At 72.8% G+C, this 57,671-nt stretch carries 36 protein-coding genes and 1 pseudogene (1 of these 37 running past the window's edge); 19 read left to right on the plus strand and 18 right to left on the minus strand.

Annotated features, from left to right (window positions below; genetic code table 11):
• The 3 genes from ACH5AC_RS35710 to ACH5AC_RS35720 form a co-directional block, all read right to left on the minus strand.
• Positions 1–333, minus strand: a 333-nt coding sequence (locus tag ACH5AC_RS35710) for a beta-ketoacyl synthase N-terminal-like domain-containing protein (protein WP_398866488.1), incomplete at its 3' end; no start/stop codon positions are given.
• Positions 334–612: 279 nt separating this feature from the next.
• Positions 613–1,383, minus strand: a complete 771-nt coding sequence (locus ACH5AC_RS35715; RefSeq protein ID WP_398866489.1) for a helix-turn-helix domain-containing protein — start codon at positions 1,381–1,383, stop codon at positions 613–615.
• Between the two features lie 618 nt (positions 1,384–2,001).
• Positions 2,002–5,433, minus strand: coding sequence for a BTAD domain-containing putative transcriptional regulator (locus ACH5AC_RS35720; RefSeq protein ID WP_398866490.1), 3,432 nt, complete (start codon positions 5,431–5,433; stop codon positions 2,002–2,004).
• A 243-nt stretch (positions 5,434–5,676) separates the two neighbouring features.
• Here ACH5AC_RS35720 and ACH5AC_RS35725 point away from each other — a divergent pair, with 243 nt between their 5' ends.
• Entirely contained in the window at positions 5,677–6,951 is a 1,275-nt protein-coding gene (locus tag ACH5AC_RS35725; protein WP_398866491.1) for a cytochrome P450, read from the plus strand.
• An 84-nt stretch (positions 6,952–7,035) separates the two neighbouring features.
• Here the strand turns inward: ACH5AC_RS35725 and ACH5AC_RS35730 are convergent, their stop codons facing one another.
• Positions 7,036–7,287, minus strand: coding sequence for a DUF5988 family protein (locus ACH5AC_RS35730; protein ID WP_398866493.1), 252 nt, complete (start codon positions 7,285–7,287; stop codon positions 7,036–7,038).
• A gap of 326 nt (positions 7,288–7,613) precedes the next feature.
• On the opposite strand from ACH5AC_RS35730, the gene ACH5AC_RS35735 reads away from it, so the two are divergent.
• The 16 genes from ACH5AC_RS35735 (at position 7,614) to ACH5AC_RS35810 (ending at position 44,613) form a co-directional block, all read left to right on the plus strand.
• Positions 7,614–9,665: a BTAD domain-containing putative transcriptional regulator gene (locus ACH5AC_RS35735; protein WP_398866495.1), complete on the plus strand. Its 2,052-nt coding sequence runs from the start codon at positions 7,614–7,616 to the stop codon at positions 9,663–9,665.
• Between the two features lie 144 nt (positions 9,666–9,809).
• A complete protein-coding gene (locus ACH5AC_RS35740; protein WP_398866496.1) occupies positions 9,810–11,090 on the plus strand; it encodes an NAD(P)/FAD-dependent oxidoreductase in 1,281 nt (426 codons plus the stop codon).
• Between the two features lie 65 nt (positions 11,091–11,155).
• The gene (locus ACH5AC_RS35745; RefSeq protein ID WP_398866497.1) at positions 11,156–12,427 is read left to right on the plus strand and encodes a cation:proton antiporter; all 1,272 of its coding nucleotides are present in this window, start codon (positions 11,156–11,158) and stop codon (positions 12,425–12,427) included.
• Entirely contained in the window at positions 12,414–15,233 is a 2,820-nt protein-coding gene (locus tag ACH5AC_RS35750; protein ID WP_398866498.1) for an AAA family ATPase, read from the plus strand. Before ACH5AC_RS35745 ends, ACH5AC_RS35750 begins: the two co-directional genes overlap by 14 nt.
• A 43-nt stretch (positions 15,234–15,276) precedes the next feature.
• Positions 15,277–16,926, plus strand: coding sequence for an NAD(P)/FAD-dependent oxidoreductase (locus tag ACH5AC_RS35755; protein WP_398866499.1), 1,650 nt, complete (start codon positions 15,277–15,279; stop codon positions 16,924–16,926).
• Between the two features lie 176 nt (positions 16,927–17,102).
• A complete protein-coding gene (locus ACH5AC_RS35760; RefSeq protein WP_398866500.1) occupies positions 17,103–23,333 on the plus strand; it encodes an SDR family NAD(P)-dependent oxidoreductase in 6,231 nt (2,076 codons plus the stop codon).
• Between the two features lie 57 nt (positions 23,334–23,390).
• On the plus strand, positions 23,391–32,873 hold the full coding sequence (locus ACH5AC_RS35765; protein WP_398866501.1) for an SDR family NAD(P)-dependent oxidoreductase: 9,483 nt from the start codon (positions 23,391–23,393) through the stop codon (positions 32,871–32,873).
• A 12-nt stretch (positions 32,874–32,885) separates the two neighbouring features.
• Positions 32,886–35,453, plus strand: coding sequence for a beta-ketoacyl synthase N-terminal-like domain-containing protein (locus ACH5AC_RS35770; RefSeq protein WP_398866502.1), 2,568 nt, complete (start codon positions 32,886–32,888; stop codon positions 35,451–35,453).
• Positions 35,450–36,217 (plus strand): thioesterase II family protein, encoded by a 768-nt coding sequence (locus ACH5AC_RS35775; RefSeq protein ID WP_398866503.1) that lies wholly within the window; start codon positions 35,450–35,452, stop codon positions 36,215–36,217. The genes ACH5AC_RS35770 and ACH5AC_RS35775 overlap by 4 nt, the downstream gene beginning before the upstream one ends.
• A 41-nt stretch (positions 36,218–36,258) precedes the next feature.
• Complete coding sequence (locus tag ACH5AC_RS35780) at positions 36,259–36,843, plus strand: flavin reductase family protein (protein ID WP_398866504.1); 585 nt, start codon at positions 36,259–36,261, stop codon at positions 36,841–36,843.
• A gap of 192 nt (positions 36,844–37,035) precedes the next feature.
• Positions 37,036–38,841, plus strand: a complete 1,806-nt coding sequence (locus ACH5AC_RS35785) for an FAD-dependent monooxygenase (protein ID WP_398866505.1) — start codon at positions 37,036–37,038, stop codon at positions 38,839–38,841.
• A 54-nt stretch (positions 38,842–38,895) separates the two neighbouring features.
• Positions 38,896–39,219: a PadR family transcriptional regulator gene (locus ACH5AC_RS35790; protein WP_398866506.1), complete on the plus strand. Its 324-nt coding sequence runs from the start codon at positions 38,896–38,898 to the stop codon at positions 39,217–39,219.
• Positions 39,219–39,896: a hypothetical protein gene (locus tag ACH5AC_RS35795; RefSeq protein ID WP_398866507.1), complete on the plus strand. Its 678-nt coding sequence runs from the start codon at positions 39,219–39,221 to the stop codon at positions 39,894–39,896. Before ACH5AC_RS35790 ends, ACH5AC_RS35795 begins: the two co-directional genes overlap by 1 nt.
• Positions 39,897–40,142: 246 nt before the next feature.
• Entirely contained in the window at positions 40,143–42,374 is a 2,232-nt protein-coding gene (locus tag ACH5AC_RS35800; RefSeq protein WP_398866543.1) for an MMPL family transporter, read from the plus strand.
• 137 nt (positions 42,375–42,511) lie between these two features.
• On the plus strand, positions 42,512–44,176 hold the full coding sequence (locus ACH5AC_RS35805) for an NAD(P)/FAD-dependent oxidoreductase (RefSeq protein ID WP_398866508.1): 1,665 nt from the start codon (positions 42,512–42,514) through the stop codon (positions 44,174–44,176).
• An 11-nt stretch (positions 44,177–44,187) separates the two neighbouring features.
• Complete coding sequence (locus ACH5AC_RS35810; protein ID WP_398866509.1) at positions 44,188–44,613, plus strand: ester cyclase; 426 nt, start codon at positions 44,188–44,190, stop codon at positions 44,611–44,613.
• Here the strand turns inward: ACH5AC_RS35810 and ACH5AC_RS35815 are convergent.
• From ACH5AC_RS35815 to ACH5AC_RS35825, 3 genes are all read right to left on the minus strand, one after another.
• A complete protein-coding gene (locus ACH5AC_RS35815) occupies positions 44,594–45,241 on the minus strand; it encodes a response regulator transcription factor (RefSeq protein ID WP_398866510.1) in 648 nt (215 codons plus the stop codon). The genes ACH5AC_RS35810 and ACH5AC_RS35815 overlap by 20 nt on opposite strands.
• 299 nt (positions 45,242–45,540) lie before the next feature.
• Positions 45,541–46,560: a methyltransferase gene (locus ACH5AC_RS35820; RefSeq protein ID WP_398866512.1), complete on the minus strand. Its 1,020-nt coding sequence runs from the start codon at positions 46,558–46,560 to the stop codon at positions 45,541–45,543.
• A 6-nt stretch (positions 46,561–46,566) separates the two neighbouring features.
• Positions 46,567–47,787 (minus strand): acyltransferase family protein, encoded by a 1,221-nt coding sequence (locus tag ACH5AC_RS35825; protein WP_398866514.1) that lies wholly within the window; start codon positions 47,785–47,787, stop codon positions 46,567–46,569.
• Positions 47,788–47,997: 210 nt separating this feature from the next.
• Here ACH5AC_RS35825 and ACH5AC_RS35830 point away from each other — a divergent pair, with 210 nt between their 5' ends.
• Together ACH5AC_RS35830 and ACH5AC_RS35835 are read left to right on the plus strand one after the other, a co-directional pair.
• Positions 47,998–48,783: an SDR family NAD(P)-dependent oxidoreductase gene (locus ACH5AC_RS35830; RefSeq protein ID WP_398866515.1), complete on the plus strand. Its 786-nt coding sequence runs from the start codon at positions 47,998–48,000 to the stop codon at positions 48,781–48,783.
• Between the two features lie 179 nt (positions 48,784–48,962).
• Complete coding sequence (locus ACH5AC_RS35835) at positions 48,963–49,418, plus strand: nitroreductase family deazaflavin-dependent oxidoreductase (RefSeq protein ID WP_398866516.1); 456 nt, start codon at positions 48,963–48,965, stop codon at positions 49,416–49,418.
• An 86-nt stretch (positions 49,419–49,504) separates the two neighbouring features.
• Here the strand turns inward: ACH5AC_RS35835 and ACH5AC_RS35840 are convergent, their stop codons facing one another.
• The 11 genes and pseudogenes from ACH5AC_RS35840 to ACH5AC_RS35890 all read right to left on the minus strand — a co-directional run.
• On the minus strand, positions 49,505–51,211 hold the full coding sequence (locus tag ACH5AC_RS35840) for an NAD(P)/FAD-dependent oxidoreductase (protein WP_398866517.1): 1,707 nt from the start codon (positions 51,209–51,211) through the stop codon (positions 49,505–49,507).
• Positions 51,212–51,353: 142 nt separating this feature from the next.
• Positions 51,354–51,899: a cupin domain-containing protein gene (locus ACH5AC_RS35845; protein WP_398866518.1), complete on the minus strand. Its 546-nt coding sequence runs from the start codon at positions 51,897–51,899 to the stop codon at positions 51,354–51,356.
• Positions 51,900–52,029: 130 nt separating this feature from the next.
• Complete coding sequence (locus ACH5AC_RS35850; RefSeq protein ID WP_398866519.1) at positions 52,030–52,806, minus strand: SDR family NAD(P)-dependent oxidoreductase; 777 nt, start codon at positions 52,804–52,806, stop codon at positions 52,030–52,032.
• An 89-nt stretch (positions 52,807–52,895) separates the two neighbouring features.
• Positions 52,896–53,360, minus strand: a complete 465-nt coding sequence (locus ACH5AC_RS35855; RefSeq protein WP_398866520.1) for an anthrone oxygenase family protein — start codon at positions 53,358–53,360, stop codon at positions 52,896–52,898.
• 9 nt (positions 53,361–53,369) lie between these two features.
• Positions 53,370–54,605 carry an FAD-dependent monooxygenase gene (locus ACH5AC_RS35860; RefSeq protein ID WP_398866521.1) on the minus strand — a complete coding sequence of 412 codons (1,236 nt, stop codon included), beginning with the start codon at positions 54,603–54,605 and terminating at the stop codon, positions 53,370–53,372.
• Between the two features lie 14 nt (positions 54,606–54,619).
• Positions 54,620–54,940 carry an antibiotic biosynthesis monooxygenase family protein gene (locus ACH5AC_RS35865; protein WP_398866522.1) on the minus strand — a complete coding sequence of 107 codons (321 nt, stop codon included), beginning with the start codon at positions 54,938–54,940 and terminating at the stop codon, positions 54,620–54,622.
• 5 nt (positions 54,941–54,945) lie between these two features.
• Positions 54,946–55,260 (minus strand): antibiotic biosynthesis monooxygenase family protein, encoded by a 315-nt coding sequence (locus ACH5AC_RS35870; protein WP_398866523.1) that lies wholly within the window; start codon positions 55,258–55,260, stop codon positions 54,946–54,948.
• A 19-nt stretch (positions 55,261–55,279) separates the two neighbouring features.
• The gene (locus tag ACH5AC_RS35875) at positions 55,280–56,017 is read right to left on the minus strand and encodes an SDR family oxidoreductase (RefSeq protein ID WP_398866524.1); all 738 of its coding nucleotides are present in this window, start codon (positions 56,015–56,017) and stop codon (positions 55,280–55,282) included.
• A 5-nt stretch (positions 56,018–56,022) separates the two neighbouring features.
• Complete coding sequence (locus tag ACH5AC_RS35880; RefSeq protein ID WP_398866544.1) at positions 56,023–56,508, minus strand: SRPBCC family protein; 486 nt, start codon at positions 56,506–56,508, stop codon at positions 56,023–56,025.
• Positions 56,509–56,565: 57 nt separating this feature from the next.
• Positions 56,566–56,742 (minus strand): annotated as a pseudogene (locus tag ACH5AC_RS35885) (acyl carrier protein); the annotation flags it as partial.
• 64 nt (positions 56,743–56,806) lie between these two features.
• On the minus strand, positions 56,807–57,671 hold the 3' portion of the coding sequence (locus tag ACH5AC_RS35890; RefSeq protein ID WP_398866525.1) for a ketosynthase chain-length factor. 383 nt of this gene lie beyond the right edge of the window; the window shows 865 of its 1,248 coding nt (coding positions 384–1,248); its start codon lies beyond the right edge, outside the window — the gene reads right to left on this strand; it ends in the stop codon at positions 56,807–56,809.

Raw genomic sequence — 57,671 nt, forward strand, 5'->3', positions numbered from 1 at the left:
GAAGAAGGCGGCGTCGAAGTGGTCGGGGTGTTGGAGGAAGCCGCCGTGGCGGGTGTAGGTGGTGCCGGGGGTGTCGGGGTCGGGGTGGTAGAGGGCGTCGAGGTCCCAGCCCCGGTCGTCGGGGAAGGCGGTGATGGCGTCCCGTCCCTCGGCGACCAGGTCCCACAGCTCCTCGGGTGTGGTGACACCGCCGGGGAAACGGCACCCCATGCCTACGATCGCGATCGGTTCGTGCCGCTCGGCCTCGGCGAGGTCCAACTTCTGCCGTGCTTCGTGGAGTTCGGCGCTCACCCGCTTGAGGAAGTAGCGCAGTTTCTCCTCGTTCTCCCCCATGAACACCCCTTGGACAGCGAAATGTCGTCATACTCGCCCGGCCTCTGTGCCGCCGACGCGGCGTGAGTCTGGGACGCGACCGGAGCAGAGGGCATGCGGCGGCGCCGAACCCCCGTGCAACGCCAAAAGCCTGCGGTGCGCCGGAGCGGCTGTCATCGCCCAGATTGCTCAGCGCACACCCGTGCCAGAACCGGCGGGAGTGAACCATGAAAGGAGTACACGGCAAGGAGCGGAGCGACCCTTCGGGCCGCTCCGCTCACTCGCTCAAGGGAAGCGCGATCAGGACGCGTAGAGCTCGGGGAGCGCGAACGCAATGGCGCAGCGGTCACCGTCGACGACATGGGCGCACGTCGACGGCTCCAGTTCCAGGTCGAGTTCGACGGTTGCGCCCGGCTCCACCGTCACCGGTCCGACGGTGCCCACGAGCATCGCGTTGCCGCCCTTACCGGTACTGCGCGACACACCCTCGATGAACCAGCGACCTGCGGGAACGTGCGCGATGGTCCAGCTGCCCGACGAGCTCTCCATCCGGCAGCAGCGAGCGGGCCGGATGCCGGACGAGAGCGCGTGGAAGGCGGCGACGAAGGCCGACGCGTCGTCGAGGCCGTCGGCCCGGCGCAGACGCCCGACAATGGTGCCGTAGGTGAACGGTTCATCTCTGTGCCCGCCCGCGAACCGAACCGCGTCGGGGCCGAGGGAGGAGAGCCGCCGGTACTGGCCCGGTGAAACTCCGAATGTTTTACTGAATCGGGTAGTGAATGCCCCGATGCTCGCATAGCCTACTCTAATTGAGATGTCGGCGATGCTGTCGTTGGTGCAGAGGAGTAGTCGTTTTGCTTCTTCCAGGCGTACGGCCGTGAGGAAACGCGCGGGTGGCAGCCCGGTTTCTTCACGGAATACGCGCGCCATATGGAAGGGTGTGAGACGGGCTATTTCCCCTAGGTCATGGAGTGACAGGGGTTCCTCATAGCGTTCTCTTATTCCTTGGACGACCCGCTCGATCTCGGTCCGCATCTTTACCCCCGTGTTGTCGGACACGCGTGACCCCATGAGGACCGGCTTCCAGAGCCCTGGAGCCACGCATCCGCAGCAGGCAAGCAGGGCGGCGGGGGAGTGTCAAGCGACCGATGATCCAGTGCGCCGGGGCAGTTGGGTGGGCCGGATTCCGCTTCTGTCGGCGTGATCTTGCCCATGGGGTGGGATGAGAGGTGCAGAGATGTGTTTCCGGGGTGATCGAATGCGCGGCGGGCCGGCGTTCCGGAACGCGTTGATCCGGAGCGGCCGCCGTCTGTTGCTTATCGCCAAGGAGTGCTGAATTGCCGCTTCCGGAAACGTCGAATGATGTCTTCCGTATGCGGTCGCCCGGTGAAGGCCGTGTGCCGGTGCGTCTTCGTGACGGCGACTTCGGCGCGACGGAAATCCGAGCTGATTTTCCTGACGGGCTTGCGTGAATTTTCGTTGGTGAGGTTCATAGGGTTCCTGGCTTGCGGCTCCAGGACTCGAAAAGAGCCCGAAAGGAGCCCGAAAGGAGCCCGAGAGGAGCCCGAAAGGAGCACTCGAAATGGTGTGCACAGGAACGTCACCCCGCCGCTGGTCACGAACGATGGCATGTCCGGCTGTCAGATCGGGCACAGATCGCCGTCATCGCGCTGTCATGCCCCGTCGGGCTCAGGGCAAGCTGGGATAAGGGCCGAACGGATCGTGGTGCTCCCCGTCGAGCGCGGTGGTCCGCGCCAGGTCCTGGATGAGGTCGAGGGCCGCGGACCGGCTCAGGCCCGAGCCATGGGCGTAGGCCGTGTCGTATGCGTGCGGGCCCAGCTCGGTGCGCAGCGCACCGGCGAGCCGGGCCACATCGGGGTTGCCGTCGTCGGGCGCTCCGCGCAGGGCGTGTGCGGCGCCCAGTGTGCGCGCCGCCCCGTCCGCCCGCCTGCGCCGCCACTGGAGCGAGGCGAGCCCGACCGCCGCCATGGCCACGACCGTCAGCTGGGAGGCCGCCGACGCCTGGGCGACCGCGGCCGACAACTGCCGCGCCGCCGTGGTGAGGTCGCCCCGCTCCACCAGGAGCCGGCCCCGGCCGCAGGCCAGCATCGCGCGGAACGCCAGATACGGTGAGGGCAACCGGTCCAGGTCGCCCTCGGCGAACGCGAACTGGCGCTCAGCCTCGGTGAGTTCGCCTTCGAGGCGGAGGAGATTGCCGAGCGTCACCCGGCCCAGGGCGACGAGGCTCAGGGGCCGCGGGGCGGTGGACTCCCCGGAGAGCACATCGAGCAGCAGGGCCCGCGCGCGGTCGGTGTCGCCCTTGCGGGCACGCGACTCGGCGAGCCAGACGCGCTGGAGCACATCGGCGGTGCCCAGCTCGCCGAGCAGGGTGATCGACTGCTCCAGGGCCGAGGCCGTGCCGTTCTCGTCGTCCAGGTTGGCGCGTATGAACGCCAGGTAGGTGAGCGAGGTGGCCTGCCCCCACCGTTCCCCGGCGGTCCGGAACGCCTCCACCGCGGCGGCCATGTCGTGGTTCGCGCTGTGCAGGCCGTCCAGCGTGCCCCGGAGGAAGGCGCGCAGCAGGAAGAGGACGCCGCGGAACCAGGGCGCGGAGTCCGGGAGGCAGCGGTCCACGGCGGTCAGCCCGAGCGGGATGTCCCCGGACAACAGGGCGAGTGAGGCGAGGGCGACCGCGGCCACGGGGTCGGGTGCGGCCTGCGCGGTGGCCTTGTCCGGGGGGCTCGCGGCCGGCCCGGAGTGCTCCGGGGACTCGAGGTGCTCGCGGACCTCGGCGGCGAGCCGCTCCGCTGCCGTGAGGCCGGCTTCCCCGCTCAGCACCATGTTCAGAAGCCAGAAGGCGGCACCGACCGTCCAGGCGGGGTGTCGTCGGGCGCCGGGGAGTTCCAGGGTGAGGCGCAGCCGGCTCGCGGCCTCGGCGTGGTTGCCCTGGACCGTCCAGAAGAAGCCCAGGGCCGCGCCGAGGCGTACGGCGGTCTCGGCGGAGCGGGTCTCGCACGCGTGGTTCAGGGCGGCGACCAGGTTGTCGCGCTCGGCGGAGAGCCGGTGCAGATGGGGCAGCTGGTCCGGTCCGCACAGCCGGGGCTCCGCCTGCTCGGCGAGAGCGAGGAAGTAGGTGGCGTGCGCGTCCTTGGCGGCGGTGGTCCCGCCCTGCTCGGCTAGGCGTCGGGCCGCGTACGCGCGAATCGTCTCCAGCATGCGGTAGCGGGCCTCGTGCCCCGGCACGACCTGCAGCAGCGACTTGTCGACGAGCCCCGTCAGCACATCGAGGTCCAGTCCGCCACTCGCTGGGGTCCCCCCGGCGTCGCTGCTCGCTCCGGCCCCCACGGCGTCGCAGCCTGCCCCGGCCCCTGTCGCATCGCCGCTCGCCCCGGCCCCCACGGCGTCGCTGCCCCGTCCCTCGCCCCCGCACACCGCCGCCGCGCTCGCCGGTGTGATGCCGGCCGGGAACACGGCCAGTCGCCGCAGGCAGTGGCGCTGGTCCTCGTCCAGCAGATGCCAGCTCCAGTCGACGACCGCGCGCAGGGTGCGGTGGCGGGGCAGGGCGGAGCGGTTGCCGCCGGTGAGGAGGCGGAAACGGTCGTCCAGGCGAGCGGCCAGCTCCTCGGCTGGGAGGGCGCGCAGCCGCGCCGCGGCCAGCTCGATGGCCAGGGGGAGGCCGTCGAGCCGTCGGCATATCTCGGCCACGACCCCGGCGTTGTCCTCGGTCACACGGAAGTCGGGTCGCACGGCCGCCGCGCGGTCCGCGAACAGCTGTACGGCGGGGCAGGCGAGGATACCGGACGGGGCGGCGGACGCCGGCGGCACCGGCAGCGGCGGCACCGGGCACAGGCTCTCGCCGAGCATGCCGAGCGACTCCCGGCTGGTGGCCAGGATCCTCAGCTGCGCGCATCGCGCGAGGAGTTCGTCGCACAGTTCGGCGACCGCGGGGACCTGGTGCTCGCAGTTGTCGAGGACGAGCAGGGTCTCGGCGGCCGACAGCGCCTCGACCAGTCCCGTGACCGCGTCCCTCGGCGTCGCCGACACGGCGGCCAGGCCCGGGTCACGCAGACCCAGCGCCGTGTGCACCGCACGGGGCAGGTCGCCCGGGTCGTCGACCGCGGCGAGTTCCACCACGCGGACCCCGCCGGGGAAGGAGCCGGCGAGGTCCATGGCGCAGATGCCGGCGAGCCGGGTCTTGCCGGAGCCGCCGGGGCCGGTCAGCGTGACCAGGCGTCCCTCCCGCAGCCGGGCCTTGACCGCCGCCAGCTCCGCCGCGCGGCCCACGAAGCTGGTCAGTGAGGCCCGCAGGCCGTTTCGCGGCGGCTGCCGTGAAACGGCCTGCGTCGGCGGCGGAGGGCCCGGCGACACGTCCCGCTCGCCGTGCAGGGCGGCGAGGTGCGCGGCCCGCACCTGCGCTCCCGGGCCGGTGCCCAGCTCCGCCGCGAGCATCTTGCGGAAGTCCTCGTAGACGGCCAGCGCCTCGGTGTGCCGGCCCGCCTCGCACAGGGCCCGCATCTGCAGGGCGCGCAGCCGCTCGCGCAGCGGATGGGCGGTGACGTGTTCCTCCAGCTCGGCGAGGAGGCCGCAGTTCTCCGGGGCGTCGGCCTGACCGGCGGCCAGCACGGCGTCGGTGTGGTCCTCCACCGCCGCGATCCGCAGCTCCTCCAGCCGTGCTGCCGCCGCGGCCGCGAAGGGGTGGTCGAGCAGACCGGCCAGGGCATCACCCCGCCACAGGGCCAATGCGTCCGACAACTGCCGGGCGGCCGGGGAGGGCTGACCCGAGCCGAGCAGGTGCCGCGCGCCCGTGGTGAGTCGTTCGAAACGTAACGCGTCCACCGCGTCGGGCGGCAGATCGAGGCGGTAGCCGCCGGAAGTCCAGCGCATCGTCTCCGCATACGGCGGCAGCGTACGACGGAAGCGTGACACCAGGGTCTGCAGGGCGTTGGCCGGATCCACCGGGCCGCCCTGTGGCCAGACGGCCCGTACCAGTGCGTCCACCGTGACCACGCGGCCGGCGTCCAGGGCGAGCCGGGTCAGCAGCACACGCAGCCGAGCACCGCCGATGTCCACGGCGCCGTCCTCGGTCACTACCTCGAGAGGTCCCAGGATTCCGACATGCATGCACGACACTGTGCCAGGTGGGGGAGCCAGTGCGGGGCGACCGGGTGGGTTCGGCGGTCGGCGGGACCGGAGAGGGGCCCAACGCAGCTGCGCAAGCTGGGAGATGACATCGCACCCGGGCTGTTGGAACGCTGGAGGGCATCCCCGGCCCGGCGGTGAGACCGGTGCCCGCCCGGCCGGTGCACCCGTCGCCCTGTGCGGGGGCCGACCCCGACGACTGCGCCCCCTGTGGAGGGAACGTCCATGAATGATGCCTCGCCCGCCGCGGCCCCGGTGGTCGCCCGCCATGACACGGACGCGGAGGCGGAGTTCTACGCGTTGATGCAGAACCCCGCCAACGACGACCCGTACACCGGCTACCGGCGACTGCGGGAGCTCGCCCCGGCCCTGATCACCGGCGACGGCACCGTCGTCGTCACCGGCCACGCGGAGTGTGACGCCGCGCTGCGCCACCGCTCGTTGGGCCGGGGCGACGACATGGACGGCTTCCGGCTCGCCCCCGTCCCCGAGGAGCAGGTCCGCGAGGTGATGTCCGTGCTGCGGCGCAGCATGGCGTTCGTGGACCCGCCGCGCCACACCCGGATGCGCAAGCCGGTAAGCGCGGTGTTCACGCACCGTCAGGTCGAGGCGCTGCGCCCGGCGGTGACGGGGCACGTCGACCGGCTGCTCACCGCGCTCGCGGCCGAGCCGGAGGCGGACTTCATGGCCGCCGTGGCCGAGCCGCTGCCCGAGATCGTGATCGCGGACCTGCTCGGCATCCCGGAGGCGGACCGCGCCCAGGTCGTGCCCAACTCCCGTGCGCTGGCCGCCCTGATGGAGCCGGTGACGGACGCGCAGGTGTTCGCCGACGCGGCGGCCGCACAGAAGGAGCTGTGCGCGTACTTCGCGGAGCTATTGGCGCTGCGCCGGGCGCACCCGCAGGACGACCTGCTGAGCAGGCTCGGCGCGGCACCCGAGGGCACCGGCCTCGACGACGACGAGATTGTCTCGACGGCGCTCCTGCTGCTCGGCGCCGGCATCAAGACCACCACCCACCTGCTCGGCAACGGACTGCGGGCGCTGCTGGACCACCCCGAGGAGCTGCGCCGGCTGCGCGAGGAACCGCAGATGGTCCCCTCGGCGGTCCAGGAACTCCTGCGCTATGACACCCCGGCCCAGCTGGACGCTCGCGTGGCGCTGGAGCCCGTGACGTTCGCCGGGATAGAACTCAAGCCCGGGCAGACCGTGATGACGGTGATCGGCGCCGCGAACCGTGACCCCGCCCGGTTCGCCGACCCCGACCGCCTGGACGTGGCGCGCACCGAGAACGGCCATCTGTCGTACGCCGCTGGTGTCCACTTCTGCCTCGGGGCCCAACTGGCCAATCTGGAGGCGGAGGTGCTGCTGGCCCGGCTGCCCGTGCACTGTCCGGACCCGGCCCCGGCCGGCCCGGCCGTGCGCAGGCCCGGCCTGGGACTGCGTGGCTACGAACGGCTGCCGGTGACCGCCGGTGGTGACACGGCGACCGCCGGACGGTGACAAGGCGACCGCCGAGAGGGGCGGTCGAGGCGGGGATCGGCCACGCGGTCGGCCCCCGCTCCCTGCGCCCCCTCCGTTCTTCCTCTACTCCGCGATCCTCGTGCGCCGGGTCCAGCGGAAGACCACCGGACCCGAGCCGTCCTGGGTGCCGGAGTCGGGGGACCGCTCGAAATGCTCGTAGCCGTTTCCGTGCCTGATCTTGATCTTTTCGTCGGGATTCCGGTTCGCCAGGTTTAGCCGCAGGGTCCGCGCCTCGACGGGAATGTCCTGAGGACCTCCGGAGAGAACGACCTCCGTCATTTCCGCCGCCTGGCTGGTCGCCTTGGAATCGGGCATTTCCTGCTCCCTGTCGGGTCGTTGACCAGGTGCTTCGTATTTCATGACGTCTTAATGATGAGGCGGTCGGATGTTTCTGGGAACCCTTATGTGAACCCCTAATTCGGTTCGCGTGACGACTCTTTCCATAGGGGTGGCGAGAATATTCGGATATGCAGGTCAGGTGCCTGACATGCGGTCTCGACCAGCTGAGCAATCTGGGCGATGACACCAACTCCGGTCACGGCTCAACCTGAGGGCACAGCCAGTCAGCAACTCGGCACCGCGTACGGCCGGGGTGGCGCCTAGCCGAGACCTCCGGCCTGTGCCAGAGACGGGGGAGCGTCATGTGGGTGCAACTGCTGGGTCCGGTGCGGGCATGGCGGCAGAACGTCGAAGTGGTGCTCGGCCCGCCGAAGCAGCGTGCCGTTCTCGGACTGCTCGCCGGCCGCGCCAACGACGTGGTCCGCATCGAAGAGATCATCGACGCGGTGTGGGACGGCGACGTGCCCCGCAGCGCGGTCAACGGAGTCCATACCTACGTCGCCGGACTCCGGCGCGTGCTGGATCCCCAGCGCGGCAACCGTGACCGCGGCGGCATCCTGGTCTCCTCCGGTGGCGGCTACTCGCTGCGGCTGGATCCCGAGGACATCGACGCCCACCGCTTCGACCGGTTCCACGGGCAGGCTCGCAGGCTGCGCGCCGCCGGGGACGTACGCGGGGCGCTCGCCCTGCTCGACGCGGCGCTCGCCCTGTGGCACGGCGAGGCGTACGCGAGCGTCCCCGGCTCCTTCGCCTTCCTGGAACGCGCACGCCTTCATGAGCTGAGGCTCACCGTCACCGAGGAGTGGGCGGGCGACCTGCTCACCCTCGGCCGGCACACCGAGGCGGCTCCCGTGCTGACCGACCTGGTCGCCCGGGAGCCGCTGCGGGAGAAACTGCGCTGGCTGCTCATGCTGACCTTCTACCGCAGCGGCCGGCGCGCCGACGCCCTGCGGTTCTACCGGGAGACACGGGTCCTGCTGCGCGACGAACTCGGCGTCGAGCCCGGCACCGAACTGCGCACCCTGCACGAGCAGATGCTCGCCGACCAGATGGACCTCACCGCCGTACCCGGCCCTGTGGACGAACCCGACGGCGTGCTGCGACCCTCGCCCCACAGGACCCCGCCGCCGGCTCCCGAGCTGCGACCTCCCGTCCGAGCGGCCCAACGGCCCGCCGCCGATCTGTGGCCGTCCGTCCGCCCCGCCCAGCTGCCGCCTCTGGACCGGGGGTTCACGGGACGCTCCATGGAGATGACACAGCTGCGGCGGCTGATGACGGAGGGCGGTGACCGGTCCCAGGACCGCACCACCATGGCGGTCATCTGCGGCGCCCCCGGCGTGGGCAAGAGCGCCCTCGCCCTGCGCGCCGCCCACACCACGGCCGAGCACTACCCCGACGGCCAGCTCTTCGTGGACCTGTGCGGCACCAGCGCCGACCGTGAACCCCTGACCGCCATGGAGGCGCTCGGCCAGGTACTCACCAGCCTCGGGGCGGAGGAGCCCCAGCTGCCGACCGACCTGCCCGGCCGGACGGCGCTGTACCGAAGCCTGCTGTACGGGCGGCGGGTCCTGCTGGTGCTGGACGACGCCTTCGACGCCGAACAGCTGCGGCCCCTCGTACCGCAGGGCCCCGCCTGTGTGCTGGTGACCAGCCGCTGGCGGCAGAGCGGACTGGTGGCCCGGGACGGCGCGCACTGCGTGGAACTGGCCCCACTGGTGCCGGAGGAGTCGGTGAACCTGCTGACCTACCTGGCTCCCGGGCGCACCGCCGACTCACAGGACGCCGTCGCCCACCTCGCCCGGCTCTGCGGACATCTGCCGCTGGCCTTGCGGGTCACCGCCGAGGTGCTCGCCGCCCACCCCTCGATGTCCGCCAGGGAACTGGCCGAGGCCGTCTCCGACTGCCGCATGGAACGCCTCGACGTGGTGCGTGACGCCGCGGCCAGCCTGCGCAGCGTCTTCGCCCGCTCCTACCGCGCCCTTCCCGCCGAAGTGGCCCGGATGTTCCGCATGCTGGGGCTGTACGACGGCCCGGTCATCACCGTGGAGATCGCCGCACGGCTGTCCGGGAGCAACGCCGTACGCGCCCGCCGCCAACTGGAGGCGCTCGCCGAAGCACATCTGCTGATGAAGGACGACGGTGGCTCCTACCGCTTCCAGGAGCTGATCGGGCTGTACGCCGCGGACTGCGCCGAGGAGGAACCCGCGCCCAGCCGCACCGCGGCCCTCGCCCGCGCCCTCGCCCTGCAGGGCGACAACCGCTACTGCCCCCGCTACCTGTCCGGCCACCAGGACTCCTACGGCGTCCAGGACCCGTACCGTCAGAGCCCCTTGACGGCCGGCGACCTGCGCTGAAGCACCGCCGGGCGGCCCGCCGGCGGCGTCCAGATGGCTTGGAGACTCTCTGCAGACCCGCGTCGCAGACTGGGGGCGCACCGCTCGAGAGAACGATGCCCGCGCCTGCGGGCCGTCCCGGCTGTCCAAGGGGAAGGTCAATCCATGTCATCCACTCTCTTCGGGATCCCTGAGCACTTCGACGTCATCGTCATCGGCGGCGGACCGGCCGGTGCGACCACGGCCGGACTGCTGGCCCAGCGCGGACGCCGCGTTCTCGTCCTCGACCGGGAGCGGTTCCCGCGCTACCACGTCGGAGAGTCGCTCATCCCCGCCTTCATGCGGCCCATGGAGGAACTCGGCCTCACCGAGCGGATGGACGCCCGTGGATTCGAGCGCAAGTACGGTGGCTCCCTGGTGTGGGGCAACAACCAGGTGCCGTGGAACTTCTCCTTCATCAAGGGCGGCGCCTACGCCTACGCGTACCACACGCGCCGCGCCGACCTGGACGCGCTCATCCTCGACCGGGCCCGTGAACTCGGGGCGTTCGTCATCGAGGACGCCACCGTGAAGGACCCCATACAGAACGAGGACGGCCGGGTCACCGGCGTCCGCTTCGCGCTGCGCGGCGAGGACGACATCAAGGAGGCCCGCGCCTCCCTCGTCATCGACGCCTCCGGGCAGGCCCGGGTGATCAGCCGCCGGTTCACCGACGTGCGCTGGCACGAGGAACTGCAGAACGTCGCCGTGTGGACGTACTTCGACAACTGCGAACGGCTGCCCGGCGACGAGTACACCAACATCCTCATCGAGGGCCTGGACGACGGCTGGTTCTGGGCCATCCCGATCGACAAGGGCACCATCAGCGTCGGCTATGTGACCCGGTCCGCCACCGTGGGGGCGTCGGACCAGTCCCTGCAGGAGCTGTTCGCCGCCGAGGTCGAGAAGTCCACCAAGCTGAAGAAGATGCTGGCGCCTGGCCGCCGCTCCGCGGGCTTCCGCACCGCGCGCGACTGGTCGTACCACAGCCAGCGCTTCTACGGCGACGGCTGGGTGCTGGTGGGCGACGCCGCCGCCTTCGTCGACCCGCTGTTCTCCACCGGGGTCGCGCTCGCCACCCTTGCCGGCAGCGTACTGTCGAAGATCGTCGACCGGATCATCGAGCACCCCGAGATCGAGGAGAAGGCGCTCGACCGCTACGCCACCGCCTACTCCGGCTTCTTCGACGAGATCCGCGGCTTCGTCGAGCGCTTCTACGACCGCACCAAATACAAGGAGTTCTACTACAGCCTCGCCCAGGAGATGATCGACCCGGAGAAGGAGCGCGAGCCCTCCGCCGACTTCGTCAAGCTGATCTCCGGGCTCAGCGGACGCCACCCGATGTTCCACATCAACCTCGACGACCTGGTCCCCGGCAGCGCCCCGGGCGCGGACCCGGCCTCGTGAACCGGGATGCCGCGTCCCGGTTCCGTCGCCCCCGCCACGCGACCTGATTGAGGTCTGTGCTGCCCATGACCAGCCATCAAGTGCAGTTACTGTTCCTGGATCTCGCGCTCATCCTGGTGCTGGCCCGCGGCTTGGGAGCGCTCGCGTCCAAGATCCACCAGCCCCCGGTCGTGGGGGAGATCCTCGCCGGCATCCTCCTCGGTCCCACGCTGTTCGGCACCCTGTTCGCGGACCATCTGTTCCCGGCCGACGTACGCCCGCTGCTGACCGCCCTGGCCGACATCGGGGTGGCGCTGTTCATGTTCGTCGTCGGCCTGGAACTGGAGCACCGGTTCGTGAAGGGCGGCACCCGGGCCGCCGCCGGCGCGGCCGTGGGCTCCACACTCGTGCCCTTCGGGCTGGGCATCGCCCTCGCCTTCTACCTGCTCACCCACCACGAGACCGACCAGCGGGCCGCGTTCGTGGTGTTCGTGGGCCTGTCCGTGTCGGTCACCGCCTTCCCCGTCCTCGCCCGCATCCTCGCCGACCGGGGACTGACCCGAACGGCGATCGGGGGTCTCGCCCTGGCCACGGCTGCCCTGGTGGACGTCGTGGCCTGGACGGCCCTCGCCGGGGTGCAGGCCGTGGTCGGCGGTGCCGCCGACTACTGGCGGGTCGCCCTGATCGTCCCGTTCACCGCACTGCTGCTGGCCGTCCGCCCCCTGCTGCGCCGGGTGCTCAGGCCCGACGGCGCGACCGGCTCCGTCAGCCGCCTCGGCCTGACCGTGGTGCTTGTCGGCGCGATGCTGTCCTCGGCGGCCACCGAGGCCATGGGGATGCACTACATCTTCGGCGCCTTCCTGTTCGGCGTGGTGATCCCCCGCGACGGCAACGACACCATGCGGGACGAGATCATCGACCGGACCGGCCAGATCACCTCCCTGCTGCTGCCCGTGTACTTCGTCGTCGCCGGCCTCAAGGTCGACCTGCGTGACGTGGGCACCGACGGGCTCCTCGAACTCGGTGTCATCCTGCTCGTCGCCGTCGCGGGCAAGTTCCTCGGCACCTACGCCGGAGCCCGCACCCTGGGGCTGCCCGGCAGGGCCTCGGCGACACTGGCCGCACTGATGAACACCCGGGGCCTGACCGAACTCGTCATCCTCGGCGTCGGCCTCCAACTCGGCCTCCTCGACGGCACGCTGTACTCCCTGATGGTCGTCATGGCACTGGTCACCACCGCCATGACCGGCCCCCTGCTGAGCCTCATCGGACCCGAACGGGTCGAGGCGTCCCCCGGCACCTCAGGAATGGGTGAAGAGGTCGGCACCGGAGGAGGGCTGCGTCGTGCGACTGGCTGAGCGCGGCCGCGAACTCGCCGCGCTGGCGGCGGTGTTGCGGGAGGCGGAACAGGGCCGCGGCAGCATCGCCGTGGTCAGCGGAGGCATCGGCTGCGGCCGCACCGAACTCCTGGACACCGTCCGCAGATCCGCCGCCGACGCCGGATACGTCGTCCTCGGCGCCACCGGCTCCTGGGCTGAGCGCGACTCACCCGGCAGCGTCCTGGGCCAGCTGCTGCGCTACGCCCAGGTGCCCGCCGCGCACGGCGACCGGGTGACCGCGGCACTCACCCGGAGCCTCGGCACCGGGCCGGAGACCGGCGGCAGCCTCGACCAGTGGCCGCCCGGCCCGGCCACCACGGCCGCCCTGCACCGGCTCTCCACCGAACTGGTGCGGATCGCCGACCACACACCCGTCCTGCTGTGCGTGGACGACCTTCAGTACGCCGACTCGCTCTCCCTGCACTGGATCCTCCAGTTCGTGCGCGTCCTGCGCTCGGCACGCGTCGCCCTCGTCGTCGCCGAGTGCACCCTGTCGAAGTCGGCGCACCCACAGCTGCACGCACAACTCCTCCGGCAACCCAACTACCGCCGGATCACCCTCGGCGCCCTCAGCGTCGACGGCGTCGCCGCGGTGCTCGCCGAACGCGTCGGCGAGCACCGGGCCCGCGCCCTGGCCGCCGAGAGCCACCGCGTCAGCGGCGGCAGCCCACTCCTCGTCCGGGCCCTCGCCCAGGACCAGCGGCATGCCGTGGCACCGCCCGGCGGCCCCCTGCCCGAGCCCGTCGTCGCCGACGCCTACGCGGACACCGTGCTCAGCTGCCTCCACCGGGGCCGGCCCCCCACGTTCGCCCTCGCACAGGCCCTCGCCGTCCTCGACGAACAGGGCACCGGCACGGCCCTGCTGGCCCGGCTGCTCGACGAGGAACCCGCCACCGTCGAGCAGTGCCTCGCGGCCCTGCGGGGGGCCGGCCTCATCGACGGCGTCCGGCTGCGCCACCCGGTCGCCCGCACGGCCGTACTGCAGAGCCTGTCCGCCGCCGACCGCCGCGCCCTGCACCGACGGGCGGCGGAACTGCTGTGCGAGGACGGAGCGAGCGCCTGGCGGATCGCCCCCCACCTGATCGCCGCCGACAGTGGCTGCCCACCCTGGGCCGGGCCCGTCCTGCGGGAGGCGGCACAGCGCTATCTGGCGGTCGACCGGGCCGCGGAAGCCCACGCCTGCCTGGCCGCCGCCCTGGCCGGCTGTGAGGACGACGGAGAACGCGTTGCCCTCAGGGCCCAGCTGGCCGCCACCGCCTGGCTGCTCAACCCCTCCCTCACCGCCCGGCACCTGGGTGAGTTGGCCGAGGCGCTGCGCGACGGGCGGCTCCCGGACCGGCACGCTCTCACCCTCGCCAAGCACCTGCTGTGGCACGGGCGCTTCGCGGAGGCCGTCGAGGCCATCGAGCGGATGGGCCGACGCAGCGAGAGCGCTGAACTGGACCCCGCGGCCGCCGCCGAGGTACGGGCCACCCGCGAACTGCTCTCGACGACCTACCCCTCGCTGGTCGGCTCCGCGGTGCTCGCCGCCCCCGGTACGACGGACGCACCGCCACGCGCCGCTGCCGGCGACCCCAGGATCCTCGGCGCCACCGCGCTCACCCGGGTGCTCGCCCACGGAGCCGACCCCACGGCCGTCGGCGACGCCGAGACCGCGCTGCGGGCGCTGCGCCTCGCCAAGAGCACCCAGGAATCCCTGATGTGCGCCGTCGCGGCCCTGATGTTCGCCGAACGTGTCGACGCCGCCGCCAGCTGGTGCGACCACTGGCTCGCCGAGGCCCGCACGCGCCGGGTCCCGCTGTGGGAGGCGGAGTTCACCTCGCTGCGCGCCGGTATCCGGCTGCGACAGGGCGATCCGGTCACCGCCCGCGCCCTGGCCGAGAAGGCCCTGGCACTGGTCCCGGCCGAGAGCTGGGGAGTGTGCCTGGGCGGCCCGCTCGCCGTGCTCGTGCAGGCCGCCACCGAGACCGGCGACATCAGGGCCGCCGAGGGGTACCTCGCCGTGCCGGTGCTGGACGGGATGTACTCCACCCGCTTCGGCCTGTACTTCCTGCACGCCCGCGGCCGACACCACCTGTCGACCGGACGCCCCTACGCGGCGCTCGACGACTTCATGACCTGCGCCCGGCTCATGCGCGACTGGGGCTTCGACCAGCCCACGCTCGTGCCCTGGCGCACCGAGGCGGCCCGCGCCCATCTGGCGCTCGGCGACACCGGCCGCGCCCTCGCGCTGGCCCGCGAACAGCTCGCCCTGGTCGGCCCGGAGCGCACCCGCACCCGCGGACTGACGCTGCGCGTGCTGGCCGCCGCCGACAGCGGCGAGCAGACCGGCCCGCTCACCGAGGCCGCTGAGATCCTGCGGGCGTCCGGCGACGAACTCCAGACCGCCGGCGCGCTCGCCGAGCTCGGACGGGAACACCTGCGCGCGGGACGTCCGGCCCGCGCCAGACCGGTGCTGGAGATGGCCGCACAGCTGGCGCGGCGGTGCGGCGCCAGGCCCCTGGCGGCAGCGCTCGCAACCGACCTCGACGGCCTGGAACCCCGCCGCGGCCGGCCGCGCACCACCGCCGACGCCGCCCCCGCCGGCGCGCTCGCGCTGCTGAGCGGCGCCGAGCGGCGCGTGGCGGCCCTCGCGGCGGGCGGTCATACCAACCGGGAGATCTCGGAAAGGCTGTGCATCACCGTCAGCACAGTGGAACAGCACCTCACCCGGATCTTCCGGAAACTCGGCGTCAGGGCCCGCAGGGAGATTCCCGCGGACATCGTGCTCGAGGCGGCCGAGTGAGAAGAGTCCGCGCACGACCCGAGACGTGAGGGAGATATCACGCATGACCGTCGCACGGCAGAAGAAAGAGTTGTACGACGTGGCCATTCTCGGCAGCGGGATGGCCGGTGGAATGCTGGGGGCGGTACTGGCCCGGAACGGCGTGAAGGTTCTTCTGCTGGATGCCGGGACGCATCCGCGGTTCGCGGTGGGAGAATCGACGATTCCCTACACGTCGGGCATGACCCGGCTCATCGCGGACCGCTACCGCGTTCCGGAACTGATGCCGCTCTCCAGCCACAAGGGGATCACCCGGCACGTCTCCAGGTACTGCGGGCAGAAGCAGAACTTCGGATTCGTCCACCACGAGGAGGGAAAGAGCCAGAACCCCACGCGGATCAACCAGCTGGTGGTGCCCTCCGCCATCAGGACGGAAACCCATCTGTTCCGCCAGGACATCGACTCCTACCTCTTCAACGTGGCGGTCAAATACGGCGCCGAGCCACGGCTCAACACCCGGATCGCGGACATCGACGTCGACTCGGAGAAAGGCGCCGTGCTGCGCACCGACCGCGGTGAGGAGATCCGCGCCCACTACGTCGTCGACGGCAGCGGATTCCGCTCCCCGCTCGCCGAGAGGTTCTCCCTGCGGGAGACGCCGACCCGGGCCCGTACGCATTCCAGGACCCTCTTCACACACATGATCGGCGTGACGCCCTTCGACAAGGCACCGGCGGCCCGCAAGCACCGCCAGCCCAACCCCTGGCACCACGGCACCCTGCACCACGTCTTCGACGGCGGCTGGCTGTGGGTGATCCCCTTCGACAACCACCCCGACTCCCTCAACCCGCTGTGCAGCGTGGGCCTCACCCTCGACCCGCGGGTCTTCCCGAAGGACGAGACCCCCGCCCAGCAGGAGTTCGACGCCTTCCTCGCGCGCTTCCCGGAGATCGCCTGGCAGTTCCGCGACGCCAAGGCGGTGCGACCCTGGGTGTCCACCGGGCGGCTGCAGTACTCCGCCAAGCAGGTCGTCGGCGAGCGGTTCTGCTTGACCTCGCACGCCGCCGGGTTCATCGACGCACTCTACTCACGGGGCCTGACCAACACCCTGGAACTGGTCAACGCCCTCGGCTGGCGGCTCATCGCGGCCTCCCGGGACGGCAACTGGTCCCAGCAGCGGTTCGGTTACCTGGAAACACTCCAGCAGGGCCTCTTCGACTTCCACGACGACCTCGTGTACAGCTCCTTCGTCGGGTTCCGCGACTACGAGCTGTGGAACGCCGTGAACCGCACCTGGATGCTCGGCACCATGCTCGGCAACGTCATGCTGGAGGACGCCTATTACCGTTTCACCCGCACCGGTGACGAAAAGGTGTTCCTGGAACTGGAGGACAGTCCGCACCCCGGATCCCCGTTGCCGGTCAGCGAGGCATTCAACCGGATGGGCGTGCTGGCACGCGACGTGTGCGCATCCGTCGAGGACGGAAAGGTCAGCCCCACGGCGGGCGCCGCGCGCATTCTTGAGCACATCCGGCAGGCCGATTTCATCGCGCCTTCCTTCAGGTTCGGTGAACGCGACACCCAGTGTTTCAACATGACCCCGGCGAAGATGGCGACCAATGCCGTCTGGTGCCGCCGGGAGGCCCCGCCCGAGATCGGCCCCAGAATGATCAACGCAAGCCGGGGCCTGGTACGCATGCGGTTGCGCGGCTGAGGGTCGACCACGCCCTTCCGTACCCGTGGAATAACCGGGGGGACCCCTATTTCGCCGTAGGGGTCCCCCGCCTTAAAACCCCGGAAATTCAGGGGTTTTGGCTGCGGTTGCCCCGACCTAGGCTGCCCGTGAGGCGTGTGGGTGAAAGAAGACCATCACGGACGAGAAGGCAGTGTATGGACGCGAAAGCACCGCACGACACATCGGATCGCATCGCCGTCGTCGGCATGTCGGGCCGATTCCCCGGAGCACCGGACGTCGACGCCCTGTGGCGGCTCCTGATGGACGGAGGCGACGCCATCCGCCCAGTGCCGGCCGACCGCTGGGACAGCACGGCCGTGCTCGACCCGGAACGGGAGATCCAGGCCGTCGGTGGTTTCCTCGACGACGTGGACCGCTTCGACGCCGCCTTCTTCGGCGTCTCACCGCGCGAGGCGGCCGCCATCGACCCCCAGCAGCGCCTGATGCTGGAGGAGGCGTGGCGCGCCTTCGAGGACGCCGGCCAGCGCGTCTCCGACCTGGCCGGCACCCGCACCGGCGTGTACGTCGGGGCCTCCTGGCACGACTACGAACTGCTGCGCAAGGAACGCGGTGCCCGCCCCACCCAGCACAGCCTCGTCGGTAACGCCCTGGACGTGATCGCCGCACGGGTGTCCTACGTGTTCCGGCTGCGAGGGCCCAGCCTCACCGTGGAGACCGGCTGTTCGTCCTCGTTGGTGGCGCTGCACCTTGCGGCCCAGGCCCTGCGGCAGGGCGAGATCGACGCCGCGGTGGTCGGCGGCGTCAACCTCATGCTCGACCCGCATGTCACCATCGGCCTCACCCACTTCGGCGCCCTGTCACCGGACGGGCGGTGCGCCACGTTCTCCGCCCACGCCAACGGATTCGTCCGCGGTGAGGGCGTGGCCGCGCTGTACGTGAAGACCCTGGAGCGGGCCCTCGCCGACGGCGACCGCGTGCACGCCGTCATCGACCGCACCGTCGTCAACAACGACGGCGGCGGCGAAAGCCTGGTGACCCCCAGCCCCGAGGGCCAGGAAGACTTGCTGACCAGGGCGTACGGCGACGGCCGGGTGCCGTACGAGTCACTCGTCTACGTCGAGGCGCACGGCACCGGTACCGGCCGCGGCGACCCGATCGAGGTCACCCAGATCGGCCGTACCGTCGCCCGGCACCGCACGGGCGGGCCGCTCGCCGTCGGCTCCGTGAAGACCAACGTCGGGCACCTGGAGGCGGCGGCCGGCATGGCCGGCCTGTTCAAGATCCTGCTCTCGCTGCGTCACCGCACCGTCCCCGCCGGCCTTCACGCGCAGGAACTCAACCCGGACATCCCCTTCGACGAACTCAACCTGCACGTGGTACGCGAGCCCCTGCCGCTGCCCGACGGCGGCCCGCTGTACATGGGCGTCAACTCGTTCGGCTGGGGCGGCACCAACGCCCACGTCGTCGCCATGAGCCCACCCGCCCCCGCGCCCGCACCCGGCGCCCCGGACACCGTCCCGACCGGACTACCGGCCCTCGTCCCGCTGTCCGCGCGGCAGCCCGACGTCCTCGCCGAGCGGGCCGCCGGGCTCGCCGACGCCCTCGACACCGCCGACGCGGACCTCACCGACGTGGCGGGCACCCTCGCCCGGCGCCGCGACCACTTCCCGTTCCGCGCCGCCTTCCTCGCCACCGGGCGGGACCGACTGCGCACCAGCCTCAGGGAGTTCGCCCAGAAGCCCGACGCCGAACCGCAGGGCGTGGTGCGCGGCAAGGCGGTGCCACCCGGCCGGACCGCGTTCGTCTTCCCCGGGCAGGGCTCCCAGTGGAGCGCCATGGGACATGACCTGTACCGGGACAGCCCGCTGTTCGCCGACGTCGTACGCCGGTGCCGGGCGGCCCTCGCCCCGCACGTCGACTGGGACCTGCTGGACATCTTCGCCGGCACCGCGGGCGACGAGTGGACCACCCGGATCGACATGCTCCAGCCCACCCTGTGGGCCATGTCCCTGGGCCTCGCGGAACTGTGGCGGGCCGCCGGCGTCGAACCGGACGTCGTCCTCGGCCACAGCCAGGGCGAGATCACCGCGGCCACGGTCGCCGGCATCCTCAGCCACGAGGACGCCGCCCTGGTGATGGCCCGCCGCAGCGCCATCGCCCGCCGCACCTCCGGGCACGGCCGGATGCTCGCCGTCGATCTGGACCGCGAGGCGGCGCTCGCCGCCCTGCAGGGTTTCGAGGACACCGTGTCGCTCGCCGTGCACAACGGTCCCAACTCCTGCGTCCTGTCCGGGGAGAAGGACTCCGTGCTCATGCTCCGGGAACTCCTGGACGCCGAGGGCACCTACTGCCGCCTGGTCAACGTCGACTACGCCTCGCACAGCCCGCAGATGGACCCGTTGCGCGACGACCTGCTCGCCGACCTCGCCCCCGCCGCCCCGCGCACCGGACGCGTCCCGCTGATGTCCACCGTACGCACCCGGCTCCTCGACGGCCCCGAGATGGACGCCGCCTACTGGGTGGAGAACCTGCGCAACCCGGTGCTGTTCGCGGACGCCCTGGGCGCGCTCCTCGACGACGGAGTGACCCACGTCGTGGAGATCAGCCCCCACCCGGTGCTCGCCCCGGCCATCGAACAACTCGGCGCCGAGCGCCGCGAACCGCCGGTCGTCCTCACCTCGCTGCGCCGCCACCACGGCACCACGGAGGACTTCGCGACGGCCCTCGCCACCGCCTACGCCGGCGGACTCGAACCCTTCGGCGCCCTGCCGCGCCACGCTCTCGCCCCGCTGCCCGGCTACCCCCTGCGCGGCGAGAGCCACTGGATCCCCGCCCGCCGGCGCGCCCCCGGCACCGCCGACGGCTTCACCCCGGACCTGTCCCCGGCACCCGGACGTCCCGGCGTCTGGCAGGCGGAGCTGGCCCTGGCCGTGCCCGACCTGCCGTGGCTCGGCGACCACCGGGTGCACGGCGCCGCGGTACTGCCCGGGGCCGGGTTGCTGGCGCTGGCCGTGCACACCGTCCGCGCCCGTACCGGTACGGGCGCCGTGAGCATCGACGTTCTGGCCTTCCACAAAGAAGTGGCGCTGGGCGACGACCCCGTACGGCTCACCGTCGAGTGGCACGAGGAGGACACCGCCCACGGCGCCGTCCGGCTGCTGTCGCTGCCGCCCGGCAGCACCCAGTGGACGGTCAACGCCACCGCCCACGTCGGCCCCCGCACCGACATACTCGCCCTGCCGGACTTCCCGGACTGGTACGAGACGGCCGACGCGGTCGACGCCGACGCCTTCTACCGCGCCTGCGCCACCCGCGGCCTCGACTACGGCCCCGCCTTCCAGGGCGTGCGCTCCCTGCGGCTGCACCCGTCCGGCGCGGAGGCCGTGGGCGAGGTCGCGCTCAGCGACACCCTGCGCGCCGCCCACCGGTCCCCGGTGCCGCACCCCGCCCTGTGGGACGGCGCCCTGCAGGTGGCGCTGGCCTTCGACACCCACGCCGACGACGCCGTCGTCCCCACCTCGGTACGCACCGTACGGCTGCTCGCCGACCACGACGAACCGGTCACCCGCGTGTGGTCGCACGCCGTGCGCCGCCCCGACGGCGCGGTCGACGTCGTGCTCTTCGACACGGAACGCAAACCCCTGCTGGTCATGGAGCGGCTCACCCTCGACCCCCTCCCGGCGGGCACCGGCCCCGGGCACGACGCCGAACGGCTGCACCGGATCGCCTGGACGGACCTCGCGGCCGACCCGGACGGCACCACGGCGGACCGGCCCGCCGCAGGCGTCCGGTGGGCCGTCCACGGCGACCCCGCCGGTCCCGCCGGACCCCTCGCCGACGCGCTCGCCGAGGCCGGCGCGACCGTCGACCGCGTCGACGGCGATGCCTACGCGACCGGCACCGAGGCACCCGGGCGCGTGGTGTTCGTCGCCCCCACCGCCGACGCCGGGGCGGCCGCGCAGCGGGCCGGGCTGCTCCGGCTCGCCGGCCTGGTCCGCGCCTGCGCCTCCCTCGGTGTGCCGCCCCGGCTCGCAGTCGTCACGTCCGTGGCCCAGGCCGCGGCCACGGACGTGGCCCCCGATCCCGGTGCCGCGCAGTACTGGGGGTTCACCCGCGCGCTCCGCCGCGAACACGGCGAACTGGAACCGCGCCTGATCGATGTGCTGCCCACCGAGCGGGGCTGGGCCGCCGCCTGCGCCGCCGAACTCCTCGGGGACGGCGCGGAGGACCAGATCGCGCTGCGCGGCCCACGACGGCTGGCCGCCCGGATCGTCCGGGGCGGCACACCCGCCGCGACCGGACCTCGGCTGCCCGCCCCGCACACGCCACCCCAGCCGTTCCGGGTACGGCCGTCCGCCACGCTGCGCGGCGAGGTGGAGTACGTCCCCCTCGACCGGCGCCCGCCCGCTCCCGGCGAGGTGGAGATCGAGGTCACCGCCGCCGCGCTGGACGCCCCCGACGCCCTCGCGGTCCGCCTGGGGCCGGCCGGCGCCACCGGCGAGGCACCGCTCGGCGGCGCCTGCGCCGGTACCGTCCTGGCCACCGGCCAGGGCGTCACCGCACTGGCACCGGGGGACCGGGTGGTGGCCTGCGCCACCGGGGCCCTGGCCAGCCATGTCACCGTCCGCGCGGACCATGTGCGCCGGCTGCCCGACGAACTGTCCGACGCCGAGGCGGCCCTGCTGCCGACCGTCCTGGTCACCGCCTGGCACGGACTCGTCGACCTCGGACGCCTGGCAGCCGACGAGACCGTCCTGGTCCACTCGGCGGGCGCGCAACTCGCCCTCGCCGCGGTCCGGGTGGCCCGGCTGCGAGGGGCCCGCGCCGTGGTCGCCGATCCGGACGACGAGGTCAGGCGCCGGTGCGCCGAGGCCGGGGCGGCCGACGTACTGGACCCGGACGACCCCGCCTGGCCCGAGAGGCTCGCCGCGACCGTCGGCGCGTGCGGCGCCGACATCGTCATCGGCCCGCTCACCGGCACCGAGGTCGGCTCCCGTCTGGACCTGCTCGCCGACGGCGGCCGCTACGTCGACACCGGCAACCCCGCCTCGCGTGCCGGGCGCTCCGTCGCCCTGGATGCCTTCGGCCGGGGCATCACCCTGGCCGCCCTCGACGTACGGGGCCTGATGGCGGCGCGGCCCGAGCGGTTCGCCCGGCTGCTCGACGAGGTCTGGGACCGGGTCGAGTCCGGCGAACTCACTCCGCTGCCCGCGACCGGACACGGATTCGCCGACGTGGCCGACACCCTGCGCGCCCACCCGCACGGCGGCGTCGTGGCCACGGACCCGGGCGGTGTCGCCGGCATCACCCCGGTACCGCTCGCCGACGGCGTGTTCCGCGCGGACGGGACGTATCTGATCACCGGAGGGCTCGGCGCGCTCGGCCTGTCCCTCGCCGAGTTCCTCGCCCACCGGGGCGCACGGCACCTGGCCCTGCTCGCCAGGTCGGCGCCCGGGCCCGAAGCGGTGGAACGGCTCGCGGCCCTGACCGCCGACGGCGTCCGCGTGGAGACCGTACGGTGCGACGCCGCCGACCGGGCGGCCCTCGACCGCGCCCTGGACGGCCTGCGCCGCACCCTGCCCCCGCTGCGCGGCGTCGTCCACGCGGCCGGCGTCCTGGACGACGCGACCGTCCTCAACATCACCGCCGCGCAGCTGGACACCGTGCTCGGCCCCAAGACCGACGCCGCGCTCCACCTCGACCGCGCGACCGCCGACGATCCCCTCGACTTCTTCGTCCTGTTCTCCTCGGCCGCCGCCCTCGTCGGCAACGCCGGCCAGGCCGTCTACGCGGCCGGCAACGCCGCCCTGGACGCCCTCGCCGAGTCCCGCCGACGCCGCGGCAGGCCCGCGCTCAGCGTGCAGTGGGGGCCCGTCACCGACGTGGGCCTTGCCGCCACCGACGACCGCCGCGGCGCGCGGCTGGCGGAACGCGGCATGGGCGGCGTCCCCGTGGCGGACGCCTGGTCGGCTCTGCTGCGGCTGTTGGACGGCGACGAGCCCGTGGTGGGCTACGTGCCGATCAACCTCCGGCAGTGGTTCGACGCCTACCCGGACACCGCGGCGCTGCCCAGCTGGGAGCTGCTGCGCGCCGAGTCCCAGCGGGCCGACCAGGGCGGCACCGGCGGTGCCGAGTTCCGGTCCCGGCTGCGCCAGGCGCCCGCCCAGGAGCGGGATGCGATGGTCGAAGCCGTCGTACGCGAACTGGCGGGCCGCGTCCTGCGGATCGACCCGGCCGGCATGGACGGCGACACGCCCTTGAAGGCGCTCGGTCTGGACTCCCTGATGAGCCTCGAACTGCGCAACCGCCTGGAGGCCGCACTCGGTCTGAAGCTGTCACCGACCCTGCTGTGGTCCTACGGCACGCCCACGGCGCTGTCCCGGGCGCTCGGCGACCAACTGTCGGCGGTGATGGCGGAGGACTGATCACCGCGACTCCACCGTGCCACCGCCCGTCCCATCCCACTGCGAGGTACCCGGTCCATGGCAGCCGATCACAGCACGCCGCCCGACACGGCGTCCACGTCAGACCTCACCACGCCCTCCGAGGCACCCCACAGCGCACCCCCGCCCCAGGCCGAGCAGACCCGGCTCACCCGCGCCCTCGCCACCATCCGCACCCTCCAGCGCAGGCTGGCCGAGGCCGGGGGCAACCAGCCGATCGCCATCGTCGGCGCGGGACTCCGGCTGCCCGGCGGCATCCGCGACCTGGACGGCTACTGGACGGCGCTCGCCGAGGGCCGCGACCTGGTGCGGCCGCTGCCCGAGTCGCGCAAGGGCCCGTTCGCGCGGGAATGGGAAGGACTCCCGCAGCGCGGCGGCTTCCTCGACGAGGTGCTCGACTTCGACGCCGACTTCTTCGGCATCAGCCCGCGCGAGGCCCGCCACCTCGACCCCCAGCACCGCATGCTCCTGGAGGTCACCTGGGAGGCGCTGGAGAACGCGGCCCTGCCCGCCGACCGGCTCGCCGGCAGCCGCACCGGGCTCTACCTCGGGATCATGTGGCAGGACTACCGGGACTGGCTGCGCGGCGAACCCGACGCCTACTGGACCACCGGAAACGGCCACAACTTCGCGGCCGGACGCATCGCCTACGCGCTCGGCCTGAACGGCCCGGCGCTGTCCGTCGACACGGCCTGCTCGTCCTCCCTCGTCGCCGTCCACCTCGCCGTGCAGGCCCTGCGGCGCGGCGAGTGCGAGACGGCTTTCGCGGCGGGCGCCAACCTCATCATGTCCCCGCGGTCGATGCGGCTGGTACAGGAGACGCGGTCCCTGTCGCCGGACGGCCTGTGCCGCACCTTCGACGCGCGCGCGGCGGGTTTCACCCGTGGGGAGGGCTGCGGCGCCGTCGTCCTCAAGCGGCTCGACCACGCGCTGCGCGACGGTGACCGAGTGCACGCCGTGATCCGCGGCTCGGCGGTCAACCAGGACGGCCGCTCGGGCGGCTTCACCGCACCCAACGTGCTCGCCCAGGTGGCCCTGACCGAGACGGCGCTGGCCGCCGCCGGACTGGAACCCGCCGACATCGGCCTCGTCGAGGCCCACGGCACCGGCACACCCCTCGGCGACCCCATCGAGATGGAGGCCCTGGCGACCGCGCTCGGCCGGCGCAACGGCGGGGCGCCGCTGCCGGTCGGTGCGGTCAAGACGAACGTCGGACACCTGGAGTCCGCCGCCGGAATCGCCGGGCTGGCCAAGGCCGTTCTGTGTCTGCGCCACCGACAGGTGCCCCCCGTCGTCCACTTCCGCACGCTCAACCCGCGCATCGACCTCTCCGGCACCGGCATGACCGTGCCGACGGAACTGCTGGACTGGTCGCCCGACAGCGGCCGTCACGCGATGGTCAGCTCCTTCGGGATGAGCGGTACCAACGCCCAGGTGATCCTCGGCCTGCCCACGGACCGGGAGCGGGCCGAGGCCCCGGCCGCCGGACCCGACGTCCCCGTCGAGGCGTTCGAGATCTCGGCCAGGACCCCGCAGGCCCTGCGGGACCTCGCGGCCCGCTACGCCGACCGGCTCACCGACCTCCCCGCCGCCGACTATCCGGCCTTCGCCCACACCGCCGGACCTGGCAGGGCACGGCTCGACGTCCGGGCCCGTATCGCCGCGCGGGGCCCCGCCGAGGCGGCCGGCGCCCTGCGCGCGCTGGCCGACGGACGCGACGATCCCTCCGTCACGGTGACCGAGACCGACGCGCCGGGCGTGGAACCCGTGGGTGCCGACCTCCCGCGACGCGTCGTCGACCTGCCGGCCTACCCCTGGCAGCACCGCCGCCACGCCCCCGCGTCCGCGGACGGACCCGAGTCCACCTCGGGCAGCGCGGAGCGGGCCGGGCAGGCGGCGAAGCCGAAGTCCGCCCCGGCGGCGCCGGCATGGGCGGGCCCCGCCACCGAGCCGGCGCTCGGCACCGGCCGGCGCGGCAGCCGTCAGGGCGAGACGCCGGACCCGGCCGCACCGACCGGCCCGCACCGCCCGACGACCACCCACCACATCGCCTGGTACCCCCACGCGTTCACCTCGACGGGCACCTCCCGCGCGGTGCTCGCCGGTGACGACGTGGACCTGCTCGTCCGGCTCGCGCACCGGGCCGCCGCCCGCGGTGCCGGCGGCACCCTGCTCCTCCCCGCGACCCCCACCCCGCCGTCCCCGCCCCCCGGCTGGCGGATACGCTCCCTGCCCGGCACCGCGGCCGAGTGGCACGCCCACTGGTCCGCCCACCCCGAGCGCGAGCCCGCACGACTCGTCCTGGTGCCGCGCCCGGTACTGCTGCCCGACGACCCGGACGGCGCCGACCCGGTGACGGCCGGCGCCGACCAGTGCGCCGCCGTGACGGCCGCCGTCGCCGCCGCGCACCAGGCCGACGGCGCACCCCGCACCGTGTTCGCGGTGACCACCGCCGCCCGCCGCACCGGCCCCGACGACCCCGTCGCCGCCGCCGGCCACGGCGCCCTGCACGGACTCGCCGCCGTGCTCGGCCTCGAACTGTCCGCCGCCTGGGGCGGCATCGTCGACCTGCCGGCGGAACCCTCCGCCGCCGACCTCGATGCCGCACTGGACTTCACCGACGCACGGACATCCGCCGGTGCCACGGCCCGCACCGAGGACGTGGCCGCCGTCCGCGCCGGACGAGTGCTCGTCGCCCGGCTGCGCCCGGCCGAGGCACCCGGCGGCGAGCTGCCGGTGCGGCCCGACGGGACGTACGTCGTGACGGGCGCGCTCGGCGCCGTGGGCCGCGAACTCGTCACCGACCTGGTGCGCCGCGGCGCCCGGCACCTGCTGCTGATCGGCCGCCGCACCGAGGAGGAACTGGACCCCGACGCGGCCGCGGTGCTGGCACGGCTGCGCGCGCAGACGGAGCGGACCGTCTACCGGGGCGGCGGCTGCGACACTCCCGGCGCACTGGCCGAGGCGTGCGCCCCGCTCGCCGGCCTGCCGCCGGTGCGCGGAGTGATCCACGCCGCGGGCACCGTGCGACGCACCCCCGCCGCCCGTACCGGCAGCGCCGAGTTCGCCGCCGCCCTGCGTGACAAGGCCGCCGGAGCCTGGTGGCTGCACCGGGTGGCGGCGGACTGGGCGGTGGACTTCTTCGTCCTGGTGTCGTCGGTCTCCGCGGTGTGGGGCACCGACCAGTGCGCCGCCTACGCGGCGGCCAACGGAGCGCTCGACGCGCTCGCCGCACACCGCGTGGCGCGCGGGCTGCCCGCGACCAGCATCGCCTACGGCCCGTGGGCGCTGGACGGCCGGGGCATGGCCGACGGCGCCGCGCGGGAGCAGTACGCCCGCCTCGGCGTCGGGGCGCTCGACGCCGAGGCGGGGTGCGCGGCGCTCACCGCCCGGGCGCCCGGCGCGGCGGGGTACCTCGTGGCCTGCCCCCTGGACGTCGACCGTTTCACCCACGTCATGTCAGGGCTGCGCCCTCGCGGCCTGTTCGCGCCCGATGCCGCGACCGCCCCCGAGCCCGACGCCGCCCAGACCACCCGGACGGGCGGGGCCACGAGTCCGGAGCGCGCGCCCGAGCCGTACATCGGGGCCGAACTCGCGGCACTCCCGCAGGCCGCGCGCCCCGATGTGGCCCGCGGTCACGTCGCCCGCATCCTCGCCGGTGTCCTCGGGCACGACGATCCGGCCGCGGTACGCCGCGACACCGGCTTCTTCGACCTCGGCCTGGACTCCATCGCGGCTGTCGACCTGGTGACGCGTCTCGCGGAGTCCTTCGGCGTGACGCTGGCGGTCGCCGACGTCTTCGACCATCCCACGGTCACCCGGCTCGCCACCCACCTGCTGACCCTGCCCACGACCCCGGCGCCCACCGGCACGACCCCGACCGGACCCACGTCACCCGCGGCGAATGCCGACACGACGGCACCCGCGGCGCCCACCGGCACGACCCCGACCGGACCCGCGTCACCCGCGGCGAATGCCGACACGACGGCACCCGCGGCGCCCACCGGCACGACCCCGACCGGACCCACGTCACCCGCGGCGAATGCCGACACGACGGCACCCGCGGCGCCCACCACATCCCGCCTCGGCGTCGACCCCACGCCCACGAGCCCCGATGCGCCCGCCACCCCCGCCGAACCGCCCGCCGACGCGGCCGGAGAACCGGTCGCCATCGTCGGCATGGCCGGGCGGTTCCCCGGTGCGGACTCCGTCGAGGAGCTGTGGGACCTGCTGCGCGAGGGCCGCGACGGCGTCGGCACGGTACCCCCGGACCGCTGGGACGCGACGGCGTTCCGGCCCGGCGGCATCAGCACCGACCGGGGCGGGTTCCTGCGCGGCATCGACCGGTTCGACGCCCGGTTCTTCGACGTCCCCGCCCGCGAGGCCGAGAACCTCGACCCGCAGCAGCGCCTCCTGCTGGAGTCGGCCTGGCACGCCCTGGAGCACGGCGGCATCGACCCCACGCGGCTGAAGGGCACCAGGACCGGCGTGTTCGTCGGCATCAGCTACGCCGACTACGCACGCCTGCTGGCCCGCGCCGGCACCGACAGGATCGACGCCTACTACGGCACCGGCACAGCCCTCAACGCCGCGGCCGGACGCCTCGCCTACGTCCTCGGCCTGAACGGCCCCGCCCTGGCCGTCGACACGGCCTGCTCCTCCTCGCTCGTCGCCCTGCACCTCGCGGTGCGCTCGCTGCGCTCCGGCGAGTCCGACACGGCCCTCGCCGGCGGCGTCAACGTGCTCCTCGACCCGACGTCGTCGGTCTCCGTGAGCCGCGCCCACATGCTGTCGCCCGACGGCCGGTGCCGGACCTTCTCCGCGGACGCCAACGGATTCGTGCGCTCCGAGGGCTGCGGCGTAGTGGTCCTCAAGCGGCTGGCCGACGCCCGGCGCGACGGCGACCGGGTGCTCGCAGTGATCCGCGGCAGCGCCGTCAACCAGGACGGTGCCTCCTCCGGCCTGACCGTGCCCAGCGGCACCGCCCAGGAGGCCATGCTCACCACCGCACTCGCCGACGCCGGACTCACCGGCGGCGACGTGTCGTACCTGGAGGCCCACGGCACGGGCACCTCGCTCGGCGACCCCGTCGAGGTCGGCGCCGCCTCGCGGGTCCTCGGCCCCGGCCGCCGGCCCGGCGAACCCCTGCGGATCGGCTCCGTCAAGAGCAACATCGGGCACTGCGAGTCCGCCGCCGGCATGGCCGCCGTCATCAAGACCGTGCTCGCCCTGCGCCACGGCCTGCTCCCCGCCAACCTGCACTTCACCCGGCCCAACCCGCACATCGACTGGGCCACCATGAACGTCCAGGTGGTCGAGGCCCCCACCCCCTGGCGGCGCGGCGCGCGGCCGCGGGTGGCCGGCGTCTCCGGCTTCGGCTTCACCGGCACCAACGCGCACGTCCTCCTCGAAGAGGCCCCCGACACGCCGGAAGAAGCCCCCGACACGCCCGGCGAGCGCACACCGGACGGCGCGCTGCGGCTGCTGCCGCTGTCGGCACCGGACCCGGAGGGCCTGGACCGGCTGACGGACCGCTGGCGCCGGCACCTGGAGCACGCCCCCGACAGCGAGATCCCCGCCCTGGCCGCCACGGCCGGCACCGGCCGGGCGCATTTCCCGTACCGCCGGATCCTCATCGGACGCGACCGCGAGCAGTTCCTGTCCGCCCTGGACGCCCCGGCCCCGACCGGGCCCGCCGCCACCGGCCCGCGCATCGCCTTCCTGTTCTCCGGGCAGGGCAGCCAGTACGCCGGCATGGGCCGCGAACTCCACGAGACCGAGCCGGTGTTCCGGGCCGCCTACGACGCCTGCGACCGAGCCCTCGCACCCGCGCTCGGTGCCTCGCTCACCGACCTCGTGCTGTACGCAGACGATCCGCAGGCGGTCGACGAGACCCGGGTGACCCAGCCCGCGCTGGTCGCCCTGGAGGTCGCGCTGACCGCGCTGTGGCGGTCGTGGGGAGTGACGCCCGCCCTGGTGATGGGACACAGCGTCGGCGAGATCGCCGCCGCCCTGAGCGCGGGCGTGCTGACACTGGACGACGGACTGACCCTCATCGCCGAGCGGGCCCGGCTGATGCAGGCCACCGAACGCGGCGCCATGCTCGCCGTGGTGGCCCCCGAGGCGGACGCCGCCGCCTGGGCCGCCGCACACGGCCTGGACGTCGCCGCGGTCAACGGGCCCACCGCGACCGTACTGTCGGGCGTCCCGGCGGCCGTCGAGGAGCTGGCCGCCCGGCTCACCGAACACAAGGTGCGCCACCGTCGGCTCAGCGTCTCGCACGCCTTCCACTCCCGCCTGCTGGATCCCGCCCTCGACGACCTCACCGCGGCCCTCGCCCCGCTGCGGTTCACCGCGCCCGACGTACCGATCGTCTCCAACGTGACCGGCCGGCTCGCCGACGCCGACACCTACGACGCCGCCTACTGGCGACGCCACGCCCGCCTCCCGGTCCGCTTCCACGACGGGGCCCGGCAGCTGGCCCTCCAGGGCATCGACGTCTGTCTGGAGATCGGCCCCGACCGCACCCTCGTCAACCTCGTGCGGTCCGCCGACGAGGCCCCGCCCGGCGGGGTGGTGTCCTCGCTGCGCCGGAGCCGGGGCGAACGCGACACCATGCGCACCGCGGCCGCACAGCTGTATGCGCTCGGGCAGGACCTCGACTGGGCGCGGATCAACGGCGGCCGCGGCACCGCCGACGCACCGCGCTACCCCTTCGCGCCCACCCGCCACTGGACCCGCGCCGAGACCACCGCCGGACCCGCCGTGGCCCCCGGCCGCCCGGCCGCCCCCGCCTGGGGCACCGAGCTGCGCTCCCCGGCCCTGCACGGACGGGTGTTCGCCACCGAACGCAGCACCGGATACCCGGCGCACCTGACGGACCACCGGCTCTTCGGGGTCGTGTCCGTCCCCGGCGCCTCCCAGACAGCGACGGTGCTGTCGGCGCTCGGCCGGGACGGCGGCCCCGTGGCCCTGGCGGACCTGCACTTCCCGCGCGCCCTGGTGCTGCGCGAGCAGGAGCGCTACGACCTGCAGATCATCGAGGCCGAACAGGACCACGGCACCACCACGGTCAGCGTCCAGAGCCTCGTCGACCCCGACCGCGGCACCTGGCAGGAACACCTCGCCGCCCGCGTCGCGGACCCGGCCGACGCCCGGCCCGCGCCGCCGCCCCCCGCACCACGGGCCTTCGCCGCGACGGCCGAACACCATGTGACCGGCGCCGACTTCTACGACCATCTGCGCACCCTCGGCTACCACCTCGGCCCGTCGTTCCGGTGGATCCGCGACGTGTGGATCCACGGCGACGAGGCGATCGTGCGCTTCGCCGAGCCGGCGGAGATGAACGAGAGCCCCGACGGCTATCGGATCCACCCCGGGCTCCTCGACTCCTGCTTGCAGAGCACGGTCGCCTTCGCGGTCGCCGCCGCCCGCCCGGGCACCGTCACCGAGGAGACCGCGCTCGCCATCCCGTTCGCCGCCGACCGCGTCCTGCTGCGCGGCCGCCCCGCCCGAGGGGGCGAACTCTGGGGCCAGGTACGGGTCGAGCGCCGGGGCGCCAGGTCGGCGGACTTTCTCCACATCCACGCGGCCGATCTCCGGCTGTTCGACGCGGACGGGGCAGTCGTGCTGACTGTCGACCGGTTCCGCTTCCGCCGTGCCTCACGGGAACTGCTGGAGCGGTCGCTGCGCGAGCCCGTCGGGCACGCCCACACCCTTGTCACCCGCGAGTTCCCGCTCCCCGCGGCCGACTTCGCCGAAGGACGCGTGATCGCCGTCGCCGGGGCGGAGCAGCCTGCCGTCAAGACCCTGGCGCACGCCCTGGAACAGCTCGGGCACCGCGTGCGGCACGTCACCGACGCCGACCCCGCCACCGGAGTCGATCTCGTCGTGGACGGCCGCTTCCTCGACGTCCCCACCGACCCGGCGGCGCTCTGTTCGCCGACGGACACCCTGGACGCCGTACGGACCCTGGCCCGCACCCTGCGCGGGACGGCGCACGACGTGCCCTACGCCGTGCTGTGCGCGGCGCCCGCCGCCGGACGGGACCCGTCCGCGCCGTTGCGGGCGGCACTGTGGGGGATGCTGGCCTCGTTGGAGGCCGAGCAGACCGACCGCAGGCTGCTGCGGGTGACCGTCGCCGCGGACGGCGACGCGGCCGGCCTGGCCCGCGCCCTGACCGGTGCGCTGCGGGCCGGGATCCCCGAGACCCGCCTGGAGGTGCATGCCACCGGGGTTCGGGTGCCCCGCCTCGTGCCGTACACCGAGCGGGAACCGCGCCGCGCGCTCGACCTCTCCGGCACCTCCGCCCTGATCACCGGCGGCCTGGGCGCCCTCGGCCTGAGCACCGCGGCGATCCTCGCCGACTGGGGAGCGGCCCATGTGACGCTGCTCGGCCGCTCCGCCCCCGGCGAGTCGGCCCGCCGGGTGCTCGCCGCGCTCACCGCCCGCGGCGTCGGCGTCCAGGTCGTCCAGGGCGATGTCACCGCCCCCGACGACTGCCGCCGCGCGGTCGCCCAGGCCGGTCGGCACGCCCCGCTGCGCACCGCCTTCCACCTGGCCGGGGTCACCGACGACGGGGCGTTCGCGCACCTGGACGAGGCGTCGTTCGAGCGGGTCTTCACCGCCAAGGCGGCAGGCGCGGCCCAGCTCGCCGCCGCGCTGGACGGACACGACCTGGACGCCTTCGTCCTGTACTCGTCGGTCTCCGCCGTCCTCGGCTCCGCCGGCCAGACCAACTACGCCGCCGCCAACGGCTACCTCGACGGCCTCGCCGAAGCGCTGCGCGCCGCCGGACGGCCGGTCACCAGCGTCGCCTGGGGCCCCTGGACCCCGGACGGCCACGGCGGCCTGGCCGCGACCGACGCCACGGCCCGGGCCATCGCCCGGCTCGGCATCGGCCCGCTCAGCGACGAGGAGGCCGAACGGCTGCTGCGGCTGGCCGTCACGGGCGGCGACGCCCACCTGGTGGCGGTCCGCCTGGACGGCGCGCAGTACGCCGCCCGGGCCGGTGACCACCCGCGCGCGGCCCTGCTGGGCGGGGCCCCGCAGCGCGCCCGGGGCTCCGCGGACCGTCCCGGCGGACCGCCGCCGCGCGGCTGGCTGGGGGAGCGGCTGGCCGGAGCCGACGCCGGCACCGTCGACGAGGAACTGCGGTCGGCGGTGCGCCGGCTCGCCGGCGAGGCGCTGGGCGAGGACGCCGTCCACGACGACCACACCGGATTCGGCGACCTGGGGCTCGACTCGATCATGGTGATCGATCTGCGGACGCGACTCGCCCACGCCCTGGCCGCCGAACTCCCGGCGACCGTCGCACTCGACCACCCCACCGTCGCCGAACTCGCCGCCTACGCGGCGACGTTCCTCGGCGGGGCCCCGGACGCCCCGGGACGAGGCGCCGCCTACGCACCGCAGGGGCAAGCACCGCAGGGCGCGGTGCACCACGACGACGCCGATCTCGCGGACCTGTCGTTCGACGACCTCGTCCGGGCCGTGCAGGCGGACCTGACAGAAGAGAAGTGAGGGCTTGACACCATGGAACCCGCGGAAATACGGCAGTTGATGGAGGAGCAGCTCCGTCTCTCCCGCCGGCTGCAGGCCCGGATCAGGGAACTGGAGGAGGAACGGCGCGCCCCCGTCGCGGTCGTCGGCATGGGCCTGCGGCTGCCGGGCGGCCTCAGCTCGCCCGAGGAGTACTGGGACTTCCTGCGCGGCGAGGAGTCGGCGTATTCCCGCATCCCCGAGGACCGCCCAGGACTGCGCGCCGTGTACGACCCGGTGCCGGGCAAGCCCGGACGGTCGTACGTCGACACGGCCGGCTTCCTCACCGACATCGCCCACTTCGACGCCGACTTCTTCGGTATCTCGCAGCGCGAGGCCAGGCAGCTCGACCCGCAGCAGCGCCTGCTCCTGGAGACCGCCTGGGAGGCCCTGGAGCGGGCCGGCCTCGCGGTGCGCCGCGGCGACCGGCTGCCCGTCGGCGTCTACCTCGGGATGATGGCGTCCGAGTACAGCGAGCGGGTTGAGGACCGCGCCGACCTGAGCCGTGTCGGCCCCTACTACACCACGGGCGGCGGCCTGTGCTTCGGGGCCGGCCGCATCGCGTACGCCCTGGGGTTCTCCGGGCCCGTCGTCAGCGTGGACACCGCGTGCTCCTCGTCCCTGACGGCACTGCACCTCGCGGTGCGGGGGCTGCGCTCAGGCGAGTGCCGGTACGCGCTCGTCTGCGGCTCCAACCTGCTGCTGTCGGCGAACCTGATGGTCTCGCTGTGCCAGACGCGCGCGCTGTCCCCGGACGGCCGCTCCAAGTCGTTCCTCGCCTCCGCCGACGGATACGGACGGGGCGAGGGCGTCGGTGCGGTGGCGCTGATGCGGCTGGCCGACGCCGAGCGTGAGGGCCGGCCGGTGCTGGCCGTCATCCGGGGCTCCGCGCTCAACCACGACGGGGCCGCCTCGGGCCTGACCGCGCCGAGCGGCCCTGCCCAGCAGGAGGTCATCGGCGCCGCGCTGGCCGACGCCGGTGTCGAGCCGGCCGACCTCGGCTGGGTCGAGGCGCATGGCACGGGCACCGTGCTGGGAGACCCCATCGAGGTGGGCGCGCTGGACGCCGTGCTCGGCCCGGCCGTCCGGGAGCGCGGGCTGCCCCTGCAGATCGGCAGCGTCAAGTCCCGGCTCGGTCACCTGGAGGCGGCCTCCGGTGTCGCGGCGCTGATCAAGACGGTCCTGATGCTCCGGCACGGCGAGATCCCGGCGGCCGCCCACCCGCAGGACGGCGAGCTGAACCCGCACATCCCCTGGGAGCGCATCGGCTTCGAGGTGCCGCGCGCCAACCGCCCGTGGCCCCGTCGGCTGCCCCGCCGCGTGGCGGGCGTCAACTCCTTCGGCATGAGCGGCACCAACGTCCATGTGATCCTGGAGGCGTACGATCCGACCCCGGCGCCCGCCCAGGACACCGGGGCGCCGCTCCGCCCCGAGCTGGTGACGTTGTCGGCCAAGGACCCCCGGGCCCTGGTGGAGCTCGCGGACGCCGTCGCCGACCGGCTGCGCAAGACCGATCCGGCCCAGCTGCCGTCGCTCTGCCACACCCTGCGCGGCGGGCGCGCCCCGCACCCCTACCGCATCGCCGTCACCGGTCACACCGCTGCAGACCTCGCGGACCGGCTGGAGCAGGCCCGCGGCCGTGCGGCCGGCGCACGGCGCGCCGGTCAGCCCCCGCGTGTCACCCTCCGCACCCCGACCGACGCCACGACCGTGACGACCGCACTGGCCGCCGCGTATCCCGCTCTGGACCGCCGGGATGGGGCAGCGGGCGCTGCGGACCCTGTGTCGGATGGCGGGGTGGCTGGCGGTGTTGGGTATCCCGCGTTGGATGGCGGGGTGGCTGGGGGCGCCGGGTACCCCGCGCCGGACGGCCGGGCGGCAGTGGCCGCCGCCTGTCCGTCTCTGGACGGACGGGAGGTGGCCCCGGCCGCCGCGAGGCTCGCCGGGTTCCTGGAGGGGCTGGGCGTGCGGGTGCGTCTCACAGCCGACGCGGGTGGCGACGCGGTGACCGTCGAGTGGGACGACGGGACGGGGCCCGCCGCGCGGGTCCTGGACGGGCGCGCCGTCGAGGACACCTTCCCGGAGCTGCTCGGGCTGCTGTTCGAGGCAGGGTGCGACCTCCGCCTTGACGCCCTGGCCGCCCCGGGGACCCGGCTGCTGGGCGACCTGCCCACCTACCCCTTCCAGCGCCGGCGCCACTGGGTGGAGGAACCGCCGCTCGGCGGGGGCGCCGCCCCGCCGGGCCACGGCCGGGCCCAGGCCGTCGCCCCGCCGGACGGCGGCGGTGTCGAGGAGATCACCGGGTTCCTGGTGCGCGTGCTCAAGGAGGCCCTGGAGACAACGGACGAACTCGACCTCGAGCGCTCGTTCCTCGACGAGGGCGGCGACTCCTTCATCTCCACGCTGTTCATCACCCGGGTCGAGGAGCGCTACGAGGTCGGCCTGACTGCCGCGGAGCTGCCGCTCGACCTGCCCCTGCGGACCCTGCTCGGCAAGCTCGCCCAGGACATCGCGGGCCGCGCGGGTGCTGCCGGGAAGCCGGCCGAGGAGTGCGGCGCGTGATCCCCTTCATCCGTCCCCGCCCCCTCGACGAGCCCGCCGTACGCCTCGTTGTCTGCCACCACGCCGGGGGCTCGGGCAGCGCCTATTTCCCACTGGCCAGGCTGCTGCCCCACGACTGGGACGTCCTGCTGCTCGACCTGCCCGGCCGGGGCAAACGGCACTCCGCGGCGCCGTTGCGGGACATGACCACGATGGCCGCCCGGGCCGCCGACGACATCGCCCCCTGGGCGGGTCCGCCCCTGGCGCTGTTCGGGCACAGCATGGGCGCTGTCGTCGCCGTGGAGGCGGCCCGCCTCCTCCAGGAGCGGGGCGCCGGGCCCGCGTGGGTGGGGGTGTCGGGGCGGCTCGCCCCGCCCGACGCGGTGCCCACGCCACGCCTCGACCCGGCACTGCCCGACGAGGAGCTGATGGCCGGGCTGACCGCCATGGGCGGCATCCCGGACCGGTTCGACGAGGCGCCCGAGTTCCGGCGGCGCTTCCTGCGGCTGATCCGCAGCGACCTGTACGCCCTGGGCCACCACCGCGCCGATCCGGCGCGCCGCCCCCTCGCCGCGCCGCTCACCGCCTTCGGGGCCACCCGCGACGATCTCTCCCCGCCCGCGCTGCTGGGCAACTGGGCGGCCGAGACCGACCGGACGTTCCGTCAGTACCTCAGCGAGGGCGGCCACTTCCACTTCCTGGACGACGGCTTCGCCGCGTTCGCGCGGGCGCTGACCGACGAGATCCGCCACGCCCTGCGCCTCGCGCAGTCCGCTCCGGCGTGAGAGGCCGTCGTGCCCAGGAGACATCCTCTAGGAGACACCCGATGGACCGTGACAGCAGCCCCCCGACCGGTGAGGCCGGGCCGCCCGACGCCGCGGCGCAACCGCCGCCCGACGCTCCGGCCGACATGCGCACGCTCATGACGGGCTTCCCGACGGGCGTGTGCGTGGTGACCGCCCTGGACGACGGTGTGCCGTGGGGCATGACCTGCACGTCCCTGTGCAGCGTCGCCCTGGATCCGGCCACCCTGCTCGTCTGTCTGCGCGACGGCAGTCCGACCCTGCGCGCCGTCCTCGCCGGTGGCGCCTTCGCCGTCAATCTGCTGCACGACGAGGCGCAGCCGTCCGCCGAGTTGTTCGCCTCCGGCGCCGCGGACCGCTTCGACCGGGTGCGCTGGGAGACGCCCGCCGGCGCCTGCGGGCCCCATCTGGTCAACTCCGCGCACACCGTGGCCGACTGCGTGGTCAGCCACTCCCGTCCCGTCGGCGACCACGTCGTCACCATGGGCCGGGTGCGCCGGGTCACCCGGCTGCGCTCTCAGCAGCCCCTGCTGTATGGGCTGCGCCGCTACGCGACCTGGCCGCAGGCCCTCGCCGACAGCCACCGCTCTTTCGACTTCATCAACTGACACCGCTCCAGGACACCGGCGAGCCACCGGCCCCCGTGCCGCCCGTACGTCGCCCCCCGCTCCGCACCACGCGAAGTCGAGCAACCTCGAAGTCGCGGCCGGGCGGGGCGGGTTCCTACGATCGACGCGACGGCCGCCGCGACCGAACCGGCCGGTCCCGCCCCCGGTGCCCTGCTGACCAGAGGAGACACTGTGCCCGCATCCCAGGACGCGGCAAGGCCCCAGGAACGAGTCAGAGCCGATGTGTGTGTCATCGGGGCAGGTATCGTGGGCCTGATCAACACCATCGCGCTGGCCAAGCGCGGACTGTCGGTGGTCTGCATCGACCAGCCCACGGAGAAGCAGCAGGCGAGCTACAAGGTGGGGGAGTCGCTGCTGATCTTCTCCAACGCCTTCCTGCGGACGCTCGGCGAACTCGACGACAGCCTCAACCAGTCCTTCCAGAAGGCCGGTTTCTGGATGGCCCACGGGCTGGAGGGCCGTACCGAGTTCGACGACTCCGTCTCCGAGTGGGGCTTCCAGAGCAAACTGCCCGACCGCTGGATGGAGAAGTTCAGTACCGCCTACTTCCCACGCGTCATGTTCCAGGACTCACAGATCGTCCGTCCCGAGATCGAGGCCGAGCTGCGTGAGCGGGCCCGTGAAACGGACGGCGTCACCTTCCTGGACCGGGGCCTGGTGCGCGACATCGACCTCGGGGACGACTCCCGGGACCATGTGCTGCACTGGGTGTCGCGGAACAAGAAGGAGAGCGGTGAGATCGCCGCCCGGTGGATGGTCGACTGCTCCGGCCGCACCCGGTTGCTGGCCCGCAAGTACGGCCATGACCTGCCCCTGGACGAGGAGTTCCGGACCACCGCGGCCTGGGCGCAGTTCTCCGGGTGCGGCGACGACCTGTTCGACGAGCGCTGGAACTACGCGTTCCCCGACGGTGACGTGGCCCGCCGCGAGCGCAACACCGTCCACCTCTGGGGCGACGGCTACTGGATCTGGATCATCCGGCTGGCCGGAGACCGGGTCAGCGTCGGCGTCACCTACCACCGCGGCCGGCCGCCGGAGGAGGGCAACGCGCGCGAGGTCTTCTGGAAGGTCCTGCGCCGCTACCCCCTGCTGGACTGGCTCAAGGAGGAGAACGTCCTGGAGTTCAGCGCCTACCGGGACGTCCAGCACTGCACCGACACCTTCGTCTCGCCGAAGCGGTACGCCATGGTGGGCGATGCCTCGTCGATCATCGACGCCTACTACAGCCAGGGCATCTCGCTGTCGATGACCACCTCCTGGCACATCGCCAACGTCGCGCAGCGCGACATCCAGGAAGGCGTGCTGGACGAGGCATACCTGAACCATGTGAACCGCGCGGCCACCGCCGACTGGCGCATCATGCGCTCCATGGTCCGCTCGAAGTACAGCCCGGCCATCGCCGACAGCCGTTTCTTCGTCCTGGACCATCTGCTGGACCTGATGATCTTCGGCGCGGCGATGCTCGGCCGGTTCCGCGCGTCCCGCTGGCTGATCGAGACGGGTGGCCGCACCAGCGAGGAGACCGAGGAGCACGTACGGCTGCGGGAGGGCCTGAGCCGACGGCTGTTCCTGTCCCAGTCGGCGCCCTGGCACCGCCTGGACCCGCATGTGGTGGCCGGAGCGGTGGAGCGCTGGCACCGCGGCCTGGAGCGCCGGGCGATCCGGCGGCTGGAGGACGGGGTCAGGCTGCCGGCGACCAAGGCGGTCATGCGCGCCCACGCGGCGCTGCCCGGGCTGTGGCGGCTGCCGTTCGGCGAGCGCCCCACGGCCGTCGACCTCACCTTGCCCGCGCCGGCGAAGGAGCCGGAGTTCCTTCAGGTGAAGGGACACGAGTACCGGCCCGTCCACATGGCGGTGTCCGGCACCGCGCTGCTGACCCTGGCCTCGGTCGTCACGCTGGCGGACATGGCCGACACCCAGGTCCGCCGGCTGCGGGGGCTCCCCGGCGTCCTGCGCAGGCGTCGTGGGCCGCGCTGACGGCCCGACGCGGGCCGTGTCCGGCGCCGACTCCGATGTGTAGTGTGGTTAGACATGAAGGCGGAAACCCTGAGAGGGAACCTGGAAGGGATGCTGCTGTCCGTGCTGGAGCCCGGCCAACTCCACGGCTACGCGGTGATCGAGGAGCTGAAGCGGCGCAGCGGTGACGCGATCAACCTGCCGACGGGCACGGTCTATCCGGCCCTGCACCGGCTGGAGGCCGCCGGTCTGGTCGGCAGCGAGTGGTCCCGCCACAACGGGCGGCGGCGCCGCAACTACTACCTCACCGCCGCGGGCCGCCGCGCGCTGGCCGCCAAGCGCACGGCGTGGCGGGAGGTCTCCTCCGTCATCTCCGTCGTACTGGGAGGCGAAGCTTGATGGAGGCGGGAGTTCTCGAGGGGTACACCGACCGTCTGGCGAAACACCTCGTCGGCGACGACTCGCGCCGAGCCGCGATTCTCGACGAGGTGATGGACGGTCTGCAGTGCGCGGTCGAGGGCAACATGGAGGACTGCAGCGATGCCGAGGAGGCGGCGCGGCGGGCGGTACGGGACTGGGGGCCGCCCGGCGAGGTGGCCCGCGCGTACAACGACGCCACGCTGCGGCTGAGCGCGCAGCGGCTGTCGCTGCGGGCGGTGTGTGTGCTGCCGCTGCTGGCGGCCACCTGGGCGTGCGCGCTGCTCGGCGGGCCGGCCGGTCCCTGGGCGGTGCGTCATCCGCCGCTGCTGGTGACGGGTCTGTCCCTGGTGGCCTTCGGCTGTGTGCTCTGTCTGGCCGGTGCCTTCTCCGGTCTCCGCAAGGGCACCGGCATCCAGGCGGCGGTCGGGCGGCGCGACGGCACGGTCACCACGGGCACCCTCGCGGCCCTCTCCGGTCTGCTGTGCACGCTGGGCGCGCTGGTGCTGCTGCTGCTCAACCGCGGTCTGTCGCACCCGGAGTCGCTGGACTGGCCGATGGTCTCCGTTCCCGCCACCCTGACCGTCCTGTCCGCCCTGTACTTCGGCCTGCACTTCAAGCGCTTCGTCTCCGTGGTGAGGGGAGTGGGCACGGCCTGATGCGCTAGGACCGGCCGGCGGATGCCGCCGTCTTCGCGAGAGCTCCCCGTGCGGGGCGACCTCACCGGTCGCCCCGCACGGGGAGCTCTGCTTTTGGGGCCCAAGTGCCTTGCGGGGAAGGTGACTTGATCCCGTCAGGGACGGGTTTCCCGGTTGCGTCGCCGTGATCAGGCCGCTACCTTGGGCATTCATAAGTAGCGTGGCTACAGGATAGTGTCACTACAGGAGGTCGGTGCCGTGGAGCGCATGACACGGTGGGTGCTCGCTCACCGGTGGGCCGTGGCTCTGGTGTGGGTGGTACTCACCCTCGCCGGGGGAGCCATGTCGGGCAGTACGATCGACAAACTCACCTTCGAGTCGCGGCTCCCGGACAAGCCGGCCCAGGAGGCGAACGACGCGCTGGCGCAGCGCTTCTCCCAGACGGGCGGCAAGAATGCCCCGCTGCTGCTCGTGGTGACCGTCCCCGAGGGCACGACCGCCGACAGCTCCGTGGTCCGCCGGCAGTGGGGCGACCTGGTGGCCCAGGTGACCCCGCAGGGCGGCCGCAGCGTCTCGTACGCGAGCACGGGCGACGACTCGCTGCTGTCGGAGGACAAGCGCACCACCGTCGCGCTCGTCTACCCGCCGGCCAACCCGTCCAACACGCCGTACGAGCAGTCCCTCCCGGCCATCAAGAAGACCGTCGAGCAGACGAAGATCGCCGGTGCCCAGGTCGAACTGACCGGACAGCCCGTACTCTCCGGCCGGGACAGCGGAGCCCAGCGCAGCCCGATCTACGAGACCCTGATCGGAGCCGTGGGCGCGCTGGTCGTGCTGGCCCTGGTCTTCGCCAGCGGTCTGGCGATCGTGCCGCTGCTGATGGCCGCCGCCGCGATTCCCACCACGTTCCTTCTGGTCCGCGGGGTCACCGGCATCACCGACGTTTCCTTCATCGTCCAGTACCTGGTGGCCCTGATCGGCCTCGGTATCGCGATCGACTACGCGCTGCTCGTCGTCACCCGCTGGCGCGAGGAGCGCAACAAGCCCGGCGCCGACGGCCCCGAGCCCGAGGCCCGCAAGGAGGCCATCGTGCGCTCCGTGGCCAGCGCCGGCCGGGCCGTGGCGCTCAGCGGAGCCACTGTGGCGATCTCGCTGGCCGCACTCGTCGTGCTGCCGGTGCCCTTCCTGCGCAGCGTCGGCTACGCGGGTCTGCTCATCCCGCTCGTCAGCGTCGCCGTCGCGCTCACCCTGCTGCCCGTGCTGCTCTACTCCTGGGGCGACAAGCTCGACCGGCCGCGCCGCCGGCACCGCCCCGACAGCAGGATGTGGACCAAGGTCGCCCAGCTGACCACCCGTCGCCCAGCGCTGTCCGCGCTGGTCAGCGGTGCCGTGCTGGTGGCCCTGGCGGCGCCCGTGCTGTCCCTGAGCCTGGGCCAGCCGGCGACCACGACCCTCGCCCAGGGCGGACAGCCCGCCCGGTCCTTCGACCGGATCGTCGACGCCGGCTTCGGCGAGGGCATCGCCCGCCCGGTCGAGGTCCTGATGGACGCGGGCGGCGCCGACGCCATGAACGACAGGCTCAGCGGCATCGACGGCGTCGCCGGCTCGGTCGCGCCGACCGACTGGTCCCGGGACGGCCAGCGGATCATCGACGTATGGACTACCGAGGACCCGTCGAGCGGCGGCGGCCGTGACGCCGTCACCGAGGTCGCGGACACGGCACGGGAGACTCCGGGCGCGCTGGCCGGCGGCGGCCCCGCACAGGACGCCGACTTCATCGACGCGGTCTACGGCGAGCTCGGACTCATCGTGCTCTTCGTCGGACTGGTCACCTTCATCGTGCTGGCCCGCACCCTGCGCTCGGTGGTGCTGCCGATCAAGGCCCTGGTGCTCAACGCCCTGTCCACCTGCGCCGCCTACGGCGCCGTCGTCCTCATCTGGCAGAAGGGCTACGGCAGCGAACTGCTCTTCGACACCCCGGCCGTCGGCGCCATCACCATCTGGGTCCCCATGGCGGTGTTCGCGTTCCTCTTCGGACTCTCCATGGACTACGAGGTGTTCATCCTGCACCGCATCCGGGAGACACATCTCGACCTCACCAAGGAGGGAGTGCGAGACACCGTCGTGCCCTCGGTGGTGACCGGCATCAGCCGCACCGGCCGGCTCGTCACCTCCGCCGCGCTCATCCTGTTCCTGGCCTTCACCGCACTGGCCAGCATTCCGATCACCGACGTGAAGGTGTTCGCCACCGCGCTGGCGGCGGGCATCATCGTCGACGCCACCATCGTCCGGGGCCTGCTCACCCCGGCTCTGGTCACCCTCCTCGGGCGGTCCAACTGGTGGTTCCCCCGCTCCCTGGGCCGGCTGCTCGTGACATCCCCCGCCGTGGCAGCCGGCCCAGGGCCCGCCCCCGCCGGTGAGGCCGGTGCCGCGGCGCCGGGCACCGCGCCGACGCCGGAGGATCCCGCCGCGCGGACCCGGGAGCAGGGCCGGGTCTGACCGGGTGAGCCACCGCGCTGCGGCGCGGTGGCTTGCACATGCTTTCTCCGGCCTTCATCGACGTGGGCCAAGGTGGTCGCGCGGACGCGAGCGCACGGTGCCGTCCGTCACCCGACGACTGCGAAGGGAACCGACACGTGTCCACACAACGGCTGAGTTACGACGTGGTGATCCTCGGATCGGGTATCGCCGGATCCACCCTGGGCGCCGTCCTGGCCCGCAGCGGTGCGAAGGTGCTGCTCGCCGACGCGGCCACCCATCCGCGGTTCGCCGTGGGGGAGTCGATGATCCCCCAGCTCGTCGCCTGGCTCCAAGTGCTCGCCGAGCGCTACGACATCCCGGAGTTCGAGGCGCTCGCCGATGCCACGACCATCAACGAGCAGGTGAGCAACACCTTCGGCCGCAAGCGGCACTTCGGGTTCATGATGCACCGCCCCGGGCAGGAACCCGACCCCACCGAGGCCCACCAGTTCGTCATCCCCGACGCTCTCACCTCGGCCAGCCATCTCTTCCGGCAGGACAGCGACGCCTACCTCTTCCGGGTCGCCGTCGGATACGGCTGCGAGACCCGCCAGCAGTGGCGCGTGGCCCGTGTCGAGTTCGACGCCGCGGGCGCCACCCTGACCGGAGCGGACGAGCACCGGGTCCGCGCCCGCTACGTCGTCGACGCGAGCGGGTTCCGTTCCCCGCTGGCCGAGCACTTCGGGCTGCGCGAGCAGCCGGCGCGGTTCCGGCACCACTCGCGCTCGCTGTTCACCCACATGATCGGCGTGCGGCCCTTCGACGACGTCGTACGGGCCCCGGAGGACGTCCGTCCGCCCGTGCCCTGGCACGAGGGCACCATGCACCACCTCTTCGAGCGGGGCTGGTTCTGGATCATCCCGTTCGACAACCACGAACTCTCCCGCAACCCGCTGTGCAGCGTGGGCGTCACCCTCGACCCGCGGCTGTACCCCAAGCCGGAGGACATCAGCCCCGAGGAGGAGTTCGCCCGGCTGGTGCGGCGGTTCCCCGCCGTGGAGCGCCAGTTCGAGGGGGCGCGCAAGGTCCGTGAGTGGGTGTCCACCGGCCGGCTCCAGTACTCCTCGCGGCGCACCGTGGGACCGCGCTGGTGCCTGATGTCGCACGCCGCCGGCTTCCTGGACCCGCTCTACTCGCGCGGCATGTCCAACACCTTCGAGATCATCCACGCACTCGCCCCGCGGGTGCTTCAGGCCCTCGCCGACGACGACTTCGACGAGGAGCGCTTCCGCTACGTGGAGGAACTGGAGCAGGGGCTGCTCGACCATAACGACACCCTCGTCAACTCCTCCTTCATCGCCTTCTCGCACTTCCGTCTCTGGGACGCGGTTTTCCGGGTCTGGGGCAGCGGCAACACCCCCGGCACCCTGCGCATCAACAACGCCCTGCGTCGATTCGGCGAGGACCGGGACGCCACCGTCTTCGAGAGGCTGGAGAAGGCTCCGCACACCGGCCTGTGGTGGCCCGACAGTGACGCCTTCAAAGAGCTGCTCCAGGGAACCGAACGGGCCTGCCTCGACTATGAATCGAATCTCATCGACGGCGACACGGCCGCCGACCGCGTACTGCGGCTCGTACGGGAATCCGAAGCGGTCTCCCCGGGATTCGGATGGAAAGACGTCGACCGCCGGTTCATCTACCCCGACCGCCGGGACATGGCCGCATTCCTGGAATGGGCGGCGGCCTCCCCCCTGCCCGAACTCAGCTCGCTCGGCCGGGAGAGCCTGGCCGCGCTGCGCCGCGCGGGCGTCCAGTCCCCGGCGACGGCCGGAAACCGGTGAGGGGGACGGCCATGCGGAAGGACGCCACCGTACAGGACGCCAACAAGGCGCTCGCCCGGTACTGGTTCGACGAGGGGTGGACCCGCGGCAATGTCGACGTGGCCGATCGCGTCTTCGCCCCCGGCTTCCTGCTGGGCGGCGAACGAGTCGGCCCCGAGGGCCCCAAGCGGAGCGTACGGCGGCGGCACGCCGCCTTCGCCGGCCTCACGGTCGAGGTCGGGCTCCAGATCGCCGAAGGGCCATGGATCGCAACCTGGTTCACCACCCGGGCCACGCACGTGGGCGAGTTCGCCGGGGTCGCCCCCACCGGGCGCTCGGTCACCTCGGAAGGAGTGCAGCTGTGGCGGGTCGAGAACGGTCTGGTGGTGGAGGACCGTAATGTGTTCGACCTGTGGAAGGTCGTGTCCCAACTGCGCGCTACGAGCCGGAATGAATGATGTTTTTCTCGTAGGCGAAAATGACCGCGTGCACGCGGTTGCGGAGCCCCAGCTTCTCCATTACTTTCTGGATGTGGGATTTCACAGTGCTCTGACTCAGTGTCAATTCTGCGGATATTTCGGCGTTCGTGTATCCGCGGGTGATGAGCCGGAACACCTCGATTTCCCGGCCTGTGAGCTGTTCCAGCGGAGAACTCTTCGGCCCTGGGCGGGCCGTGGGAATCAGCTGCGACCGCCCCGTGGCCATGATGCGGACCGCGGCGGCCAGCTCCTGCGAGCCGCTGCGGCTGGACAGCAGACCCTTGACTCCCGGCAGCGCAACCCGCTCTGCCGCCGTGGCCACATCGTTGATCAGGACGAGCATGGTCGGCGTCGCCCGCGCTGACGGCTGGGCGTCGGCCAGCGCACCGACGTGGCGGACCGCCTCCGCCGCGTCGGTGTCCGTATGGGAGTTGATGACCACGACATCCGGCCGCAGCTCCAGGTACCGGGTGGCCGCCGTCTCTCCGTCCGCCGCCTCGCCGGCCACCTGGAGATCTGGACAGTGCTCGAGAATGGTGCGCAGTCCGGTGAGCGAGATGGGGTGCGAATCGACGAGCAGGACGGTGGTGCGAGCCGAGCCTGACATGTATTTCCCCCGGATGTCATCGACAGGGCGAACCTTGCAGACAGAATAGAGTGGCCCAGGTCCGTCGGATCCACATCGGCGCTTATCCCAGATTGGCGAATTCACGTCCGTCGGAACCCGCCGCACCCGCCGCGAAAGCGCGCGTACGGAACGCGCCGGCCCGGGCCGCCCGCCCGCTCGGGCCGTGATTGCGGTCCCCGCGGGCCGGAAAGGACGAACCCCGACCCGGACGGATGCGCCCGCTCCCGCCCCGGGTACTCTCCTGTCCCGGGCCGGGAGCGGTCTGCGTACGTCCGGGTTCAGTTCTTGCGGGCGATCACCGCGGTGGTGAGCGCGGGCAGGGAGACGGTCCGCTGCACGCTGAACCCGGCCCGCGTCACCCACTCCCGGCACTGGGCCGGCGAGAAGCCGCTCGCCTGGGCGGACTGCGTCATCATCACCAGGCTCAGCAGCAGGGACTCGGGCCGCGACCGCTCGTCGTCGAGCATCGTGTCGTAGACGACGAGACAGCCGCCGTCGCGCACGGCGGCGTGCGCCCGGCGCAGCAGCTCCAGCCGCCGCTCGTCCGGCCAGTCGTGCAGCACGCTGCCGAGGATCACCACGTCCGCCCGGGGCAGGTCGTCCACGAAGAAGTCCCCGCCCACGAAGGCCAGTCGGTCTGCGACGCCCTGCTCGGCCACCAGGTCCTCGAAGTGCGCCTTCATCGCCGGCCGGTCGAGGACCGTGCCGGTGAGCGAGGGATGGGCGGCGGCCAGTCGCGCGGCCAGGTTGCCGCGCGCCCCGCCGATGTCACTGAACGTGTCGTATCGGGACCAGTCCAGGCAGGCGCACAGCCCGTCCACGACCGCCGTGCTGAAGGAGTCCATGGCCGACAGGAACAGCCGCAGTCGCTCCGGGTCGTGGAAGATCCGGGTGAACGGCACTTCGCCGGCCGTGTTCTGGCCGCGTGCGGTGCCGGTGCGCAGCAGCCCGGTCAGTGCCTGCGGGTCGTTGCCCATCAGCTCGCTCGTCATCCGCAGGAAGCCGCCCACGAAACCGTCCCGGTCAGGGAGCAGATGCCGGGCCGCGGCCGGGCTGTTGGCGTACCGTCCGTCCGTCCGGGACAGCAGCCCGACCGCGGCCAGCGCGTCCAGGAAGTCACGGGCGGCCCGCGGATGCAGACCGAGCCGGGCGGACAGCTCCCCGCCGTCCAGCGGCCGCTCGGCCAGAGCGGTGAAGACGCCCAGCTCCAGAGCGGAGGTCAGCAGTCTGCTCCGGAAGAACGACCACCCGACGAACATCACGTCGTAGGGGTCCTCAAGCGGTTCTGGTGTGGTCATCCCTGCCTACTTCATTCCGGTGGATTCGACACGCGGTGCGTTTCTGCGGCCTATGCGGACACGCAGCCAGAGTTCCAGCGGACGTTCGTAGAATTGGTACAGAAGGGCGCACAGCGCCGTGGTGATGCCGAGCGCGAGCAGCGCCCACCCGGCGTTCGACCAACTGGCCTCCACCGGCATCATGTAGAACTCGATGATGTTCTTTCGGTCGAAGACCGCGGACGCGATTTCGAAAAGCACGGTGAAATGCAGCAGATAGAACGCGTACGACCATTCGCCGAGGAAGACCATGGGGCGTGTGCTCAGCCAGGAGGACCGGCCGGACAGGTCCCGCTGCGCCACCGCGACCACGACCAGCGCGTACAGCGGCGCGGTCACCTGGCCGAGCGCGTCGTACACCACGAAGGCGCGCCAGGTTTCGTCACGCAGCAGCCAGAGCACCAGCAGCCCCGCCGCCAGCACCGTGGTGGCGGCACCGGTCCCCAGGGGCGAGCGCCAGCCCTTGCGGACCGCGGCCGCGGCCACCACGCCGAGCAGGAACTCCCAGACGCGCGCGATCGGTGAGTACACACCGAAGATGAGCCCGTCCATGCCGGTGAACGCGGGGCGCGCCTGCGGCGGATACGCCTCCCACAGCCAGACCTTGATGCCCCAGCCGATCAGCACCAGGACCACGGCCGCCCCGGCCAGCCAGCGCAGGGACCGGCGCAGGGTGGGCTTCGCGATGAACGGGAAGAGCGCGTAGAAGAACGCCTCGCAGGCCAGGGACCAGGTCACCGGGCTGGTTCCGCCGAGGATCCAGCTGGGCACCCACGCCTGGAAGAGCAGCACCGCGGAGAGCGCCATCAGGATGACCTTGTCGGTCTCGCCGTCCGGGACGCCGGGCAACTGCAGCATCAGCGGCAGCAGAGCGGCGACCGCGAGCACCGGCCAGATCCGGGCGAAGCGGCGCCCGTAGAAGGCGCCGGCCCGGTCGCCCTCGAGGTACGTCCAGGTCAGGACGAAACCGGAGAGCACGAAGAAGAAGGTGACCCCGGAGGCGCCCAGCGCGAACACGGCATCGGTGTGCGGCAGCGGCAGCAGGGTGGTGAGGTGGTTGAGGAAGACGGCGAACGCCGCGATCCAGCGCAGGCCGGTCAGTGAGTTCAGTCGGGTGCCCGGCAGAGTGGCGGGCGCGGTGGTGGGCGGAACCGGGGGGGATTCCGGCCGCGAGGTGGATGAAGTCATGGCACCAGCCATTCGGTGAGCGGCGGATAAAGTGGCCGTACAGGTCCGAAGTGTGCAGCAGCATTGCAGCAGCGGCCGATGAACCCGTCGTTAAGCGGCCATAAAACCGGCGCCGTTGGTAATGGGCTGGCCGAATTCCCGTTTGACGCCCGGACACTGTGGCTATTCTCGTGTATGTAGCTCAATTTCCGGACGGAATCGAGGGGCGTCATGCGGGAATTCCCTTACGGTACGGCGATGGTGACCGGCGCGTCGAGCGGAATCGGCGAGGGATTCGCCCGCCGGCTCGCGGCGGAAGGAGCCGACCTCGTGCTGGTCGCGCGTCGCGGTGACCGGCTCAAGGAACTCGCCGCGGAGCTGGAGTCCGGGCACGGCGTCCGGATCGAGGTGCTGGCGGCCGACCTCACCGACGAGGGGCAGCTGGCCACCGTGGAGAAGCGGCTCGTCGATCCGGCGCACCCCGTCGAACTGCTGGTGAACAACGCCGGGTCGAGCGGCTCGGGAGCGTTCGCGGACCTGCCCGCCGAGCGCGAGATGCACACCGCGGTGCTCAACGCCGTGGTGCCGCTGCGGCTGACCCGCGCCTGCCTGCCCGGCATGATCGCCCGGGGCTCGGGAGGCGTGGTCAACGTGTCGTCGCTCGTCGCCGTGCTGCCCAAGCCGCGCTCCGCCACCTACGCCGCCTCCAAGGCGTTCCTCTCGTCGCTCGGGGAGAGCCTGGCCATGGAGGTCGAGCGCCATGGCGTCCATGTCACCACCGTGCACACCGGACTCACCCGCTCCGAGTTCCATCAGGCGGCCGGGGTGTCCGCCGACACTCTCCCGAAGATCAACTGGCTGACGCCGGACGAGGTGGCGCGGGCCGGCCTTGATGCGGTGGCGGCCGGACGGCCGTCCGTGGTCCCCGGCTTCGCCTACCGCCTCCGGCTGCCGCTGATGCGGGCGATGCCGCGCTCCGTCGTACGCGCCATCGTCCGTCGCGTCCACAAGGCGTGATCGCACCTGCCGACCGGCACCCGCACCGCGCCATGCTGGTCCCGACCCACACGCGCGACGCCACGCGGCGCGGCTCGGTGCTGTCGCCGGGGCGGCCGCGGCACGGCCGACACCCGCGCACGCGCGCCCAGCCGGCCCGGCGGGACAGCGACGTCTTCCGGAAGGGAAAGGAATCCCCCATGGTCACTCAACGCCCCGTCTCCCCCCGCCACCGGCTCCGTAACGGCGTCGTCGTCCTGTCCCACCGGATCGGCCTGCCGTTCGGCCCCCTGCACCTGCTGACCGTCCCCGGCCGCAGGAGCGGTCTTCCCCGGACCGCTCCCGTCGCCCCCGTGGTGGTGGACGGCACCTACTACCTCCTGCAGGCGTACCCCGGCTCCGACTGGGTCAAGAACGCCCGCGCCGCAGGGCGTGGCACGCTCACCCGAGGGCGGCGCTCATGGGCCGTACGGCTGACCGAACTGCCCGAGGCGGAACGCGCCCCCGTCCTGCGGGAGTTCCCGGTGCAGAACCCGCGCGGCGTCGCAGCCTTCCAGCGCAATGGCCTCGTCCGGTCCGGCACTCCGGACGGCTTCGCCGAGGCCGCCGCCGACTGCCCGGTCTTCCTCGTCGCCCCGGTCGACCTTCGGGCCTGACGCCACAAGCGGGTGGCTCCCCGGCCGGTCGCGGTCGACCGGGGAGCCACCCGCTCGTTCGTCCCGTCACGGACCGGGCGCCGTCCTCACTGCGGAACCGGCGCCCTTTCCTCGTGCGGCGCCGACGGCAGAGCGACCCCCCGCACATCGACTCCCGTGGTCAGATAGCGCAGTTCGTCCGGTCCCTCGTGCCGCAGCCAGTGCGCCATCCGCCGCAGGTCCTCCGGCTTGGGGTAGACGAAGCGGCAGTCCGGGTCGCGCAGCCCGAGGTGGTCCAGCACCACGGGTGCGTTCGCCACGGTCCGCATCAGCTCACGGCCGGCGTCGGCGGCATCGCGCTCGCCCCGGTCGACCGCGTCGCAGACCCGCACCATTTCGTCGAAGAGCGCCTTGTAGCCGTGCGACCCCGGCACCGGCAGACCGGGATACGCCGCCTGCTCCATCACCCGCAGCACACCGTCGTCCCCGGAGTCCATGAACCGCTCGGTGAACCGGTCGAAGCGCAGGTTGATGGGTACCTCGGCCGCGCACCAGACGCGGTAGACGGCGTTCCACAGGGCGTGGTCCGAGAACGACACGAACGAGCAGTTGACCAGCTCGTCGTTGTAACGGATCAGCCCCTGCTGCAGCTCGTCGACGTAGCGGAACCGCTCCTCGTCGAAGTCGTCGTCGGCCAGCGCCTCAAGCAGCCGCCAGGCCAGCGAGTTGATGACCTCGCCGGTGTTGGTGAGGCCGCGCGAGTACAGCGGGTCGATGAAGCCCGCCGCGTGCGACATCAGGCACCAGCGGTGCCCCACCGTACGCTCGGACGCGTACTGGATCCGGCCCGCCGACACCCACGGCCGGACCGTACGGGCCTCGGTGAACAGCCGTTCCACGGCGGGGAACCGCGCCGCGAAGCGGCGGAACTCCTCCTGCGGGCTCAGCTCCTGCGACTTGGGGTACAGACGCTCGTCCAGGGTGAGCCCGACGCTCACCAGAGGGTTCTTCGACCCGGGGGCGTTGTTGAACGGGATCGACCAGAACCAGCCGCGCTCGAAGATGTGGTGCATGGTGCCCTCCACCCAGGGAATGGGCGGGGCGTCCTCGGGACCCACCCGCAGACAGGTGTCGGTCGGCCGGACCCCGATCATGTGCGTGAACATCGAGCGTGAGTGGTGCTTGAGCGCCTCGGGCGGCCTGCGCAGCCCGAGCCGGTGCGCGACGGGGGAGCGGAAGCCGCTGGCGTCCACCAGGTAGCGGGCCTCGTGGCGCTCACCGCCCCTGCCGACCACGGTCACATGGTCGTCGGCGAGTTCGACGTCCTCGACATGGAACGCCTGGCGCACGTCGCAGCCGTAGGCGATCGCCGTGTGGAAGAGGTAGGCGTCGGTGTCCTGGCGGAACAGGTGGCTGGTCTGCAACACCTTCGAGGGCGGACTGAACTGCAGGAACTCGGCCGGGTCCGGCTCCTTGCCCTCCTCGTGCCGGATGAAGCCGAAGTGCCGCTTGGTTCCGCACGTCGGGGCGATCTCGTCCCGGCAGCCCTCGTACGACGTCAGCGGCTCCAGCTCGGGCACGTCGTAGCGGCGGGCGAGCAGCCGGAACACCTTCAGCGTGTAGAGCGTCGTCGATTCGCCGACGGCGAACCGGGGATGCGTGCCACCGTCGAGCAGCAGGACCGAAGCGCCCTGCCGGGCCAGGATGGCACCCAGGGTCGAGCCGGCTATGCCCGATCCCAGGACGATCACATCGTGACGACGGGGCGCGACGACGCGCGGTCGGGGGCGGTGGCCGGACAGTGGTCCGGGCATGTGGTCCTCCCTGGTCGAAGGAGTGAGGAGTACGAGGCGTGAGGAGTGCGAGGCGTGAGGAGTACGAGGAGTGAGGAGTGCGGGATGCACACGGCAGGGGGCACCGCGCCGCACCGCGGTGCCCCGGAGGAGGTCCGCCCGGTCAGCCCTGAGCGCCACGGGCCGCGGCAGGCGGGGCGCCGGCGCCGCGGCGCCCACCGGGCGGCGGGCCGCCCAGGTCGCCGTGGGCGCCCGGCGGCGGCTGGAACCCGCGGATCCGGTGACTGCTCGCCAGCTCCTGCATCTTGCTCCAGTCCGGCCGGCCGTTCGCGACCAGCGCGGACAGCCCCCGGAAGAAGTGCTCGACACCGCCGGGCGTGTGGATGACCAGCAACTGTCCGGGCTCGTCACCGACGTTCAGGAACCTGTGCGGCACCCCACGCGGACCGAAGATCACGGTGCCGGCCGAGATGACCTCGGTGACGCCGCCGACCTCGAACTCGTAGCGCCCCTTGTTGACGAAGAAAGCCTCGTCGGCCGTCTCGTGCACATGCAGCGGCGGACCGCTGCCCGGCTGGGTGGTGATCTGGTAGAAGCTGTACAGCCCGCCGGTGTCCTCCTTGTTCAGCAGGAACCGGCCCTCCTCGCCGAACCAGCAGACGGGTTCGACCTCGTCCCGGTTGACCACTTTGCGTTCGGGCTTCGACACGTTCTTCCCTGCCTTTCTCGGAAACGATCTCAAAATCGATTTCGGTGGCGATCTCGGAAGTGCTCTCAGGAGTCCCCGCCAGCACACCAGCGGCCGATAAAGAGCCGGATAAACAGAGGAAAAGCCCCGTTCAGGCGAGTGCGGTGCCGCCGTCGGCCAGAAGACAGCTGCCGGTGAGGTACGACGCGCGCGGGGAGGCCGCGAACGCGATGAGCTCGGCGACGTCCTCGGGCGTTCCGTTACGGCGCACCGCGGCCCGCTCGGCGGCCGCCCGGCGCTGCTGCTCGGGGATGTGCACCGCCAGCTCGGTCAGGATGAGCCCCGGTTCGACGGCGTTGACCCGCACGCCGAGCGGCCCCGCCTCCAGGGCCAGCGTCCGCACCGCCGCCTCCACTCCCGCTTTGGCGACGGCGAGCGGCAGAAACCGCGGCGCCGGCCGTCGGGCGAGCGCCGCCCCCACCGCCACGATCGATCCGTCGCCCCGCTCCGTCATCCCGGGCAGCACGGCGCGCGCGGTGAGGAAGAGCGCCTTGAGCTGCTGGGTGACCACCCGCTCCAGGTCTGCCCAGTCCAGCTCGGTCGCCGGAGCGATTCGCGCCTCGTGGGCGCCGAGACCGGCCGTGTTCAGCACCAGCACGTCCACCGGCCCCAGTTCAGCGGTGACGTCGGCGACCAGGTCCCGGACCTGCCCGGGGTCGGTGACATCGGCCTGGACCGCCACCGCGTGAGCGCCCTGGCGGCGGATCGAGTCCACCACCTGCTGGGCCCGGTCCGCGCTCTTGTGATAGTTGACGGCCACCCGCGCGCCACGCGCCGCGAGCAGCTGGGCGGTGGCCGCGCCGATGCCACGGCTCGCGCCGGTGACAAGCGCGACCCGGCCGCTGAACTCCCTGTCCGTGTCGGTCATTTCGTCGCGCTCACCTTCGGTGTGTGCCGCGTTCACCGGATCATCTCCTTGGCTCCTTGGCTCCTTGGGCATCACTCGTGGATCGGCCCTCATCCCCAGGCCAGCCAGCAGCCCCCGAGGGCCGCGCAGAAGGCGAGCACCGCGCAGGCCGTGCGCCACTGGTTGGCCCGGGCCCAGTCGGCGCGCAGTGTGGTCCAGCCGTCCGGGATCTCACCGGCCTCGGCCCACGCGTCGATGCGCCGGTTCATCCGTACGTTGCGCAGCTCCGACACCAGGGCGACACCCACCACCGAGGCCAGCGCGGCGGCGAACGCGGCCTTGGCGGCCGCCGAGGGGGCGAGGAAGGACAGCCCGAGCCCGGCGGCCAAGGCGACCTTGTTGACCGTGGGCATCAGCGGGTCGAACCCGGGGTCGAGCAGCCGGTGCACCTCGGACCACGTCCGGCGCGGCAGGCGCAGCAGCATCGGTACGACGGCCCGCTCGACCGCGACCAGGGCGCCGGCCAGCACCCCGGTGCACAGCACGAACACGGCGGCCAGCGAGGGGGCGAGCATGACGTGCGCTCACCCCGCCCCGCCGGTGGCGCCGGCCGCCGGGAGCACCGGGCCGCGTTCCAGCCGTTCGTCCAGCATCAGCCCGTAGCTCTGGCCGCGGGCGACGGTGTCGAAGAAGACGTACATCATCAGGTCGCGCAGCCGGCACAGGGGTGTGCTGTGCACGAGCCCCAGTGTGCCGATCCGCCACGACGTGGTGACCATGTCCGCGGTCCGCTCCCGGCGGGCGGCCTCGAACGCGCGCAGGGTCTGCCCGACTTCGTGCGGCGGGGTCCGGCCGAGCATGCCGGCCAGGACCACGCCGCTCTCGATGGCCTGCCCCGCGCCCTGGCTGAGGTTGAGCGTCATCGGGTGGGCGGCGTCCCCGACCAGGACGACGCGGCCGTGGCTCCAGCCGCCGCCCGGCGGACGGTCGTGGATGGAGACCGGCAGGATCGCCTCCTCGTCGGTGGAGGCGATGATCCGGCCGACCGGCTCCGGCCAGTTCCGGTAGGCGGCGGCCAGTTCGTCACGGCGGCTGTTGCGCACGGTGTCGAGGCCGGTCGCGGCCCGGTCGCTGGTGATGGCGTCCCAGTAGACCTCGTTCTCGTTGAGCCTGCAGTACAGGAAGCGCAGGCCCCCCTTGCCCCACAGGTTGAAGAAGGTGCCCGTGGGCACCAGGGACTCGCCCGGCAGCCGGGTGATGGCCTGCCACGCCGTGTAGCCCGCGTACCGCGGCGGCGGCTCGAAGCCGCGCCGCATCTCCGCGCGCACGGTCGAGCGCAGCCCGTCCGCGCCGATCAGCACATCACCGCGGGCCGAGGACCCGTCCGCGAAGTGCGCGGTGACGCCGTCGTCGTCCTGGGTGTAGCCGGTGAGCCGGGAACCGAACCGGATCCGATGGTCGCCCACGGCGTGGGTGAGCACCTTGTGCAGGGAGGAACGCCGCAGGGCGCAGGCCGGTGCCCCGCAGCGCTCCGACGGCCCGTCCAGGTGCCAGCGCGCCAGCCGCCTGCCGGTGTCCGAGCGGAACTCGTGGAAGCGCATACGGACGGAGTCCGCGGCGACAGCCTCGTCGAGACCGATCCGGCGCAGGGCCAGAAAGGCGTTGTGCCAGAGCATGAAACCGCCGCCGGTCAGCAGCAGCCCCGGAGTCCGGCGCGCCTCGAACACCTCCGCCTCGACGCCCTGCCGCAGCAGGCCCGCCGCCGTGGTGAGCCCGCCGATGCCGGCCCCGATCACCAGTGCCTTGCGGATGGTCGCCATGACAGCCGTCCGTCTCAGCCGTGCGACGGAACGCTGTCGAGCCGGGTGCGCAGATCGTAGATCCGCCGCTCGATGCCGCCGCCGCTCCAGTACGGGAACATGGGCGCCGCCATCTCCCGGTGGCTGGGGGCGTCCTCCCAGGCGCGGAACGCCTGCTCGCTCTCCCACTCGGCGAGCAGGATGTAGCGGCCGGGCTCCTCGGCGTCGCGCAGCAGCTCGTCACGGAGGTGGCCGGGGGTGCCGCGCACCACGGCGGCGACGGAACGGTACGCCTCCTCGAAGGCTTCCCGGTCCTTCTCCTCGATGCGGGCGGACACCATGACACGTACGGGCATGACGGTTACCTCTCCTCGGTGGGTCGGGCGGGTATGTGGGCGACGGTCTCCAACACCCGCTTGTGGGCGGAGGCGCGGAACGTCTCCAGGCGGGCGCTGAGCTCCTCGCGCTCGGGACTCTTCTGGAAGGCGTCCAGGGAGGCCCGGTCGGCCCAGTCGGCCATGATCAGATGGGTGAGCGGGTCGTCCGGGTCACACAGCAGGGTCTGTCCGACGCTGCCGGGCAGCCGCGCCGCCGCCTGGGCCGTCTCCAGCCAGGTGGCGCGGAACTCCCCCTCGTAGCCCTCGCGGACCCTCATCTCCAGTACGGTGCGCAGCACGGGTGCGGGCTCCCTCCGGTCAGATGCCGCCGTCGGCGTCGAGCGTGGCCCCGGTGACGTACCGGGAGGCGTGCGAGACCAGGAACAGCACCACGTCCGCGATCTCCGCCGGCCGGCCGACCCGGCGCAGCGAGATCATCTGCTCGTAGCGGGCCCGTCCCTCCGGGGTGACCGCCTTCATCTGGTCGGTCTCCACCAGGCCCGAGGCGACACAGTTGACCCGCACCCCCCGCGGCCCCAGTTCCTTGGCCAGCGCACGGGTCAGTCCCATGACGCCGGCCTTGGACGCCACGTAGTGCGCGGCGCCGGGCATCCCGTGGTGGGCGACGGCGGAACTGATGTTGACGACCGAGGCGACCTCGGCGAGGTACGGCAGCGCCGCCCGGATCACCCGGTACATCCCCGTCAGGTTGGTGTCGAGGACGCGGTGCCACTCCTGCGGGTCCAGCTCCTCAAGCGGCAGATGGCTGATCACCCCGGCGTTGTTCACCACGGCGTCGATGGCCCCGTGCCTCTCGTGCGCGGTGGTCACCAGCCGCGCCACCTGCTCCTGGTCGGCGATGTCGCAGCGCAGCAGGGAGCCCTGGGCGCCCTGCTCGTCCAGTTCGCGTCGCAGCGACTCGACCTGCCGGCCCTCCCGCACGTAGCAGGCGGTCACCGAGGCGCCCTGCGCGGCCAGCGCCAGCACCGTGGCGCGCCCGATGCCCCGGGTGCCACCGGTGACCAGCACATGACGTCCCTTCACCGCGAAGTCCACCGCGCTCACCGTCCCGCCGCCGCTCCGGCGCGGCTGCGGGCCGCCGCCTCCACGCGCTCCTTGATCAGCGCCAGCTGCACCTTGGAGTTGGTGTTGATGCGCGTGGCCATGCCCTCGTCGTCGAGGGGGGCCTCCCGCTTCATGTGGAACTCCTGCACCCAGCGCATCTCCACCCCGGCGTCGGTCTCCCGGTAGTGCCAGTGGATGTTCATGAAGGCGAACGGCCCCGGCTCGACCCGGTGGGCCTTGACGTACTTGTGGGCGCGGTCCATGACCCGCTCGGACACCCAGCTCCAGACCTTGCCGTCCTCCTCCGGGTGCAGGGCGAGCCGGAACCGCACGGTGTCGCCCTCGTGGTGCAGAATCTCGGCCGACGCGTACTCGCTGAACAGGTTGGGCCAGTTCGCCACGTCGTTGGTCATGTCCCACACCACGTCGAACGGCGCGTCGATGACGATGCTGTTCTCGGTGCGGGCGGCGGCCGGCCGCAGCTGCTCGTTGATCAGGGAGTGGATCTCGGGGAAGCAGGTGACGCCCTCGGCGTCCAGCCGGATGTCGTAGCGGTTCTCGACCTCGGTGAGGACGTTGAGCAGACCCAGCGAGTCCACCCCCATGTCCTCGATGGTCACGGTCGGGTCGTCCACCTGCAGCACCTCGGCGGGAACGCCGGTGCAGCGCTGGACGATCGTCAGGAACTCCTCGTAAGTGAGGGGCGGCACGGTCATGGATGCCGGTCCTTTCGCAACTCGCGTGGAAGCGTGACAGGGTGCTGTGGCGCGGGGCGGCCCGTCACCGGGCCACCGCCCGGACGACGAGCGCGGAGTTGAACCCCCCGTAGCCGCGGGCGATCACGAGGGCGGTGCGCAGCGGCGTCTCCCGCGGCCGCGTCACCAGGTCGACACGGTGGTCGGCGTCCGGCACGACCCCGCTGGGCGTGGGCGGGATCACCTGCTCACGCAGGGCGAGCAGCGCGGTCACCACGTCGAGCGGCGCGCCCCCCGCGTACAGCCGGCCGTAGCCGGCCTTGGGCGCGGTCACGGGCACACCGCGCGGCCCGAACACCTCCGCCAGACACCGCGCCTCGGCGCGGTCCGCCTCGGGGACGCCCGCCGCGTCGGCGAACACCACGTCGATGTCCTGCGGTACGACGCCGGCGTCGGCGAGGGCCAGTTCCACCGCCCGGCGCAGCGCCGTGGTGCCGGACGGGGGCGTCCCCGGCAGCGGGTCGAACGTCGCCGCGTGCCCCGCGATCTCCCCGTAGGGCCGGTCCGCGCCCCGCTCGCGGGCGGCGTCGTCGGCCTCCAGGACCAGGATCGCCCCACCCTCGCCGGGTACGTGACCGCGGGCGGCCGCGTCGAACGGCAGATAGGCGCGCTCCGGGTCGGCACTGCCGCTCAGCCGCCCCGAGGTGGACTGGCACGTCAGTGCGTACGGGCTGAGCGGCGCCTCGGTGCCTCCGGTGAGGACCACCGCGGCATCGCCCCGCACCAGGGCGCGCCGGGCCTGGGCGATGGCGTCGAGCCCACCGGCCTGCTCGGCGACGACGACCCCGCAGGGGCCCTTCATACCGTGCCGGATCGACAGCTGACCGGTCGTCGCCGCGTAGAACCAGGCGATCGACTGGTACGGGCCCACATGGCGCGGGCCCTTGGAC

This window comes from Streptomyces sp. NPDC018693 (assembly GCF_044391385.1).
GTDB lineage: Bacteria > Actinomycetota > Actinomycetes > Streptomycetales > Streptomycetaceae > Streptomyces.

Bases quoted from the DNA above. Each gene is read 5' to 3' on its own strand.
- ACH5AC_RS35865 (WP_398866522.1), bottom strand. From the start codon at position 54,940: ATGCCCGTACGTGTCATGGTGTCCGCCCGCATCGAGGAGAAGGACCGG.
- ACH5AC_RS35850 (WP_398866519.1), bottom strand. From the start codon at position 52,806: ATGACCGACACGGACAGGGAGTTCAGCGGCCGGGTCGCGCTTGTCACC.
- ACH5AC_RS35840 (WP_398866517.1), bottom strand. From the start codon at position 51,211: ATGCCCGGACCACTGTCCGGCCACCGCCCCCGACCGCGCGTCGTCGCG.
- ACH5AC_RS35760 (WP_398866500.1), top strand. From the start codon at position 17,103: ATGGACGCGAAAGCACCGCACGACACATCGGATCGCATCGCCGTCGTC.
- ACH5AC_RS35735 (WP_398866495.1), top strand. From the start codon at position 7,614: ATGTGGGTGCAACTGCTGGGTCCGGTGCGGGCATGGCGGCAGAACGTC.
- ACH5AC_RS35855 (WP_398866520.1), bottom strand. From the start codon at position 53,360: ATGCTCGCCCCCTCGCTGGCCGCCGTGTTCGTGCTGTGCACCGGGGTG.
- ACH5AC_RS35825 (WP_398866514.1), bottom strand. From the start codon at position 47,787: ATGACTTCATCCACCTCGCGGCCGGAATCCCCCCCGGTTCCGCCCACC.
- ACH5AC_RS35815 (WP_398866510.1), bottom strand. From the start codon at position 45,241: ATGTCAGGCTCGGCTCGCACCACCGTCCTGCTCGTCGATTCGCACCCC.
- ACH5AC_RS35770 (WP_398866502.1), top strand. From the start codon at position 32,886: ATGGAACCCGCGGAAATACGGCAGTTGATGGAGGAGCAGCTCCGTCTC.
- ACH5AC_RS35820 (WP_398866512.1), bottom strand. From the start codon at position 46,560: ATGACCACACCAGAACCGCTTGAGGACCCCTACGACGTGATGTTCGTC.
- ACH5AC_RS35725 (WP_398866491.1), top strand. From the start codon at position 5,677: ATGAATGATGCCTCGCCCGCCGCGGCCCCGGTGGTCGCCCGCCATGAC.
- ACH5AC_RS35755 (WP_398866499.1), top strand. From the start codon at position 15,277: ATGACCGTCGCACGGCAGAAGAAAGAGTTGTACGACGTGGCCATTCTC.
- ACH5AC_RS35790 (WP_398866506.1), top strand. From the start codon at position 38,896: ATGAAGGCGGAAACCCTGAGAGGGAACCTGGAAGGGATGCTGCTGTCC.
- ACH5AC_RS35860 (WP_398866521.1), bottom strand. From the start codon at position 54,605: ATGGCGACCATCCGCAAGGCACTGGTGATCGGGGCCGGCATCGGCGGG.
- ACH5AC_RS35835 (WP_398866516.1), top strand. From the start codon at position 48,963: ATGGTCACTCAACGCCCCGTCTCCCCCCGCCACCGGCTCCGTAACGGC.
- ACH5AC_RS35765 (WP_398866501.1), top strand. From the start codon at position 23,391: ATGGCAGCCGATCACAGCACGCCGCCCGACACGGCGTCCACGTCAGAC.
- ACH5AC_RS35795 (WP_398866507.1), top strand. From the start codon at position 39,219: ATGGAGGCGGGAGTTCTCGAGGGGTACACCGACCGTCTGGCGAAACAC.
- ACH5AC_RS35800 (WP_398866543.1), top strand. From the start codon at position 40,143: ATGACACGGTGGGTGCTCGCTCACCGGTGGGCCGTGGCTCTGGTGTGG.
- ACH5AC_RS35745 (WP_398866497.1), top strand. From the start codon at position 11,156: ATGACCAGCCATCAAGTGCAGTTACTGTTCCTGGATCTCGCGCTCATC.
- ACH5AC_RS35720 (WP_398866490.1), bottom strand. From the start codon at position 5,433: ATGCATGTCGGAATCCTGGGACCTCTCGAGGTAGTGACCGAGGACGGC.
- ACH5AC_RS35730 (WP_398866493.1), bottom strand. From the start codon at position 7,287: ATGCCCGATTCCAAGGCGACCAGCCAGGCGGCGGAAATGACGGAGGTC.
- ACH5AC_RS35740 (WP_398866496.1), top strand. From the start codon at position 9,810: ATGTCATCCACTCTCTTCGGGATCCCTGAGCACTTCGACGTCATCGTC.
- ACH5AC_RS35830 (WP_398866515.1), top strand. From the start codon at position 47,998: ATGCGGGAATTCCCTTACGGTACGGCGATGGTGACCGGCGCGTCGAGC.
- ACH5AC_RS35715 (WP_398866489.1), bottom strand. From the start codon at position 1,383: ATGGGGTCACGCGTGTCCGACAACACGGGGGTAAAGATGCGGACCGAG.
- ACH5AC_RS35810 (WP_398866509.1), top strand. From the start codon at position 44,188: ATGCGGAAGGACGCCACCGTACAGGACGCCAACAAGGCGCTCGCCCGG.
- ACH5AC_RS35780 (WP_398866504.1), top strand. From the start codon at position 36,259: ATGGACCGTGACAGCAGCCCCCCGACCGGTGAGGCCGGGCCGCCCGAC.